This window comes from Shewanella waksmanii ATCC BAA-643 (assembly GCF_000518805.1).
GTDB classification, from domain to species: Bacteria; Pseudomonadota; Gammaproteobacteria; order Enterobacterales; family Shewanellaceae; genus Shewanella; species Shewanella waksmanii.
The window spans coordinates 1-57,671 of the sequence record NZ_JAEH01000024.1 but is presented as its reverse complement, the minus strand read 5'-3'; the positions used below and the strand labels follow the sequence as shown (position 1 = coordinate 57,671).

At 45.1% G+C, this 57,671-nt stretch carries 48 protein-coding genes (1 of these 48 running past the window's edge); 20 read left to right on the top strand and 28 right to left on the bottom strand.

Annotation, left to right across the window (positions count from 1 at the left end; genetic code table 11):
* Both L865_RS0111715 and L865_RS0111710 read right to left on the bottom strand, forming a co-directional pair.
* Positions 1 to 8,144 carry the 5' portion of a tandem-95 repeat protein gene (locus L865_RS0111715; protein ID WP_028773412.1) on the bottom strand. It extends 892 nt beyond the left edge of the window, so the window shows 8,144 of its 9,036 coding nt (coding positions 1–8,144); its start codon is at positions 8,142 to 8,144; the stop codon falls past the left edge of the window.
* A 70-nt stretch (positions 8,145 to 8,214) separates the two neighbouring features.
* A complete protein-coding gene (locus L865_RS0111710; protein ID WP_028773411.1) occupies positions 8,215 to 8,754 on the bottom strand; it encodes a phage tail protein in 540 nt (179 codons plus the stop codon).
* Between the two features lie 81 nt (positions 8,755 to 8,835).
* Here L865_RS0111710 and L865_RS0111705 point away from each other — a divergent pair, with 81 nt between their 5' ends.
* On the top strand, positions 8,836 to 9,327 hold the full coding sequence (locus L865_RS0111705; protein WP_028773410.1) for a GNAT family N-acetyltransferase: 492 nt from the start codon (positions 8,836 to 8,838) through the stop codon (positions 9,325 to 9,327).
* A 17-nt stretch (positions 9,328 to 9,344) separates the two neighbouring features.
* Here the strand turns inward: L865_RS0111705 and L865_RS0111700 are convergent, their stop codons facing one another.
* From L865_RS0111700 to rpmH, 6 genes are all read right to left on the bottom strand, one after another.
* Positions 9,345 to 9,641, bottom strand: a complete 297-nt coding sequence (locus L865_RS0111700; protein WP_028773409.1) for a DUF6916 family protein — start codon at positions 9,639 to 9,641, stop codon at positions 9,345 to 9,347.
* Positions 9,642 to 9,888: 247 nt separating this feature from the next.
* The gene (mnmE, locus tag L865_RS0111695) at positions 9,889 to 11,250 is read right to left on the bottom strand and encodes a tRNA uridine-5-carboxymethylaminomethyl(34) synthesis GTPase MnmE (protein WP_028773408.1); all 1,362 of its coding nucleotides are present in this window, start codon (positions 11,248 to 11,250) and stop codon (positions 9,889 to 9,891) included.
* A gap of 97 nt (positions 11,251 to 11,347) precedes the next feature.
* Positions 11,348 to 12,976 carry a membrane protein insertase YidC gene (gene yidC / locus L865_RS0111690; protein ID WP_028773407.1) on the bottom strand — a complete coding sequence of 543 codons (1,629 nt, stop codon included), beginning with the start codon at positions 12,974 to 12,976 and terminating at the stop codon, positions 11,348 to 11,350.
* A gap of 3 nt (positions 12,977 to 12,979) precedes the next feature.
* Positions 12,980 to 13,234 carry a membrane protein insertion efficiency factor YidD gene (gene yidD / locus L865_RS25065; RefSeq protein ID WP_084632524.1) on the bottom strand — a complete coding sequence of 85 codons (255 nt, stop codon included), beginning with the start codon at positions 13,232 to 13,234 and terminating at the stop codon, positions 12,980 to 12,982.
* Positions 13,201 to 13,557 carry a ribonuclease P protein component gene (gene rnpA / locus L865_RS25060; RefSeq protein WP_084632523.1) on the bottom strand — a complete coding sequence of 119 codons (357 nt, stop codon included), beginning with the start codon at positions 13,555 to 13,557 and terminating at the stop codon, positions 13,201 to 13,203. The genes yidD and rnpA overlap by 34 nt, the downstream gene beginning before the upstream one ends.
* 18 nt (positions 13,558 to 13,575) lie before the next feature.
* On the bottom strand, positions 13,576 to 13,713 hold the full coding sequence (gene rpmH, locus L865_RS25055; protein ID WP_037469963.1) for a 50S ribosomal protein L34: 138 nt from the start codon (positions 13,711 to 13,713) through the stop codon (positions 13,576 to 13,578).
* A gap of 444 nt (positions 13,714 to 14,157) precedes the next feature.
* Here rpmH and dnaA point away from each other — a divergent pair, with 444 nt between their 5' ends.
* The 4 genes from dnaA to gyrB all read left to right on the top strand — a co-directional run bounded on the left by dnaA (position 14,158) and on the right by gyrB (position 20,247).
* On the top strand, positions 14,158 to 15,540 hold the full coding sequence (dnaA, locus tag L865_RS0111685; protein ID WP_028773406.1) for a chromosomal replication initiator protein DnaA: 1,383 nt from the start codon (positions 14,158 to 14,160) through the stop codon (positions 15,538 to 15,540).
* Positions 15,541 to 15,559: 19 nt separating this feature from the next.
* Entirely contained in the window at positions 15,560 to 16,660 is a 1,101-nt protein-coding gene (gene dnaN / locus L865_RS0111680; RefSeq protein ID WP_028773405.1) for a DNA polymerase III subunit beta, read from the top strand.
* A gap of 70 nt (positions 16,661 to 16,730) precedes the next feature.
* Entirely contained in the window at positions 16,731 to 17,813 is a 1,083-nt protein-coding gene (gene recF / locus L865_RS0111675) for a DNA replication/repair protein RecF (protein WP_028773404.1), read from the top strand.
* A gap of 16 nt (positions 17,814 to 17,829) precedes the next feature.
* The gene (gyrB, locus tag L865_RS0111670) at positions 17,830 to 20,247 is read left to right on the top strand and encodes a DNA topoisomerase (ATP-hydrolyzing) subunit B (RefSeq protein ID WP_028773403.1); all 2,418 of its coding nucleotides are present in this window, start codon (positions 17,830 to 17,832) and stop codon (positions 20,245 to 20,247) included.
* A gap of 117 nt (positions 20,248 to 20,364) precedes the next feature.
* Here the strand turns inward: gyrB and pxpA are convergent, their stop codons facing one another.
* The 5 genes from pxpA to glyQ all read right to left on the bottom strand — a co-directional run bounded on the left by pxpA (position 20,365) and on the right by glyQ (position 25,789).
* Positions 20,365 to 21,096, bottom strand: a complete 732-nt coding sequence (gene pxpA / locus L865_RS0111665) for a 5-oxoprolinase subunit PxpA (protein ID WP_028773402.1) — start codon at positions 21,094 to 21,096, stop codon at positions 20,365 to 20,367.
* Positions 21,089 to 22,018, bottom strand: a complete 930-nt coding sequence (locus L865_RS0111660) for a 5-oxoprolinase subunit C family protein (RefSeq protein ID WP_028773401.1) — start codon at positions 22,016 to 22,018, stop codon at positions 21,089 to 21,091. Before L865_RS0111660 ends, pxpA begins: the two co-directional genes overlap by 8 nt.
* Positions 22,005 to 22,682 (bottom strand): 5-oxoprolinase subunit PxpB, encoded by a 678-nt coding sequence (gene pxpB / locus L865_RS0111655; protein ID WP_037471043.1) that lies wholly within the window; start codon positions 22,680 to 22,682, stop codon positions 22,005 to 22,007. Before pxpB ends, L865_RS0111660 begins: the two co-directional genes overlap by 14 nt.
* A 119-nt stretch (positions 22,683 to 22,801) precedes the next feature.
* Positions 22,802 to 24,871, bottom strand: coding sequence for a glycine--tRNA ligase subunit beta (glyS, locus tag L865_RS0111650; RefSeq protein ID WP_028773399.1), 2,070 nt, complete (start codon positions 24,869 to 24,871; stop codon positions 22,802 to 22,804).
* A 12-nt stretch (positions 24,872 to 24,883) separates the two neighbouring features.
* Positions 24,884 to 25,789, bottom strand: coding sequence for a glycine--tRNA ligase subunit alpha (gene glyQ / locus L865_RS0111645; RefSeq protein ID WP_028773398.1), 906 nt, complete (start codon positions 25,787 to 25,789; stop codon positions 24,884 to 24,886).
* Between the two features lie 107 nt (positions 25,790 to 25,896).
* Between glyQ and L865_RS0111640 the strand changes: the two genes are divergently transcribed.
* Positions 25,897 to 26,460, top strand: coding sequence for a DNA-3-methyladenine glycosylase I (locus tag L865_RS0111640; RefSeq protein WP_028773397.1), 564 nt, complete (start codon positions 25,897 to 25,899; stop codon positions 26,458 to 26,460).
* A gap of 147 nt (positions 26,461 to 26,607) precedes the next feature.
* Here the strand turns inward: L865_RS0111640 and L865_RS0111635 are convergent, their stop codons facing one another.
* The 6 genes from L865_RS0111635 to fadB form a co-directional block, all read right to left on the bottom strand.
* A complete protein-coding gene (locus tag L865_RS0111635; RefSeq protein ID WP_028773396.1) occupies positions 26,608 to 29,796 on the bottom strand; it encodes an amidohydrolase family protein in 3,189 nt (1,062 codons plus the stop codon).
* 231 nt (positions 29,797 to 30,027) lie between these two features.
* Positions 30,028 to 30,465 (bottom strand): MOSC domain-containing protein, encoded by a 438-nt coding sequence (locus L865_RS0111630; protein WP_028773395.1) that lies wholly within the window; start codon positions 30,463 to 30,465, stop codon positions 30,028 to 30,030.
* Between the two features lie 152 nt (positions 30,466 to 30,617).
* Positions 30,618 to 30,863: a sulfurtransferase TusA gene (gene tusA / locus L865_RS0111625; RefSeq protein ID WP_028773394.1), complete on the bottom strand. Its 246-nt coding sequence runs from the start codon at positions 30,861 to 30,863 to the stop codon at positions 30,618 to 30,620.
* 126 nt (positions 30,864 to 30,989) lie between these two features.
* Entirely contained in the window at positions 30,990 to 31,457 is a 468-nt protein-coding gene (ybaK, locus tag L865_RS0111620) for a Cys-tRNA(Pro) deacylase (RefSeq protein ID WP_028773393.1), read from the bottom strand.
* Positions 31,458 to 31,584: 127 nt separating this feature from the next.
* Positions 31,585 to 32,748, bottom strand: coding sequence for an acetyl-CoA C-acyltransferase FadA (gene fadA / locus L865_RS0111615; RefSeq protein WP_028773392.1), 1,164 nt, complete (start codon positions 32,746 to 32,748; stop codon positions 31,585 to 31,587).
* Positions 32,749 to 32,769: 21 nt separating this feature from the next.
* Positions 32,770 to 34,923, bottom strand: coding sequence for a fatty acid oxidation complex subunit alpha FadB (gene fadB / locus L865_RS0111610; protein WP_028773391.1), 2,154 nt, complete (start codon positions 34,921 to 34,923; stop codon positions 32,770 to 32,772).
* Positions 34,924 to 35,190: 267 nt separating this feature from the next.
* Here fadB and pepQ point away from each other — a divergent pair, with 267 nt between their 5' ends.
* The 4 genes from pepQ to hemG (L865_RS0111590) all read left to right on the top strand — a co-directional run bounded on the left by pepQ (position 35,191) and on the right by hemG (L865_RS0111590) (position 39,344).
* A complete protein-coding gene (gene pepQ / locus L865_RS0111605; protein WP_028773390.1) occupies positions 35,191 to 36,513 on the top strand; it encodes a Xaa-Pro dipeptidase in 1,323 nt (440 codons plus the stop codon).
* A gap of 43 nt (positions 36,514 to 36,556) precedes the next feature.
* Positions 36,557 to 37,168 carry a YigZ family protein gene (locus L865_RS0111600; protein WP_028773389.1) on the top strand — a complete coding sequence of 204 codons (612 nt, stop codon included), beginning with the start codon at positions 36,557 to 36,559 and terminating at the stop codon, positions 37,166 to 37,168.
* Positions 37,169 to 37,359: 191 nt separating this feature from the next.
* The gene (locus L865_RS0111595) at positions 37,360 to 38,817 is read left to right on the top strand and encodes a TrkH family potassium uptake protein (protein ID WP_028773388.1); all 1,458 of its coding nucleotides are present in this window, start codon (positions 37,360 to 37,362) and stop codon (positions 38,815 to 38,817) included.
* Entirely contained in the window at positions 38,817 to 39,344 is a 528-nt protein-coding gene (hemG, locus tag L865_RS0111590; RefSeq protein ID WP_028773387.1) for a menaquinone-dependent protoporphyrinogen IX dehydrogenase, read from the top strand. Before L865_RS0111595 ends, hemG (L865_RS0111590) begins: the two co-directional genes overlap by 1 nt.
* A gap of 42 nt (positions 39,345 to 39,386) precedes the next feature.
* Here the strand turns inward: hemG (L865_RS0111590) and L865_RS0111585 are convergent, their stop codons facing one another.
* The gene (locus L865_RS0111585) at positions 39,387 to 39,695 is read right to left on the bottom strand and encodes an ArsR/SmtB family transcription factor (RefSeq protein WP_028773386.1); all 309 of its coding nucleotides are present in this window, start codon (positions 39,693 to 39,695) and stop codon (positions 39,387 to 39,389) included.
* 243 nt (positions 39,696 to 39,938) lie between these two features.
* Between L865_RS0111585 and hemG (L865_RS0111580) the strand changes: the two genes are divergently transcribed.
* A complete protein-coding gene (gene hemG, locus L865_RS0111580) occupies positions 39,939 to 40,475 on the top strand; it encodes a menaquinone-dependent protoporphyrinogen IX dehydrogenase (protein WP_028773385.1) in 537 nt (178 codons plus the stop codon).
* Between the two features lie 322 nt (positions 40,476 to 40,797).
* A complete protein-coding gene (locus L865_RS23630; RefSeq protein ID WP_157577549.1) occupies positions 40,798 to 42,240 on the top strand; it encodes an alpha/beta fold hydrolase in 1,443 nt (480 codons plus the stop codon).
* A 48-nt stretch (positions 42,241 to 42,288) separates the two neighbouring features.
* Here L865_RS23630 and L865_RS0111570 read toward each other — a convergent pair whose 3' ends face one another.
* The 5 genes from L865_RS0111570 to def are packed head-to-tail and all read right to left on the bottom strand — an operon-like array spanning position 42,289 to position 47,949.
* On the bottom strand, positions 42,289 to 43,731 hold the full coding sequence (locus L865_RS0111570) for a TrkH family potassium uptake protein (protein ID WP_028773384.1): 1,443 nt from the start codon (positions 43,729 to 43,731) through the stop codon (positions 42,289 to 42,291).
* A 41-nt stretch (positions 43,732 to 43,772) separates the two neighbouring features.
* Positions 43,773 to 45,182: a Trk system potassium transporter TrkA gene (gene trkA / locus L865_RS0111565; protein ID WP_028773383.1), complete on the bottom strand. Its 1,410-nt coding sequence runs from the start codon at positions 45,180 to 45,182 to the stop codon at positions 43,773 to 43,775.
* Between the two features lie 9 nt (positions 45,183 to 45,191).
* A complete protein-coding gene (rsmB, locus tag L865_RS0111560; protein ID WP_028773382.1) occupies positions 45,192 to 46,472 on the bottom strand; it encodes a 16S rRNA (cytosine(967)-C(5))-methyltransferase RsmB in 1,281 nt (426 codons plus the stop codon).
* A complete protein-coding gene (fmt, locus tag L865_RS0111555) occupies positions 46,472 to 47,431 on the bottom strand; it encodes a methionyl-tRNA formyltransferase (protein ID WP_028773381.1) in 960 nt (319 codons plus the stop codon). Before fmt ends, rsmB begins: the two co-directional genes overlap by 1 nt.
* A gap of 5 nt (positions 47,432 to 47,436) precedes the next feature.
* Positions 47,437 to 47,949 carry a peptide deformylase gene (gene def, locus L865_RS0111550; protein WP_028773380.1) on the bottom strand — a complete coding sequence of 171 codons (513 nt, stop codon included), beginning with the start codon at positions 47,947 to 47,949 and terminating at the stop codon, positions 47,437 to 47,439.
* Between the two features lie 182 nt (positions 47,950 to 48,131).
* Between def and L865_RS0111545 the strand changes: the two genes are divergently transcribed.
* From L865_RS0111545 to L865_RS0111535, 3 genes are all read left to right on the top strand, one after another.
* Positions 48,132 to 49,232 carry a LysM peptidoglycan-binding domain-containing protein gene (locus tag L865_RS0111545; protein ID WP_028773379.1) on the top strand — a complete coding sequence of 367 codons (1,101 nt, stop codon included), beginning with the start codon at positions 48,132 to 48,134 and terminating at the stop codon, positions 49,230 to 49,232.
* A gap of 84 nt (positions 49,233 to 49,316) precedes the next feature.
* Positions 49,317 to 50,336 (top strand): DNA-processing protein DprA, encoded by a 1,020-nt coding sequence (gene dprA, locus L865_RS0111540; protein WP_028773378.1) that lies wholly within the window; start codon positions 49,317 to 49,319, stop codon positions 50,334 to 50,336.
* A gap of 2 nt (positions 50,337 to 50,338) precedes the next feature.
* Positions 50,339 to 50,812: a DUF494 family protein gene (locus L865_RS0111535; RefSeq protein WP_028773377.1), complete on the top strand. Its 474-nt coding sequence runs from the start codon at positions 50,339 to 50,341 to the stop codon at positions 50,810 to 50,812.
* Between the two features lie 52 nt (positions 50,813 to 50,864).
* Here L865_RS0111535 and L865_RS0111530 read toward each other — a convergent pair whose 3' ends face one another.
* Positions 50,865 to 52,646, bottom strand: coding sequence for a collagenase (locus tag L865_RS0111530; RefSeq protein ID WP_028773376.1), 1,782 nt, complete (start codon positions 52,644 to 52,646; stop codon positions 50,865 to 50,867).
* 141 nt (positions 52,647 to 52,787) lie between these two features.
* Between L865_RS0111530 and L865_RS0111525 the strand changes: the two genes are divergently transcribed.
* The 3 genes from L865_RS0111525 (at position 52,788) to hemF (ending at position 54,980) form a co-directional block, all read left to right on the top strand.
* Positions 52,788 to 53,348, top strand: coding sequence for a DNA topoisomerase family protein (locus L865_RS0111525; protein ID WP_028773375.1), 561 nt, complete (start codon positions 52,788 to 52,790; stop codon positions 53,346 to 53,348).
* Positions 53,349 to 53,480: 132 nt separating this feature from the next.
* A complete protein-coding gene (tsaC, locus tag L865_RS0111520; RefSeq protein WP_028773374.1) occupies positions 53,481 to 54,038 on the top strand; it encodes an L-threonylcarbamoyladenylate synthase type 1 TsaC in 558 nt (185 codons plus the stop codon).
* Between the two features lie 24 nt (positions 54,039 to 54,062).
* Positions 54,063 to 54,980 carry an oxygen-dependent coproporphyrinogen oxidase gene (gene hemF / locus L865_RS0111515; RefSeq protein WP_028773373.1) on the top strand — a complete coding sequence of 306 codons (918 nt, stop codon included), beginning with the start codon at positions 54,063 to 54,065 and terminating at the stop codon, positions 54,978 to 54,980.
* A gap of 38 nt (positions 54,981 to 55,018) precedes the next feature.
* Here hemF and L865_RS0111510 read toward each other — a convergent pair whose 3' ends face one another.
* Positions 55,019 to 55,456 carry a group II truncated hemoglobin gene (locus L865_RS0111510; protein ID WP_037471049.1) on the bottom strand — a complete coding sequence of 146 codons (438 nt, stop codon included), beginning with the start codon at positions 55,454 to 55,456 and terminating at the stop codon, positions 55,019 to 55,021.
* 213 nt (positions 55,457 to 55,669) lie between these two features.
* Here L865_RS0111510 and aroE point away from each other — a divergent pair, with 213 nt between their 5' ends.
* Both aroE and L865_RS0111500 read left to right on the top strand, forming a co-directional pair.
* Positions 55,670 to 56,488, top strand: a complete 819-nt coding sequence (gene aroE, locus L865_RS0111505) for a shikimate dehydrogenase (RefSeq protein ID WP_028773371.1) — start codon at positions 55,670 to 55,672, stop codon at positions 56,486 to 56,488.
* Between the two features lie 12 nt (positions 56,489 to 56,500).
* Positions 56,501 to 56,764 (top strand): DUF1488 family protein, encoded by a 264-nt coding sequence (locus L865_RS0111500; protein ID WP_028773370.1) that lies wholly within the window; start codon positions 56,501 to 56,503, stop codon positions 56,762 to 56,764.
* Between the two features lie 29 nt (positions 56,765 to 56,793).
* Here the strand turns inward: L865_RS0111500 and L865_RS0111495 are convergent, their stop codons facing one another.
* Entirely contained in the window at positions 56,794 to 57,348 is a 555-nt protein-coding gene (locus L865_RS0111495; protein ID WP_028773369.1) for a gamma carbonic anhydrase family protein, read from the bottom strand.
* Between the last annotated feature and the right edge of the window lie 323 nt (positions 57,349 to 57,671).

Genomic DNA, 57,671 nt, shown 5'->3' with positions numbered 1-57,671 from the left:
ACATCAATATGAATATTGGTGCGGTCATCAGTTTGTGCTTCATCATCATTTGCAGTGGGTGGAGTATTTGAGCTTATTGTGACGGTAACCGTCGCGTAAGCTGAACCGCCATTATTATCATCAATACTGTAGTTAATCAGTGCTTGGCCGAGATAATCATCCGCTGCAGTATAAATCAGCTGATCGTTTTCAATGACTACCAAACCTATGTCGACAGAGGCATTGACTATGCTTAATTGGTCATTGTCTGCATCAGTGTCATTGGCCAATACGTCAATATTAATGGTTTCGTTCGCAAGTAGGGCTACTGTATCTTCAACGGCTATAGGCGCTGAGTTATTGAGATTAGATACCGCGACTCCACTTGGGTCGACAATAGTACCGTTTGCGATGCCATCGTCATCATTTGGACCACCATCTTCTATAGTAAGCTGCACGCACCAATGACCACGTGTTAGACCTTCTGTCCAGCTTTCATGTTGCGGAGGAGGGCAGTAACCAGGCTCACCCGCGGCTGAGTGAACAAGGTTGTTGCTGTCAGTGATAAAGTCACCCCAACCTGCGTTAGTAAAGTACTTACGGTATACCGCTGTACTAGGCAATGGTTGTTGTTGCGGTATCACTACATGGGCACTTTGGCCGGCAATAGGTAGTCCATAAATGATGAAGTCAAATATGCCACCAACATTTTGTGCTTGTTCATCTTGATCAATACGGTTACTCACTTCTGCTTGGTTGAGCAACGAACCACCTGATTGGTTACTTGCAGTGTATTGTCCTTTACGGATACATAAACCAGGGTCAGTTTCTTTTAAGAAGTAATTCCCTAAGCTGAGATCTTGTTGCAGAACATTGCAATCAGCGATGTGGTCAAGGTAATCCGCGATTCCATCTGCATCACTGTCTTGATAGCCTTCAAGTTGATCTGGAACCAGGTCATTATCACTGTCAGCCATGCCCAACGGTGGTAACTCGGCAACAAGCTCAAGATATACACTCGCCGTTGTCGATAGACTGTCATCGGCATCATCAGTTACGGTAACGCTAATTTTGTAGACACCTTCTGCTAAGTCAGCACTGCTGAAAACAAATTGGTTTGCTTCGGTAGCTTGATTCAATAGTGCATCAGCGTCACTTTGCCAAGCCAAATGATGGCTGTCTTCGGTATTACTATCGAAAACAGTGGCATCAATAGTCACGAGCTCATCTGATGCAACAATCTTATGTCGCTGTTGACCATTTTGGCTCACTAATAGCTGTACATCTGGCGCTATATTGTTCTCTGTTATAGTCAAAGTGAAGCTTGATTGACCACCAAGGTTAAGTGATTCGTCTAGTGTTATAACTAAGGTTTCGTCAATCTCTTGTTCGCCATCAGCAAATACATCGACCATTATTTCCCCTGTCTGGCCACTACTTATCACTAACTCGCCGTGCACGAGGTTGTGGTCTCCAGCGTCCGATGAGCCTGATACTGTATAGGGGATAGTTAACGGATACTGTGGTGCTAAGCCATTGAGGAATACCCGTGCGGTATATCGCGTATTTTCAGCGCTAAAGGCGTTCTTGCCCAATGAAATTATTGGATTGACCTTTACACTTTGTGCTGCGGTGACCACATTACCCTGGCTATCTTCAGCTTGCCAATATACCTGGTGATGACCTGGTGGAAAATATAAGCGTTTATTGAGTTGTTTGACCGCAATAGGGTTGCCATTACTGTCTACAGCCGTGGCAAAGCCAACATCTATACGGGTAAACAAGCGTTGTGAATCAACTTCAATATCATCGGGTAAAGTTAACGTCGGCAGGTTGCTATTATCCGCATCACCTAGACTGAATGTGGCGATTGTTTGTGCGGTTTGTTTGCTGCCATCACTGATCATATATTGGATATTAATGCTACCTTGAATACCGGCTATGGCTTGATAAACCAGCTGGTTATCTTCAATCGTCACTGTACCCACATCCACCGATGCGTTAACTATCGATAACTCATCACCATCTACATCATAATCATTGCTTAATACATTTAAGCTGTATTGGTTAGCCTCATTTTGTGAGAACGATAGGTTATCGACAATTGCTACCGGTGCATCGTTAACCGCTGAGATAGTTAAAGTCACTGTGGCAACTTGAGATTCAAACTCACCATCACTGGCTGTAAATTCAAAGCTATCTTGGCCGTTGTAGTCTGCTTCTGGTTGATAGAGCCAAACTTGGCCATTACTTTGTAATTCACCGTGCTGCGGTGGGGTCACTAAGCGATAGCTTAATGGATCGCCATCTTCATCTGTAGCCCGAGGGGTTATTGCTAAGCTACTATCTTCCGCTAGTGTTAGGCCATAATTGTTAGTGGTTGGCGCACGGTTTACTGCAATAACCTCAATGTTAAAGCTCGCTAATGTTGCACTTAATTCGCCATCACTGACGGTTAGGGTTATCGGTAAACTAGTACCCACATTTTCAGCTGTAGGAACCCCAGTTAGTGCACCTGTTGTAGTATTGAAATTTAACCATGACGGCTTATTAGCGATGCTAAAGCTTAATGTGTCGTCGGTATCGCTATCAGCCGCATGTGGTGTAAAGCTATAAGCTTCACCTACTAATACTGATAAATTTGGCGAACCAGAAATGACTGGGGCTTCATTAACATTGACTACGGTGATAGTGAAAGGAGGCAATGAGGCACTAGCACCGTCATTGTCAGTGACTGAAATGATAAGGTTTGCGTAACTGCCCACATCTTCATTATCTGGTGTGCCGCTGAGTTGCCCTGTAGCTGTGTTAAAACTTAGCCAGCTTGGTAGATTACTCATCGCAAACAGATGGGTATCTCCTTGATCAACATCATTTAACACCGGTGTAAAGCTATAAATACTACCTTCGTTGATACTGGTGACAGGGTTACCAGAAAGAACAGGAGCATTGTTGACGTTTATAACTGTGATACTAAATGGTGATAACGTGGCACTAGCACCGTCATTGTCAGTGACTGAAATGATAAGGTTTGCGTAACTGCCCACATCGGAGTTATTCGGTGTACCGCTTAGCTGACCAGTGGTTGGGTTAAAACTAAGCCAGCTTGGTAGACTATTAATACTTAACGTAAAGCTATTGCTATCGATATCCTCTATCGTTGGAATAAACAGGTAATTACTGCCTTCACTAATAGTGTTATTTGGGGTACCACTGATTGTTGGTGAATCATTAACTGAGTTGATGGTGACATTAACCGTTATTACATCGGTGAGTGCTCCATCACTCACTTGAACATTAAAGCTGTCGGTACCAAAGTAGTTTGTATTTGGCGTGTAATTAACCGTAGCTTGGCTATTGCTACCGTTAACTGTGGCATTGCCATTATTTGCATTGGTAACAATAGACCAAGAAAGTGGGTTGTTATCAATATCGCTAGCATCGAGAGTCAGGTTAAAGCTAGTAGGGCTATTATCTTCGCTTATAGTGACCGATACACTATTACCTTGATTTATCGTTGGTGCGATATTGTAAATTTTATCAACACTAGCGGTTGTTGGTTCGCCGGTATTGTTGGCCGTATCCGTCAAGCTCAAGCTTAATGTGAGTGTGCCTTCAGCCAGGGTACTGACATCAACATTGGTCACAGTTTCACTCGTAGAGCTAATAGTGCCGCTACCAGATACCGAGATACTGCCATCAGAAATCGAATAGTCATACTGATTTCCCAGCTCACCATCACTGATAATGAAGCTGAGTGCAGTTTCATTGTTCGCATCGATACGAGACTGTTCGATTGCAACGCTGTAGCCTTGTGGTGATGTAGAGTCAATGTTGAGTACATCGGTTTCATTTACCGTCGCTGTATTGCCAGCTAAGTCGGTTAAGGATATTTCTATATCATAGCTGCCATCGGCTAATGAGTCGTCGGTGGCGTTATCTTTCCAGTTACCAGAATTGATATCATTTATTGTATCTGGTGTGTAGGGACCAAAATTATTGCTACCATCACTGAGGGTGTAAGTTAAGCTTGCTAAGCCGCCCGTGTCAGTTAAGGTACCCGCTATAGGCGGATTGTTGAGACTCGTTGTTAATATATCAACAGTTGCTGTAGGGGCTGTGTTGTCATGCACTATTGTAACTAGGGCGACAGCGGTACTGTTATTGCCGGCACTGTCATTGGCTAGAATAACGAAATCATTGTTACTGTTGTCAGTTAAGTTAGTCGTAATAGTAAAACTATTGCCACTGACAATATCACTGGCTATCACGCTACTATTATCTGCAATACCGTTATTATCGCTATCAGCATATAACCCGACGGTTATACCATTTTCGCTATGGGTGCCGGTGATATCGAGCACTATATTTTGCGTATAGGTCGTCGTAATTGGAGAGCTAACCACTGGCACCGCAGGCGCTGTTGAATCTTCAAGATAATCACCTACTGCGATATCACTGCTATTGCCAGCGTTATCTTGAGCGCGTAACACGAAGTAATTACTAGCATCTTGGGTTAGCGGCAATGTCAGCGACCAATTACCAGTAGATACGACATCAGTGGCTAAAGCGGTGCTGTTATCAGCATTACCATCTTGGTTTGCATCTGCTAGGGCGACAATTGTTATGCCGTTTTCGGCATAATTCGACTGAGATAGGGTAATGGTATCGGCATTGAGTGTCTGCGCTGTTGAAGTCGGCGCGGCAGCATTTGGCGCTGTGGTATCAACAATCAAGTTCGGTTCCATAAAGGCAGTAAAGCTCAATATTGCGGCGTTACCATTAGCATCTGTCATTGTTGCGGTATTAGTGGTGATTGATTGTGCTGTCACTCCATCACTGTCATTGTCGCCGGCAACGACATCGTAATGAAATACTAGTTGAGTGGAGTTGTTTCCACTTGCGTAGCTTGCTGTGCGAGAAGCACCACCTATATCCAATGCGACAGTCGGGGTGAGATCTGATAACTGCACTATGTCGTCAAAGGTGATAGTTGCAATGACAGTATCACTCACGCTTAATGCACCGGTATTGAGGCTGACATCTGTGACAACCGGCCCTAATGCATCTTTGCTTACTGTATCAGTCACTGCTAGCGCCTGATTTCCTGCTGCATCAGTTAAAGTGGCGCTTAAACTGATTTGACCATCGGCAAGTGCGGATAAATCAATGGCGCTAATTTGTTGATTAGTTTGGCTAATACTGCCTGTACCAGTAACGGGAGTGCCCCCATTACTGCTAGAAAAGCTATACAGATAGGTTGCGGTTATTTCAGCTGCGTTAAACGTAAAACTCACCGCATTGGCATTGGCGGCAACAATGGGGGATTGGTCTATGGTGACACTATGCCCTGACGGTAGCTGGGTATCCTTCTCAACCGTATCGGTAACCGCACTGGCTATATTACCGGCCATATCGGTTAGTAAAACGCTCACAGTTAATGTGCCGTCAGCTAAACCTGCAACATCAAGGTTGTTAAATGATTCTGTTGTACTGGAAATTGTACCTAGATTGGTTACAGCCGTACCGCCACCACTGCTGCTAATGGTGTAACTATATGCGGCGCCCACTTCAGCACTATTGAGTGTAAAAGCTAAGGCATTTTCATTGCTGCTGTTAATCGGTGTGGTCGATATCGCTGCGGTATGCCCAGTCGGTAATGTATTGTCTAAAGTCATCGCTAAAGCAGAGCTCACAGCAGATATATTCCCTGCGGGATCCGTTTGAAATGCTTTGAGGTTATGTAGAGTATTTGGATCGCTACTGCTTAGCCCTGCTAATGTTGCTGACCAACTATTAGCGGTAACATTAGCGGTGATTGATGGCTCTACACCATTAAGACTATTGTTACCGTCTAAATCACTAAACAATGTTATTGTGGCATCGCTCTCACCGCTGCCACTCACAGTCGGTGATGTATCATTGGTAATATTGTCACTGTCACTCGTGCCTGTATCTGAACTTGCGAGTAAATCAAGCGCAGTTGGTGCACTAGGAGCGACATTATCAAACTCAACTGTGTTATCGGTGCTAGTGCTGGCTTTATTTAATGCGCCAGAGCTTGCGGTTGCAACATCACTAGCTACAGTGGCTACGATATCACCTTGTCCCGCGCTGATAGTGGCAGTAGCAATATAGGTTGTCCCCGATCCTGCTAGGTTGGTAACGGTTGCTGTTACATCGCCACTTAAAGATATATCGCTGCTAACAAATCCAGTGACCGATTCACTGAATACCACATCAAATAACACTGAGGCGGAATTTGTTGGATCAGCTTGGCCGCTTGCTTGGTTAATGGTGACTGTCGGCTGTGGGTTAACCGAAAGGGTAATGGTGTTATTGCCGGCTGCGTCATTAGTACCATCGTTGACATTAAAACTGAAACTCGAACTGGCGCTTCCATTGGCAAAGTATTTTAATTGTCCAGCATCGAGGTTAGCTTTACTTATGGTGGCATTGTTCATCAGCGCTGATTCTGCGCCATTAATACTTCCGTTACCGTCGGTATCAAGCCATAAATCACCACTGGCAGGTGCGGCCACAATGGTGACTAAGTTGAGTGTATCGCCTTCAGGATCGCTGTAGCCAAAATTTGCTGTAGTGATAGATAGCGCTTGGCCCTCATTAGGGGTTAATACCTGACTTGTTCCCACTGGCAAATCGTTGATGGCGCTGACTGTTACGCTGGTGTCAATATTACCACTGCTGCCACCATCACCATCAAGTAATAGTAAGCGGATAGTTCTGGTTGACTCGGTTGGTGCTAAATTATCACTGTTTTCATAAGTGATAGCCCGCACTAGCGCTTGAATTAACGCGGGTGTAGAAGCACTGTTAAAGGAGACAACTAAGTCATTGCCTTCGGCAATATTGTTACTTAATGTACCTATGTTGGTCCCACCGACACTGACCGTCGCTCCTGCTGTACCTGCAGTGGTTACACTGTTATCAAATCCTAGAATGTCTTCGCTGGCGTCTTTATTGGTAGGGATTGTGACGGTTAAGCTACCGGTATTAAAATTAGTAGAGTCAACATCAGTGACGCTAGCATTGGCACTGATATCGATATTTTGTTTGCCATCATCTTCGTCATAGTTAAGTGTGTCGCCAGCTAAATTATTGATTACGGGGTTATCATTAACACGCACTACGGTTGCGGTGATATCGGAATTGATTGACACTCCTCCGTCGCCATCATCAACAGTCATTCGCAGATTTCTTGCGCCTGTGGTTGGGTTGTCATTGTCGGAGTTAAAATAGGTAAGCGCCCGCGATAAACCCATTACTCTAGCCGCTGTGGCAGCTGAATTTAAATTAATAACAAAATCATTGCCCGCTGCTATGTTATTGGCCAAGGTGCCAACTACTGTTCCGCTAATAGATACATTGCTACCGGCAGTACTGCCTTGTAAGGAGACTACTCCACTAGTATCGATAGATAGGATATCTTCAGCTGCATCTTCGCCGGAGGTGATAGTCACTGTGATATTACCGGTATCAAAATCGGAACTATCGCTATCAGCGATGGTTAATGCAGTCCCTTGATCGATAACTTCTGCACTATCCCCTTCACTATAGGTAAAACTATCACCATTAAAGTTAGCAATGGTTGGCGGGGTATTGGTCGGTGCTTCGACAAAAACAATGGTATCTAAGACCAATGCCATGATATTGCTGGCTTGCGATGTGTCAGCGGTTATATTGAAGGAGGTTGTTGGTAAGCTCCAGCTGGCAAAAGAGATATTGTGACCGTTGACATTATTACCCCATGAAGAGCCGCCATTGTTATCGGTAAAAATGTTATTGCCACTCCCATCTGTGGGGGTAAACGTTAGCGAGTTTATCGTCCAAAATAGGTCGGTTGTCTGCATACCTGAAAGAGTAACAGGGGAACTGAAACTCACAGAAACTTGAGTCGCGCCGGCGCTTTGGTCAATCGCGACAACATTGACAGAGGTTCCTGCTTGATTTCCGTTATCGCCTGTCAGCCATGTGTCATTGTTGCTCTTTAGGGTAATGGTGACGCCGTCTACGGTACTGGTAATAGTTGTAGTGCCGATACCTGTCACACCGGCTTCAAAGTCATAAACGCTGGCATAGATAGGAAATTGAATAGCAAAAAACATTAAGCTACTTATGGTGAATTTTGTTATATTTTTTAGCATCTTCAAGTCCTTTCTATACTAAAGTGGCCAGATATTACTCTGGCCATGTTGCAGCAATGTTAACACATTTTTAGTTACGCGATGGATAGAGTCCTTGCATTGCAATAACAAAGTTAACCGTAGTGACAGGTTGCATGTTGTTAACCGCATCGCCGCGTCCAGCATTGAGAGTCGCCTTAGAATTTAAGGCTACTGTTGGTGTGGCATTGCTATAACTGTTTACTCCGGTTAAGCCGCTGCTGGTTTTTGCAAGGTTATAACCAGCAACAGGAACTTGGCTCGTTCCTTCAGCTTCTACCGCTTCAAACTTAGTCTCATGGTTATGGCTAGGCATTTGATTGGCATTGAGCTGATTGGTTTCTGTACCCGTATTGAGACCAATTTGGCGACTACTTAAACCAGGGCCATGACCCTGATGGATGGGAGCTCTACCACGTAAATCGGGTAAAGCAAATGTTGTGCGTCCGTCTCCACCATAGATGGTACCTATGAGAGAAAAGAGTGAGGTATTTTGTGAAATGGCAAGTAGTTGTCCATCACAAAGTGAATATGAACGTGGGGCAAAATTAAATCCGACCATTTTAATTTCACCAATGAATGGTTCTGACATTGTTAACTCCTAAACTTGAACTTTTTTAATTAGCTGAATATGTTAGGAACTATCATTATCTGACAGGACGTCTTCCATAACATGAGTCATTTACAGTTAGCAGCACTAAAACTCAAACAACATAGCGATGCCGATCTGTCTTTTTTAACTCGCCTTTACATCACTGTTAGGCGTGATGAGTTTCAAGCCGCCAATTGGCCAGAAACTCAGTTAACTCAGTTTTTAACTCAGCAGTTTTCTGCTCAGTATGATTATTATTGTCAGCATTACTGTGCTGATTCTTTTAATATTATTTTTTATCAATCTCAACCAATTGGTCGTTTGTTTGTCGAATATCGGCATGATGATATTCGAGTTGTCGATATTTCCTTATTACCTGAATATAGAAATAAGGGCATTGCTAGTTATTATTTTCAGCAACTATTTGATCAAGCAAAATCCTCTCAGCGCTGTGTAACCATTCATGTTGAACGAAATAATCCGGCTAGACATCTTTATGAGCGTTTGGGGTTTAAGTTTAAATCGCAAACCGATGATGTTTATTTGCTCATGCAGTGGCAGCCAGATAATTAACTGTTTGTAAATAAACATTATAATTGTCGCCTGTTGATGATTATTTCATAGTCATGGGCTGAGGTTGCACTACAGAATAGTTGTTGTTGACCAAAATCAGGATGGAAAAAGGTATAGGTGCCTTGGGGGATTTGATTCGCTTTATCATCCTTGAGGCGCAGATTAAAGCATTCGCCCTCTGCCGAGTGGCCTATAGCGGTATCAATGCTAGCTATTTTTACCGTGATTTGATTATTGTGTTCATCACTGACTTGAATTGATTCGCCAATTAAGTTTGATAAAACACCATAATTAAATAGCTCTATATTATCCATTTTGTTGTCCGTAACCTGAAGTGTCCTTATGAGTCAGTGAAAAGATTTAATCTAATCACCTAATAACTAGCCTTTAGTCTAGTTCATTTTTTGAACTTTGCTTAACATAGGTGGGGAAGGAATTTATTGCAATATAGCGAAGGGTTTTTCCATCTTTAGTTCTATATTCAGGAGAGGAATATAAAGAGATATAAATCTTATATATAGGATTAAAAGGGGCATTACTAAATTAATGACCCTAGAGTAATTATTTACCGATACAGAAAGAGCTAAATATTTTTCCTAATAGGTCATCTGAAGTAAATTTACCTGTTATTTCAGACAATGCTAACTGGGTCATTCGTAACTCTTCAGCCAGTAATTCCCCCGCTTGATAGACTTCTAACTGCTCTTTGCCTAGTAGTAAATGGCTGGTGGCAAGATCTAAGGCTTCTAAATGGCGGCGACGCGCAATAAACCCACCTTCGAGGTTACTTTGATAACCCATTAGCGACTTTAAATGGTTTTTCAGCTCATCGACACCCAGTCCCGTTTTGGCTGATAACCTAAATACATGTTGGCCATCTTCTTGACTGGCTGCCATAGGTTCACCGGTTAAATCTGCTTTGTTGCGCACTACGGTGACGCCTAGGTTGGCTGGTAAACGGTCAATAAAATCTGGCCAAATTTCATGGGGATTCACAGCATTTGTCGTTGTGCCATCAACCATGAACAACACCTGATCTGCAGTTTCAATTTCGCTCCAAGCTCGTTCAATGCCGATTTGTTCAACGGTGTCTGTCGTATCACGCAAACCGGCGGTATCGATAATATGCAGTGGCATACCGTCGAGGTGAATATGCTCTCTGAGTACATCGCGTGTGGTGCCGGCAATTTCAGTGACAATGGCTGACTCTTTACCTGCAAGGGCATTGAGCAAGCTAGATTTACCGGCATTAGGGCGACCGGCAATAACCACTTTCATGCCTTCTCGAATGATGGCACCTTGTTTAGCACTGCGCTGAACATCATCAAGTTGGCCGATGATGCCATTGAGCGAACCTGCAATTTTACCATCTGATAAAAAATCGACTTCTTCATCGGGGAAATCTATTGCGGCCTCTACGTATAAGCGTAAGTTGGTCACTTTTTCTACTAGATCATGAACTTGAGTAGAAAACTCACCTTGCATTGAATGCAAGGCACTTTTCGCAGCTTGTTCGCTGGTCGCATCAATTAAATCTGCTATGGCTTCTGCTTGGGTAAGGTCGAGCTTGTCGTTCATAAAAGCTTGTTCACTAAACTCACCAGGTTTAGCAATACGAAGGCCGTCAACCTCCATGACACGCTTTATCAGCATATCAAGTACTATCTGCCCACCATGGCCCTGAAGTTCTAATACATCTTCACCAGTGAATGAATTGGGCCCTTTAAAGAACAAGGCAATACCTTGATCGATCACATCGCCATTTTGATGGTTGAAATCACAATAATCGGCATACCGAGGTTTAGGTAAGTGGCCAAGGACGGCCATAGCAACATCACTGGCTTTGTCACCAGAGATACGAATAATGCCTACACCGCCACGACCAGGTGCTGTCGCTTGTGCCACTATGGTATCTGTTGTCATTAATGTGTTTCCTAAATAAAAAGCTAATGCGGGTTACTAAAACAGAAAAGCGGCTAATACCAAGGTATCTAGCCGCTTTCATATTAGAGTTTAAAGCTTATTTTAAGCCTTTTTTCTCCAGCGCAGCATAAATGATCTTTTGCTGAGCAATCGCAACTAAGTTACCGACTAACCAGTATAGAACTAGACCGGCAGGGAACCACAGGAAGAATACCGTAAATACCACTGGCATCCACTGCATCATCTTCACCTGCATTGGATCCATAGTCGGTGCCATTGGTTGCATCTTTTGCATAATAAACATAGATACACCCATTAAAATAGGCATGACATAGTAAGGATCTTGTACTGATAAATCGTCAATCCATAACATGAATGGAGCGTGACGTAATTCAACACTTTCTAGTAGTACCCAGTATAGCGCGATGAAAATAGGCATCTGTAGCAAGATTGGAAGACAGCCACCCATCGGGTTCACTTTCTCTTTCTTGTACAGTTCCATCATTGCCTGACCCATCTTTTGACGGTCATCACCAAAGCGTTCTTTTAAGTCTTGAAGCTTAGGCTGCAGGTTGCGCATTTTGGCCATTGAGGTGTATTGCGCTTTGGTTAGCGGATATAAAATACCACGAACGGTTAGCGTAATAAGGATAATAGCAATACCCCAGTTAGTAACTAATGACTGGAAGAACATCAATAGTTTGTAAATTGGTACGGCTAACCACCAAAGGAATCCATAATCCACTACTAGGTTGAGTGAATCAGACAACGCTGATAGGGCTGCTTGATCTTTTGGTCCTACGTAGAACTGTGCACCAATTTCACGGCTTTCACCTGGTGCAATATCATACACTGCACCACGGAAACCAATATTGGCTAGGCCGCCGGCACTGATGCTAGAGAAGATAATGTTCTGATCATTTGCTGGTGGTACCCAGGCTGATACAAAGTAGTGTTGCAACATTGCTGCCCAGCCGCCTAGTGTACGTTTATCTAGGTTGCGGTCAGCCATATCTTCAAAGCTGTACTTTTCGTAGCGAGTATCTTGGGTTGAGAAAGCTGCGCCACGATAAGTTGGCATCATCATGCTGCTTTCGCTTTTCTTGATACTGTGCTTGATTTGACCATACATTTGCACCTGTAGCGGTTCAGCTGAGGTGTTATTGATACGGTAATCAACATCAATGTTAAATTGGCCGCGATGTAAGATAAACACCTTAGTATAGGTGACACCATTATCGGCAACATAGGTCAGTGGTACTTCTAAAGTCTCTTGACCTTCAGCCATCGTGTAATCGCGTGATGCACTGTCAAAGTGAGCACGGCCACGAGCACTACTATCAATGCCGTTACGACCAATCAGACCACTTTGGGCGATATATTCAATGTCTTTGCTCTGCTCAAGCAAAACAAATGATTCATCACTATCTAGCTCTTTCTTATGCTCGACAAGTGCAGAGTAAACAATGTCACCACCCATAGGGTTGATCTTAATTTGTAATTGATCAGTGGTAACGGTAATTAACTCTTTAGAGGCTGCAACCGCAGCAGGAAGGCCTGCATCGGCGTCTGGTACATCAGCGCTGTAAGAATCTGTAGGGGTTGAAGCTGCGACTGAGCTTTCAGTTGCAACGGGTTGTGGAGCTTTATCTGCTTGCCATTGTTGCCACAGCAAAAAGCTGACAAATAGCAAACCAATAAGCAATATATTGCGTTGAGATTCCATAGCCTATTTATTACACCTGTTGTTTTTTTGGGGGACGGGATCTTCTCCGCCCGGATGCAAAGGGTGACATTTTAATACGCGTTTCACTGCAAACCAACTCCCTTTCACAAATCCGTGCACTTGAATTGCTTCAATTGCATAATGCGAACATGTAGGGTGAAAGCGACACTTCGGTCCCATCATAGGACTGATAAAGGTTTGATAGCCACGAATTAACGTGGTTGCTAGCCATTGTAACGGCGAGAAATTTTTCGCCATAGCTTTTCTACCAGTTTGTGTAATTCTGCGTTTTCCATATCAACTACGCCATTTCTGACCAGAACAACTATATCTATCGGCGGCAATTCATGCTGATGTCGACGAAAGTTATCACGAATTATACGCTTTATTCTGTTTCGCTGAGGGGCTTTCTTTACAAAACGTTTTGCAACGGTTAATCCAATGCGTGGATGTTGCTCTGAGTTAGGTATAGCAAGTAAGGTTATTTCAGCTGAAGAAGCTTTGATGGGATTGGAGAATACAGATTTAAATTGCGCGGGAGTTAACAGACGTAACTCCCGCGTAAAGGTGTAGCTAGTCACCTGATCTTCTACTTAAAATTAAGCAGAAAGGCGAGCACGACCCTTGGCACGGCGGCGAGCCAATACCTTACGGCCATTTACTGTCGCCATGCGAGCGCGGAAGCCGTGAGAACGCTTGCGCTTCAGGTTGCTTGGTTGAAAAGTACGTTTACTCATTGTGGCAATCCGTCTTTGTAGTAGTTAACAATCCTTATCTCTAAAAATTAGAGGTAAGGGCAAAAAAGAGGCCGAATTGTAATCACTTTAATTATGCTCGTCAATAAGCAAAACCAACAAGTGGACAAAATCTGCCGATAAATTTTTCTCTCAGTTTCAGTAAAGCTACCACAAAATGTGGATAACTCTGTGAATGGACACTACATCTTGTGGATCTAGTCGACTTTTAGCTGATCGAAAGGCGCTAATTATAGATCGATCTGGATCGCTTTATAAAGCGCTGTTTGCAGGTTTTGGTAAAATAATTGATCGGTAATGATCCTTTTCGATCTTGGTGATGAAATAAAGATGATCTAACTGGGGATAAATCTATTTTAAGGATAGCGATCATTGCTTTCTCACTATAGAATAGCTCTCTTTGTATGATCTTTTGGGGATAAGTACGTGGCGGTTTCACTTTGGCAGCAATGTATTGGGCGACTACAAGATGAGCTTTCTGCTCAGCAATTTAGTATGTGGATCAGACCATTACAAGCCGAAATGGATGGAGATACTCTTATCCTTTACGCTCCTAATCGGTTTGTATTAGATTGGGTTCGAGATAAATACATTAATATTATCAATCAGTTCTTTACTGAGCAGATGGGCAGTGATGCGCCAAAGCTACGTTTTGATATTGGTAGCCGTCCCACTGCAAGCACCGTTGCACCTGCTGCTGCGAACAAACCTGCTGCGCCAGCTTCTGCTAAGTCGATGAAAAAGCCTAGCTTTAATAGTGGCAGCGAAGCGCCTGTGAGCACCAATCATCGAAGTAACATCAACCCGACCTATCAGTTTGATAACTTCGTTGAGGGTAAATCGAACCAACTGGGTAAAGCGGCGGCATTGCAAGTGTCGGAAAATCCTGGTGGTGCTTACAACCCGTTGTTCCTTTATGGTGGTACCGGTTTAGGTAAGACCCACTTATTACATGCGGTCGGTAATGGCATTATTAAGAACAACCCCAATGCCAAAGTCGTGTACATGCACTCAGAGCGTTTTGTGCAAGACATGGTTAAGGCACTGCAAAACAACGCTATCGAAGAGTTTAAGCGCTACTATCGCAGTGTCGATGCACTGTTTATTGATGATATTCAATTTTTCGCCAACAAAGACCGATCTCAAGAAGAGTTTTTTCATACGTTTAATGCATTGCTAGAAGGAAACCATCAGATCGTTTTGACCTCTGATCGGTACCCGAAAGAGATTGATGGTGTTGAAGATCGTCTGAAATCTCGTTTTGGTTGGGGGCTTACAGTGGCGATTGAACCACCGGAGCTAGAAACCCGAGTGGCGATTTTGATGCGTAAGGCGCAAGAGAGTGGCATCAACTTACCCGATGAAGTGGCATTCTTCATTGCTAAACGTTTGCGTTCTAACGTCCGTGAGCTTGAAGGGGCATTGAACCGCGTGATTGCTAATGCTAACTTCACAGGTAGACCCATTACCATTGATTTTGTACGAGAAGCATTGCGTGATTTGCTGGCATTGCAAGAAAAGTTAGTCACCATAGATAATATTCAAAAAACGGTGGCTGAATACTATAAAATTAAAATGGCAGATATGTTGTCTAAGCGTCGTTCTCGTAGTGTTGCGAGACCAAGACAGATGGCCATGGCATTATCAAAAGAACTCACAAACCAAAGCTTGCCTGAAATTGGCGATGCATTTGGGGGTCGTGACCACACAACGGTATTACACGCTTGTCGTAAAATTGCCCAGTTGCGTGAAGAAAGTCATGACATTAAAGAAGATTATGCTAACTTGATACGAACGTTATCTTCATAAATCTGGGAAATTGAAACTGATGAAATTTTCAATTGATAGGGATGCCCTATTAAAGCCGCTTCAACTTGTTAGTGGAGCGGTGGAGAGAAGACATAACTTGCCTATTCTGGCAAACCTTTTAGTTGAAGTAAGTGGTCACTCACTAAAATTAACTGGCACCGATTTGGAAGTCGAACTTGTAGGGCAAGCACCTCTTGAGGGCGAAGTCGTAGAAGGCAAGACCACGGTGCCGGCAAAAAAATTCCTCGATATTGTCAAGTCGTTGCCCGATCAAGTTGAATTAAAAATTGAGCAGCAAGAAAATCGCTTGTTGCTGCGCTCTGGTCGTAGTCGGTTTACGTTAGCGACCTTGCCGGCAGAAGAGTATCCCAATGTTGAAGCGTTTCAGGCTGAAATCGAATTTACGATTAAGCAAGGCACGCTAAAATCACTCATCGACGCGACACAGTTTTCGATGGCTAACCAAGATGTGCGCTATTACCTTAACGGCTTATTATTTGAGACAGAGAATAATATTTTGCGTGCGATTGCCACTGATGGACATCGATTAGCTCTTAGTCATCGCACTATTGAAGAAGCACTGCCAGAAAAGCAGGTTATTGTGCCACGAAAAGGCGTGATTGAACTGCAACGTTTATTCGAAGGTGAAGAGTTTGATGTCACGATTGCCATTGGTGACAGCGCCATTCGTGCGACGACACAAAATGCGGTATTTACCAGTAAGTTGGTCGATGGCCGTTTTCCTGATTATCGCCGGGTACTGCCAAAAGGTGGCGACAAGATCGTTATTGCCAGTCGCAATCATCTTAAGCAGGCATTATTAAGAGCATCAATCCTGTCTAACGAGAAGTTTCGCGGTGTGCGGGTACAGTTGGAAAACAACTTAATTAAAATTACCGCCAATAACCCTGAGCAGGAAGAAGCGGAAGAAATTTTAGATGTTGAGTATGAAAACACACCGTTAGAGATCGGCTTCAACGTGAGCTACTTACTCGATGTGCTGAATAATTTACCATCAGATGATGTGCGTATTACCTTGATTGACGGTAATTCCAGTGCATTAATTGAAAATCACGTCGAAGAAGATTCAATGTACGTGGTAATGCCAATGCGTCTCTAAATTGATGAGTAGATACGGTAGCTGGTTACTGCATCTACTCTGTTAGTTTAGTGAACAATATCGAGCAGTAATGAGTCTAACTCGTCTTCATATAGAAACCTTTCGCAATATCGACACTGCCAGCTTACAGTTGGGCAGTGGTATCAATTTGATATATGGCCACAACGGTAGCGGCAAGACCAGTATCTTAGAAGCAGTCTATTTCTTGGGAATGGGGCGTTCTTTTCGTAGTCACTTATCGCAACGAGTGATTCAAAACAATCAGCAAAAGCTGACGTTATTTGCCAATCTCATCAATGATAGTCGCGATTACAAAATAGGTTTTAGGCGATTGCGTTCAGGCGAGTCAGAAGTAAAAATTAATGGTGACCGGGTCAAAAGATTAGCCACTTTAGCGGAAACTTTGCCTATTCAAGTCATCACGCCCGAGAGTTTTTCACTACTTTTTGAAGGGCCTAAATCTAGGCGACAGTTTATCGACTGGGGTGCATTTCATTCAGACCCTAGCTTTCATCATGCATGGGCCAATGCCAAGAGAATTTTAAAGCAAAGAAATCAGTTGCTTAAGAACCAAGCTAGCTATGAACAAATTCAATTTTGGGATAAAGAGTTAGTACGATATGCGCAAACGGTCACCGACATTCGTAAGCAATATGTAGACTCGTTAAATGAACGACTTAAGGGTATAATCGAAGAGTTTTTACCTCAAATAAATGTTACAGTTTCCTTTACGCGAGGATGGGATAGCAAAACTGATTATCAGCAGTTATTGCAGACACAATATTCCCGAGATTTAGCAGCGGGACATACCAGTAGCGGGCCGCACAAAGCCGATTTACGGTTGCGAGTTGGCACACTACCCGTGCAGGATGCCTTGTCCCGAGGGCAGTTAAAACTATTAGTGTGTGCACTGCGCATCGCACAGGGAAAGTTGCTAAAACAACAAATAGATAAAAATAGTATTTATCTGGTGGATGATTTGCCATCGGAATTGGATGCAAAGCACAGGCAGTTGCTGCTACAACAGTTAACAGATACTGGCGCACAGATCTTGGTAACGGCCATTGAGCCAGCAGCAATAGTAGATTCGTTGAATACGCCGCCAACAAAAGTGTTTCATGTGGAACACGGGCGTGTCACGGTAATTGAATAACCGACGAGAGAATAATATGTCAGAGAATAGTTACGATTCTTCGAGCATTAAGGTTTTAAAAGGCCTTGATGCGGTAAGAAAGAGACCGGGGATGTATATTGGTGACACCGACGATGGTACGGGTCTGCATCACATGGTATTCGAAGTGGTCGATAACTCTATCGATGAAGCATTAGCTGGTCATTGTAGTGATATCACCATTACCATTCATGCCGATAATTCGGTATCAGTATCCGATGATGGTCGTGGTATTCCGGTTGCTATTCACCCTGAAGAAGGGGTATCAGCGGCAGAGGTCATTATGACGGTACTGCACGCCGGTGGTAAGTTTGATGATAACTCTTATAAAGTATCAGGCGGCTTGCACGGCGTGGGTGTGTCGGTTGTAAACGCATTATCAGAAAAGCTGCAATTAACTATTCGTCGTGACGGCAAGGTTTATGAGCAGTTTTACACTATGGGTGAGCCAAATGAGCCAATTAAGCCTGTGGGTGACTCAACCACAACGGGTACGGTTATTCGTTTTTGGCCAAGCCATGAAACTTTCACTGACACGTTATTTCATTTTGATATTCTTGCTAAGCGTGTTCGTGAATTATCGTTCCTTAACTCAGGTGTTGGTATTCGCTTGGTTGATGAGCGAGATAACAAAGACGAGTTCTTTAAATATGAAGGTGGTATCAGCGCGTTCGTTGACTATCTGAATGTGAATAAAACTTTGGTGAATAAAGAAGTTTTTCACTTTAATCAAGAGCGCGAAGATGGCATTACCGTTGAAGTCGCAATGCAGTGGAATGATGGCTTCCAGGAAAACATTTTTTGTTTTACTAACAATATTCCTCAGCGTGATGGTGGTACTCACTTAGCGGGTTTCCGTAGTGCCCTTACCCGTAACCTTAATGCTTATATGGAGCGTGAAGGCTTCAATAAGAAAGGTAAGACTAGTGCCACAGGTGATGATGCTCGTGAAGGCTTAACAGCGGTTATTTCAGTTAAAGTGCCGGATCCTAAGTTCAGCTCGCAAACCAAAGATAAGCTGGTATCTAGTGAGGTAAAATCTGCGGTCGAACAGACCATGGGTGAAAAACTGGGTGACTATTTATTAGAAAATCCAGCTGAGGCTAAGTTGATTGTTGGTAAGATTATCGACGCCGCTCGTGCCCGTGAAGCGGCGCGCAAAGCCCGTGAAATGACACGCCGTAAAGGTGCGTTAGATTTAGGTGGCCTGCCCGGTAAACTGGCTGATTGCCAAGAAAAAGACCCCGCGCTGTCTGAAATATACATAGTGGAGGGTGACTCTGCGGGCGGTAGTGCTAAGCAGGGTCGTAATCGTAAGAATCAAGCTATTTTGCCATTGAAAGGTAAAATTCTTAACGTAGAAAAAGCCCGTTTCGACAAGATGCTGTCGTCACAAGAAGTGGCAACGCTGATTACTGCACTGGGCTGTGGTATTGGTCGTGACGAATATGATCCAGATAAAACACGTTACCATAACATCGTCATCATGACCGATGCTGACGTCGATGGCTCGCACATTCGTACCTTGCTATTGACCTTCTTCTTCCGTCAAATGCCTGAGTTGATTGAGCGTGGTTTTGTCTACATTGCTCAGCCACCACTTTATAAAGTGAAGAAAGGTAAGCAGGAGCAGTACTTGAAAGATGATCCTGCGTTAACCGAATACCTGACTAACCTTGCGTTAGACGGTGGTGAAATCCATGCATCTCAAGATGCACCGGCAATGTCAGGTGCGCCACTAGAGAAGTTGGTTTACCAGTACCGTGAAGTGGAAGCTATTTTTGATCGTTTAGAGCAGCGCTTCCCGCTGATGCTAACTGAGCGTATGCTTTATCAGCCAGCATTGACTAACGAGCTGATGACTGACGAAGCTAAGGTTAAGCAGTGGTGTGATCATTACGTTGCGGCATTAACAGAAGCTGAGTCTGGTGGCTTTATCTTTAGCGCAGAAGCTTTCCTAGATGCAGAGCGTCAAGTCTATGTACCTAAAATTACCATTCGTAAACACGGTATCGACACGCACTACTTGTTCTCGTACGACTTCTTAAACTCAAGCGATTACGAGCGCATGACTAAGCTTGCTGAAGCGCTAGACGGCCTGATTGAAGAGGGCGGTTATGTTAAACGTGGTGAGCGCGTTAAAGAAGTGACATCGTTTGTTGAAGCCCTAAACTGGTTAATGAGCGATTCTAAGCGCGGTTTGTATATTCAACGTTATAAAGGATTGGGTGAGATGAACCCAGAGCAGCTTTGGGAGACGACCATGGATCCTGAGTCGCGCCGCATGTTGAAAGTAACCATTGAAGATGCCATTGGTGCTGATCAGCTATTTACCTGCTTAATGGGTGATCAAGTTGAACCTCGCCGCGACTTTATCGAGTCAAATGCACTTAATGTGGCGAACTTAGACGTATAGTCTCGTTCGATAGCAATCTAAAAGCCTCAGCATTGTCTGGGGCTTTTTTGTCTCTATCGCTAAGGTCATTGCGCTTTGCGATATCAGCTCGAACCATTCGTGCTTAAGCCAAAAAGATTATTGCGATATTAGTGCCTGACAAATCCGCTCAGCAGATTGCAGCGCATGGGCGTTATCGCCATGTAGACATAATGACTGTGCGGCAATTGTCAGGGGTTGGCTGTCGATGGTGGTAATAGCTTGGCCACTGGCTATCGCTTTGGCTTGCTGTACCACGTCGCTGACTTTGTCGATTGTTGATCCAGCTTGGCTACGCGGGCTTAGTTGACCATCGTTAAGGTATCGTCTGTCGGCAAAAGCTTCAGCAATCACCGGTATGCCTTGCTGTTGTGCCAGCGTGACTATCGGACTATTGGCAAGTGCCATCAATGCCAAATTAGGGTTAACAGCCTGCATGGCATCAAACAAAACATGTGCTTCTCGGCTGCTGTGGGCCACCTGGTTATATAAAGCACCGTGGGGCTTTACATAGTGAATTTTGCACTCAAAAGCGTCACATATGGCATCTAGGGCGCTTATTTGCTTAATTAGACTAGCGGTTAGCTCATTGGCTGCTAAGTGCATTGGCCGACGACCAAAATTATCAGGATCAGGGTAGCTGGGGTGAGCACCAATGCGCACATCGTGGTGTTTTGCCAGCAGCACACTTTGCTGCATTGACTTGGTATCACCGGTATGGCCACCGCAGGCAATACTCGCTGAAGTCACCAACGCCATTAAAGGGCTGTCAAATTGATAGCCTTCGCCCAGATCGGCATTGATATCGATAATATATTTTGACTTAGCCATGGTGATTCATCGCTCGCTGCAGTCGGTAGAAGTAGCGTTGCCACTCTTGGTTGGCTTCATCGGCTTGTGCTGGGCTGACATGCTCAAACTGAACGTGGTCACTCGGTTGGCATTGGGCCAGTTTCCATAGATCAGCTTCTATTACCGTTGCTATGCGGGGGTAACCGCCAGTGGCCTGAGCATCTGCCATTAATACAATAGGCTCACCGGTTGGCGGTATTTGTACTACGCCAGGCATGACACCGTGTGAGCGCATTTCAATTAAGTTGTGCGTCTGTAGTGTCTCGCCGCTTAATCGATAACCCATGCGGTTACTTTGGTCACTGACTTGCCAGTGTTGCTGCCAAAATGCTTGGCGACTTTGGGGAGTAAAATGCTGTAACTCTGGGCCGGGCAGCGCCCGTAACTTACGATTGTTTTGTCTAATCACCGCGCCAACAGGCTTACTTATATTGGTGTTGCTGGGATTGATGCCGATTTGGTCTCCTGCTTGTAATAGTCGTCCATTTAAGCCACCAAAACCGCTGTTTATATCTGTACTGGCGCTAGCCATAACAGAGTCGACCCTAAACCCAGCTTCTACTGCAAGGTAGCCAAAGCGGCCTTGTTTCGGTCCCATGATGGTCAGTGTCTCACCTTTACGGGCACGATTGCGCCACCCGTGCCATATATTTCGCTGAGCAATATTGGCGATAAACGGGGCGCCGGTGATGGTGAACCAACAATCTTGATTAAAAGTGACAGTGAGGCTGGCGGTAAACTCGATAGCGGCACAATCATCTAAGTTGTTAAGTAGCTTATTTGCCAGTAGCAGTGCTTGGCGGTCTATAGCACCACACTGGGCTACGCCCAAATGGCCATAGCCGTACCGACCTAAATCTTGAATGGTTGCCATGCCGACAAGTTGATTAATTAGCAGCATGTGTTCCTCGCGAAACGGGCTTTAACGCAGTAAAGCTTAGGCTGTCACCGGGCTGAAGTAAGCTAGGCGGGTTGTGATTTGGGCTAAATAATTCAATATCGCAATGACCGATTAGCTGCCAACCTCCAGGGCTCATTGCCGGATAGATCCCGGTTTGTTCACCGCCAATACCGACACTACCAGCGGGCACGTTTTGGCGTGGGCTTGCTAATCTTGGTGTTGCGATACGGCTATCTAGGCCAGTTAGATAGGCAAAGCCAGGCATAAAGCCGATAAAACATACTTGATAGCTGGGGGCGGTGTGGTACGCGATGACTTCATCGGTGGTTATTTGATGATGACGTGCGACCGCATCAAGGTCACCACCATAACGGCCACCATATTTGACTTCGATAACATGGTGCCGGCTTGATAATTGTGCACTTTCGGCTTCATCCCATAGCTGTTGAAGTTGCTGTTGCCATGATGGAATATGACTCATAGCGCTAAGGGTGAGGGTGAGATTATTCATTCCCGGTACTGCACTGATGATCTCTTGTCTGTCGCGGCATAAGTCAGCTATCCAACATAGTTTGCGTTGCAGTGCCATGCTGATAGGTGTCGAAGGTGTGGGATCGAGTACCAATGCTCTTTCGCCCAGTCGGTAGATTATCGGGTTGCCCAAAAGTCGTTCTCTTATTGTGCGTTGTGGTGATTAGTGTGGAGTGATTATTGCGGAAAAACAACCTAAGCCAGATACAAAAAATGCACCCGAAGGTGCATTTTGTATTTTGCTAGTCTTTGCTATTGCAGCAAGGAGATATCCGCGGCATGCAAAAATTGCGCTCGTAGACTTGCAAGCAAAGCTAGGCGGTTTTGCTTAAGGGCTTCATCGTCTGCCATTACCATCACATCTTCGAAGAAGGTATCCACAGTGTCGCGCAGTTCAGCAAGTAATTGAAGCGCTTGTTGGTAGTTCGCCGCAGCAAAAAGCGGTGCCAGTTGCGGGGCTAACTTATCAAGTTGTGCTGCGAGCGCTTGCTCTGCATTTTCTTGTAATAGCTCAGGTTTAATAGTTGAAGGTAATTCACCTTCTACTTTCGCTAAGATATTTGATACACGCTTATTCGCTGCTGCTAGTGCTGTGGCTTGCTCCAGTGTTCTAAAATGTGCAACGGCTTTGATGCGACTTTCAAAGTCAGCGGGTGCCGTAGGGCGACGAGCAAGTACAGCCAGAATCACATCAACACTAACGCCTTGGTCTTGATACCAAGCTCTGAAGCGGCCCATAAAAAACTCAAGTACTTGCTCTGCAACATTCTCATTAGTGAGGTTGTCACCGTGCAGTGCTTGTGCTTCGGCGATAAGGTCGACGAGATCGAGCGGCAAGTTGTTCTCTAAACAGATGCGTAAAACACCAATGGCGGCACGGCGCAGTGCAAATGGATCCGCAGCGCCTTTGGGGGCTTGGCCAATACCAAAAATACCCACTAACGTATCGAGTTTTTCCGCTAAAGCAACACACACAGAAATAGGTGCTGTTGGTACTGTGTCACCAGAGAATTTTGGCTTGTATTGCTGTGCAAGTGCAACCGCTACAGACTCTGCTTCACCATTTAGGCGTGCATAGTGCATCCCCATGGTACCTTGCAGATCGGTAAATTCCATCACCATATTGGTCATCAAATCTGACTTAGACAGCAGGCCTGCACGAGCCGCTTCTTCTTGATTGGCTCCTATGCTATTTGCGATAAAGCTTGCCAGTGCAGAGATACGCTCGACGCGTTGTTTGATGGTACCCAGTTGTTTTTGGAATACCACGGTTTCTAAGCTAGATAGACGTGACTCTAGGCTTTGTTTTTTATCAGTTTCGAAGAAGAATTCGGCATCGGCAAGGCGAGGGCGAACGACTTTCTCGTTACCAGAAATGATTTGCTGTGGATCTTTAGATTCGATGTTGGTCACGAAGATAAAGTGCGGCAGTAGCGCGCCATTTCTATCAAATACCGGGAAGTACTTTTGATCGCCCTTCATGGTATAAACCAAAGCTTCAGCTGGCACATCGAGGAACTTTTCTTCAAAGCTGGCTGATAGCACAACCGGCCATTCAACTAATGATGCAACTTCTTCTAGCAGGTCATCTTCTAGTTCAGCAACGCCACCAATTTTCTCGGCTGCCGCTTGAGCATCTGCTTTAATCAGGCTCTTACGTGCTTCGTAATCGGCGACCACTTTACCTTGTTCTTTCAAGCTGCTGAGGTAGTTATCAGCATGGTCTAATTCAAATGTATCAACACCCATGAACCGGTGGCCACGAATAGTCCTTGCTGATTTAATACCTAGCAACTCGCCAGCGATAAGCTCGCTGCCAAATAACATGGTGACCGTGTGCACAGGACGAATAAATTGAGTTTTACTGCTACCCCAACGCATAGGCTTAGGGATAGGTAGTTTATCTAAAGCGCGCTGGGCCATGTCAGCAACGAGGCTTTGGGTTTCAACGCCGACAACTTTTGCTTTGTGCAGTAGCCGTTCACCTTTGTCGGTGACTAGGCGTTCGGCTTGATCAACTGAGATGCCATTACCGCGTGCCCAACCCATGGCTGCTTTGGTTGGATTTCCGTCAGCATCGAACGCTTGAGCGATAGCTGGGCCGCGCTTTTCAACGACTTTGTCCGCTTGGGCAACCACCAGTTGGTTTACTGCTATTGCTAAACGGCGTGGCGCCGCATACCAAGTTGCTGATTCAAAGCTCAATTCAGCTTTGTTTAGTTCGTCAGTGAAGTTACTAACAAACGACTCAGCAAGTGTTCTTAATGCCTTTGGTGGCAGTTCTTCTGTGCCTACTTCAATGAGTAAGTTTTCAAATTTCATTATAAGGTACCTCTACTTACACATTGGGAAGCCAAGAGCTTCACGCGCTTGATAATAAGATTCTGCAACGGCTTTAGCCATAGTTCTAACGCGGAGAATGTAACGTTGACGTTCTGTCACCGAGATAGCATGGCGTGCATCAAGTAGGTTAAAGGCATGTGAGGCCTTCATTACTTGCTCGTAGGCAGGTAATGGCAAGGGCGTTTCCAGCGCTAACAGTTCATTGCAGGCTTGTTCGCAATCTTCAAACTGCTTAAATAGGACATCAACATTAGCGTGTTCAAAGTTGTAAGTAGACTGTTCAACTTCATTTTGATGGAAGATATCGCCATACATGATCTTGCCCATAGGACCATCTGTCCAAACCAGGTCGTAAACACTATCAACTTCTTGAATATACATCGCCAAGCGTTCTAGGCCATAGGTGATCTCACCTGTTACTGGGCTACATTCTAGACCGCCCACTTGCTGGAAGTAGGTAAACTGTGAAACTTCCATACCATTGAGCCACACTTCCCAGCCGAGTCCCCATGCGCCGAGTGTTGGCGATTCCCAGTTGTCTTCAACAAAGCGAACATCATGTACGCCCATATCGACACCCAATGCTTCAAGCGAGCCAAGGTACAACTCTTGGATGTTTGATGGAGAAGGCTTCAAGATCACCTGAAATTGATAGTAGTGTTGTAGACGGTTTGGGTTGTCGCCATAACGACCATCGGTCGGGCGGCGACATGGCTGGACGTAAGCACTGCTCATTGGCTCAGGGCCTAGAGAGCGTAAAAAAGTCATCGGGTGGAATGTACCCGCGCCGACTTCCATATCCAATGGTTGAACAATTGCGCAACCTTGCTGCGCCCAATATTCCTGCAGGGTTAAGATAAATCCCTGGAATGTTTTGATGTCGTGTTTCGTCGTCATGTCTACTACTGTCGGCTGGTGATAGAAAATGGTTTCGATTATACCTTGTAGAATTACGCTTATGTAGGTTATTTTCTAACTCAATAGCGAAAAAATGGGATTTTCTGATGGATACGACACGCTGTAGTTGGGTTGGTAATGACCCGATATATCAGGCATATCATGATAATGTTTGGGGAAGGCCGGTTTATGATAAGCAGGAGTTGTTTGCCAAGTTATGTTTAGATGGTCAACAAGCAGGTTTGTCTTGGATAACCATTCTTAAGAAACAACAAAATTACGAAGCGGCTTTTGCTAATTTTGATCCTTATATTGTCTCGAAATATGATGAGCAAAATGTCGAGACCTTAATGCAGGATTCTGGCATTGTCCGGAACCGATTGAAGATTAATTCCATTATTCGCAATGCGCGCGCTTTTGTCGCTATGGAACAGCAGGGAATCGATTTTAGCCAATTTTTGTGGGATTTTGTTGGTGGTAAACCGATTAATAATCAGTTTAAGTCTATGGCTGAGGTGCCAGCGCAAACGACGGAGTCAGAAGCAATGTCTAAAGCGCTTAAAAAAGCCGGATTTAACTTTGTCGGACCGACTATTTGTTATGCGTTTATGCAAGCGGTAGGCATGGTTAACGATCATACAACAGATTGTTTTTGTTATAGTAAAAGTTAAATCAGCTCTTCCTATAAATTTTAGGTTGGGGCGTTTAATAATTGACAACTCGTAATGAATAAAAAGGCATGTTCCACGTGGAACATGCCTTTTTTGCTAATCAATTTTGACAAAAAAATTAATTTTCCTGAAACCTAAGTTTGACGACTACTTATCGGTTTCAAAGAAAAACTTTTTACGTTGTTTTTTGTCACCATTTAGCTCATTCATGGTTTCGGCGTCAAACAGCTTACCGTTAACCATGGTATAGCTCACTCGATCAGTTTGGCGGATGTCAGTTAGTGGGTCACCATCAATAACAATCAGGTCAGCTAACTTACCCGCTTTAACCGAACCAATCTGATGATCCATTCCAAATGTTTTTGCTGGGTTTATGGTGGCAGTTTTTAGTACTTCAAGGTTACTCATACCACCTTGAGCAAACATCCACATTTCCCAATGAGCTGCTAAACCTTCACGCTGACCATGGGCACCAATGTTAGGTTTAATTCCCAGCTCATTCATTTCGTTTGCGACTCTTGCCACGTTGAAGTGATTGTAGTGAGCATCGGGCGCTTTGGGTCTACGCATTGAACGGGCTTCTAATCTATCACTGGGAACATACATAGATAGACGCGGGTGAGCCCAAACATCGGTCTTATCATACCAATAGTTTTCTCCTGAAATCCCCCCGTATGCCACGACTAATGTCGGTGTATAGGCAACTTCTGTCTGGCTCCAGAACTGCTTAACATCATCGTAGATTGCACCAGCAGGTAATGAGTGCTCGATGGTTGTATGACCATCTGCAATCATAGTGAGGTTATGTTGCAGCAAACTTCCGCCTTCCGGTACTACCATCATTTCAAGTTCACGTGCTGCGGTGATCACTTGTTGTCGCTGGTTCCGGCGCGGTTGGTTATAACTCTTGACGCTGAATGCACCCACTTTCTTCAGTCGTTCTAAATGGAACTTGGCATCATCCAGTGAATCGATGTGGGAAGTATATCCTGGCGCATTTGCGCCATACAAAATGGTACCGGTTGAGAAGATTCTCGGGCCGACAATGTTACCGGCTTTTTGCTGTTCTGCTGCGGCAAAAATTTCGGTGGTGTCATTAGAAGGGTCGTGGATAGCCGTTACACCTAGTGAAAGGTTGGAGTATAACTCCCAGTTTTGCTGAGGAATAATCTCATTGTCTGCTTGAGCACCATGGGCGTGAGCATCGAACAAACCGGGCATTAAAGTCTTGCCCTTAATATCAATGACTTTAGCGCCACTTGGAATGTCAGTATTGGCTTCACCAACTGTAATGATCTTATTGTCTTTGACTATCACTACGCCATTTTCAATGACTTGGTCTTGCTCCATAGTGATAATTTGTCCGCCAACAAATGCTACTGTTCCACGTGGAACATCAGCTTCTTGGCTAAAGCCGATCTCTGTAATTGTTGGCTCAGCTTTGTCTGCATCTGCTTGATAATTAGTGTCGACACCTACCTGATATAACTCAGGACCTAAGGTCCAGTACAGCTGGTTGCTACGGTTGTTCCAACTGATACTTTCACCCGCTCTTACACTAAGCTGGCTAACCGGTAAACTACTGGCTTTAGGGCCAATTTGGATAGTTTCACCATGTTTAGCAAACGGGGTAACATAAACTCTAAAGCGCTCTGCAAATGCTAACTGTTTACCATCAGGCGACACCCTAAATTCTGTAGCATGCTTACTGGTATAGTGCACTTGAGGTTGGAAGCCGTGCATGTTGATGGATGACAGTTGTGGTGTGTCACCGTAGTCCATGAAGTAAACACGTTCGTTGTCAGCGCCAAATTGTGGTTGATACCCTTTGGCTGACAATTTGAATGTGTCGGTACCTTTTGTTGTGACTCGATATAAGCCCGGCTCTTGTGACCACGTTGTTGGCGTCACATTACCGCCTTTCGCTTTGCGGTAAACCACCATATCACCGTCGGGAGAGAAGGTAGGTTCTACATATTTGCCAGGTTCTTGGGTGAGTGTTTTTACGCGTTTGTTGCGTAAGGTCATTACGCGGACGCTGCCTTGGTCGTCATCATCCCAAGTAGTGAAAACTAATTGCTTACCATCTCTAGACCATTGTGGGTATAGTTCGCGTAGATCGCTATCTAAGCGGGTTAAACGTTTAACTGAACCATCGGGTAGGCTTTTTATCCATAGCTTACCTAGGGCCTCGTAAACCACTTTTTTACCATCTGGTGATACTTGCGCCATGCGCAGCATTTTTACATCAAACTGGTCTTGGTCTAGGTTTTGGGTAAAACGCACTGACGGCTGAACTGCACGCTCAGTTTTAACGGCAAATGGAATGTTGTCTACTTGCTTAGATGCAACATCAAGTTTGTTGATCTTACCGCCTGCCCAGAATACGATCTGCTCGTTATCTGCAGTCCAGCTCATGGTGGGGTAAACACCATGGATCGCCCATGTTTCTTGCATATCACGATCAAGCTTATCGTATAGCTTTTCAGTTGCACCTGATTTTAGATCGAGTAAATATAGGGTAGACTGAAAACCATCACGCTTAATATACGCGAGTTTTTTACCATCAGGACTCGGGGTTGGACGTATCGCACCACCCGTGCCTTCAATTAGCACCTCAATGTCGCCAGTCTGAGTATCGTAGCGCTTGATCTTGTAGATGCCTTTTACAGAATCTTTTGAGTAGTGGAAGGTCTTGCCGGGGGTGGCGTCCTGGCTAAAATAGATATAACGTCCATCAGGTGAATAGGCGGGTTCGCCAAGATCTTTTTGCTCATTGGGACGTTCTGTGAGTTTAACACCATCACCACCTGCGACATGGTACAGCCACACTTCACCGGCTCCTAGACTACGACTACCAGTAAAGTGTTTACGGGCCACCAAGTATTGCGAGTCTGGGCTCCATGCAGGGCTGTTCAATAAGCGAAATGTCTCTTTGGTCACAGGGCGTGGGTTGCTACCATCAGCGTTCATTATCCAAATGTTATCGCCGCCATCTTCATCAGACGTAAACGCGATATATTTGCCATCGGGGCTATAAACAGGCTGCATTTGCCAAGCAATGCCTGAAGCTAGAGGTTTAGCTTCGCCGCCAGAAATCGGCATTTGATAAATATCACCAAGTAAATCGAACACGATGTGCTTACCATCAGGGCTGACACTCACGTTCATCCATGTGCCTTCGGTGACATCAACAGCAACTTGCTGCAAAGGGGCATCTTGTGGTGCATTGACTTGCCACTTTTTGGCTTCTTCGGTGTTGGTTTCTGCAAATGCCGCGCTGCTTAAGCTTAATGCGATAGCAGTGCATAGCGGTGTAAGTTTTAGTTTTAGCATGTTATTCCCTGCTAGTTGTTTTTATAGTTGTGTAGGTACCAGTAGCGGGTACGCAGGCTCCCTAGTATCGCTTTGTTGCAGTTAGCATCAATCTAGGGATGAGGCTGACTGGTATTTATCGCACATATTTAGCAGCAGTAAAACAACTTTTCTGTGACATAATTTTAATGGCAAAAAAAAGCAGCCTAACGGCTGCTGGTGTGTGGGGTATTCGAGCGAATATTCTCTGGACTAACTTAGGATAACCGTATCACCAATGGCGATGGTCGCATCATTAACTACACGACAAGTCACGCCGCCGCGCCAGTCTGGAAGTAGGGCATTTTCAAGGCCTGGTTGCGCTATCTCCATTTTCTTACAGGGATCCGTTTCGCCAGTGATCAGCAGCTTGAGTGCTCCAATTTCCAGGGTCTTGCCTAAGTCTTGCTGACTAAAGCAAAGCCCTTCTACGAGCAAATTAGCTCGGCGAGTAGTCCACGGCAGGTCAACATTAATGCTGTCGCACGCAACTCGCCACTGCTCTGCTGACATGACGGTAACTTGTCTCTTACCTGGGCGACCAAACACATCCTGTGCTACGCCAGATGTTGTGGTGACCAGTGCACTCCCAGTTTCTATCATTGGGCCTTTTTTTACGGTCTTATAGCTAATGCCAAGCAGACTTGCCATGGTGATTCTCCCTTTTGCCGAATGCAATCAGTGTAAACATCACTACTGAAGGTGGCAATAGTCTTCATGACTATAACAAGTCAGGAAGCGGAGCTGCTGTATACGGCGGGCCTAGGTAGGAAAAATTGGGTCGAGGATGGGGACCGCTTGGGTTATAAACCTTTCTTTATCAGGTATTGGTAGGGTGTTGATTCTGTTTGGCTTGCGATAAGGGTGTGATCCATAAATTCACAAAAGCTTGGAATATCGCGAGTTGTCGCTGGGTCATCGGCAACAATAAGTAAAGTTTCGCCATCAGCCATTTTTCTCACAGATTTACGGACCATCATAACGGGCTCAGGGCATCGAAGTCCTAATGCGTTAAGTTGATGCTGAGCTTGAGAGAATTGATCGGTCATACTTACAAACCTTATGGGTGTAACAGAAGAGGCTAATATTACGCGAGAGCAGGGGCTAATCCAAGCCTATCGATCACTTTTGTGAGATGAGTCGATAAACATGTTTCACGTGAAACATTAGGGTGTCTAGTTCGCTATGTCAGCCGTTTTTGCCCTAGTTAACTCGATCAAGTCCTTAACAGACAAGCTAATGTCTAAGCCACGCTTGCCGCCACTAACATAAATCTCAGGTTGATTAACTGCACGGGTATCTAACACAGTAGGGGGTTTCTTTTTCTGTCCTAACGGACTAACCCCACCAAGCACATAACCTGTAGAACGTAATACATCCTGCGCCTGTGCCATAGCAACTTTTTTGGCTGCAAAAACTTTTGCCAACGCTTTTAGGTTTAGCTTAAGGTGAACAGGAATAATTGCTACCGCCAAACCTTGGTTATCTACTTGCACAACTAAGGTTTTAAAAACACTGTTTACATCAAGATTAAGCTTCTCCGCGGCTTCCAGTCCGTAGGATTTAACCGCTTCATCATGCTGATTAGTATGAATGTCGAACTTTATTTTGGCTCGTGTTAGGCAGTTTATCGCTGGTGTCATTGGTTGAAACCTTAGTGAAAGCAGGTGTAGGCTGATCATATCACTGCCGATGTTTCACGTGAAACATTAACTTAAGGCAATAAAAAAGGGTGCCGCTAAGGCACCCTTTTGCAAAATTTATGAGTCTTTAGGTTCTTTCAAATACCGTTGCGATACCTTGACCTAGACCGATACACATTGTGGCAAGACCTAAGGTCGCATCTTTACTTTCCATAAGATTAATCAGCGTGGTAGAGATGCGTGAACCTGAACAACCAAGTGGATGGCCGAGGGCGATAGCGCCACCGTTGAGGTTAATCTTTTCGTCGACAACGTCCATTAACCCAAGGTCTTTCACACAAGGAAGTGATTGTGCAGCAAAAGCTTCGTTAAGCTCAATCACATCAAGATCTGCAACAGTTAAGCCAGCACGTTGCAAGGCCTTTTGCGTAGCTGGTACTGGGCCGTAACCCATAATAGCTGCATCACAACCGGCAACGGCCATTGAGCGGATACGTGCACGAATAGGTAAACCTAAAGCTTTGGCCTTTTCTTCTTCCATGACTAACATGGCTGATGCACCATCAGACAGTGCCGATGAGGTGCCTGCGGTAACCGTACCATTGGCGGGGTCAAACACCGGACGTAAGCCTGCAAGTGATTCCATGGTTGTTTCTGGGCGAATGACTTCATCGTGTGCTACTTTAATCAGTGCACCGCTGGCATCATGGCCTTCAATGGCATGAATCTCATTGGCAAAACGGCCTTCAATGGTGGCTGCGTGGGCGCGTTGATGTGAACGAACTGCAAACTCATCTTGTTGCTGGCGGCTAATACCGTGCATTTTGCCCAGCATTTCCGCGGTTAAGCCCATCATACCAGAGGCTTTTGCGACATTGTTGGCAAGCCCTGGGTGAAAGTCGACACCGTGGTTCATCGGCACGTGACCCATATGTTCAACACCACCAACAATAAAGGTATCACCCATGCCGGTCATGATTGCGCGAGCAGCTTGGTGAATGGCTTCCATTGAGGAACCACATAAACGGTTAACCGTCACCGCGCCAGCTTGTTTAGGTAGCCCAGCTAATAGTGCTGCGTTTCGAGCAATGTTAAAACCTTGCTCAAGTGTTTGTTGAACACAGCCCCAAATCACATCTTCAATCGTGTTTGGATCCAGTTGAGGGTTTCTAACCAACAAGGCTTTCATTAGCTCAGCTGATAGTGTTTCGGCACGTACATTTCTAAATACTCCGGCCTTAGAGCGGCCCATTGGAGTACGGATGCAATCTACAATTACTGCTTGTTTCATTTTCTTGATCCTTCTGGGCTGTTAGGCTGGGTAGTAGCTACCGTTGTTTTTAGCAAGTTCACGCATATTATCAGTAACTTGATATAAGCCACCTAAATGTGCGTATTGGTCAGCTAGAGCAACAAAGTTGGCCACGCCCATGGTGTCAATATAACGGAATACGCCGCCTCTAAATGGTGGGAAACCTAAGCCGTAAACCAGCCCCATATCAGCCTCAGCCGGCGAAGCGATAATACCTTCTTCTAGACAACGTACGGTTTCAATAACCATCGGTATCATAGTGCGGGCAATAATCTCGTCGCTACTAAACTCTTTTAACTCACCAAAGGCATTACCTAATAACTCGTATGCGACTGGGTCAAGGTCTTTCTTTGGCTTGCCGCGACGGTCGATTGAGTATTGGTAAAAACCTTTGTCATTTTTCTGGCCAAAGCGTTCAGCTTCAAACATCACATCAATAGCGTCTTTACCGGTTTTACCCATACGGTCTGGGAAGCCTTCGGCCATTACCGCTTGCGCATGATGACCTGTATCTAGGCCTACAACATCTAACAGATAAGCAGGCCCCATTGGCCAGCCAAACTGCTTTTCCATCACTTTATCAATGGCTTTGAAATCAGCACCATCGGCAAGTAGGCCGCTGAAGCCCGCAAAGTAAGGGAACAAAACACGGTTGACGAAGAAGCCTGGGCAATCATTCACTACGATAGGGGTTTTGCCCATCTTACTTGCATAAGCGACGACTGAAGCGATGGTTTCTTCACTGCTGTTTTCACCACGAATAACTTCAACTAGCGGCATTTTGTGCACAGGATTAAAGAAGTGCATACCACAGAAACGTTCAGGCTTTTTCAGGCTTTTAGCCAGCAAGTTGATTGAGATGGTAGATGTGTTAGAGGTAATAATGGCATCGTCACTCACATGCTGTTCAACCTCTGCCAATACCGTTGCCTTAACTTTTGGATGTTCAACAACCGCTTCAACCACCACATCGGCTTGCTTAACTGCGCTGTAATCCAGAGTCGCGGTTATGTTATTTAGCACCTTCGCCATTTTGGCTGGGGTAGAGCGGCCGCGTTTAATCTGCGCCGCAAGTAGCTTCGATGCTTCACCTAAACCAAGATCCAATGCTGGCTGAGCAATGTCTTTCATGACAATCGGTGTGCCTTTACTGGCACTTTGATATGCAATGCCACCACCCATAATACCTGCACCAAGCACTGCCGCACTGTTAACTGCTTGCGCTTGTTTACTTGCTTTCTTAGCTTTGCCTTTAACCAATTGGTCATTAAGGAAAATACCAATTAATGCCTGTGCGACCTCTGTTTTAGCTAGTTTAATAAAGGCTTGATGTTCAACTGCTAGTGCTGCACTTCGGTCACCTTGTGATGCATTTTCAATCACGTCAACCGCAGCCATAGGCGCTGGGTAATGTTTACCAGCCACTTTGAATACCATGCCTTTGGCGGTGGCAAATGACATCATGGCTTCCAACTTAGGCAGTGTTAGCGGCGCTTGCTTTTGAGCGCGGCGAGCTTGCCAATCTAAGTCACCAGATAGGGCATCTTTGAGCATTTGAATCGCAGCTTGTTCAAGTACGTCAGCTTCAACAACTGCATCAATGGCGCCGACTTGTAGGGCTTTGTCTGGACGTTGCTCTTTACCTGATGTAATCCACTCTAGTGCATTATCAGCGCCAATTACCCGAGGTAGTCTTACTGTGCCACCAAAGCCTGGAATAAGGCCCAATTTAGTTTCTGGGAGGCCAATACGGGCACTGCTGTCAGCGATACGGAAGTCGGTTGCTAAAATTGCTTCGCAGCCGCCACCAAGTGCAAAACCTTTCACCGCTGAGATAGTTGGGAAGGGCAGATCTTCAAGCTTATTGAATACGTCGTTGGCTTGCACAATCCACTCATGTAACACAGATTCTGGTTGAGCAAATAGACCTAAGAATTCGGTAATGTCAGCGCCTACAATAAAGGTGTCTTTTGCAGAAGTGACCAAGACAGCATTGATATCTGCTTGTTGCTGCATAATGCTATCGAGTGCAGCGTTGAGGGAATCCAGTGTCTCTTTATCAAACTTGTTCACCGAGCCTGGCGAATTAAAACATAATTTGGCTATATTATTTTCAAGCATCTCAACTTGAATCGTAGGGCTTTGGTAGATCATTGCTTGCTTCCTTTTTGCGTGATACCCAGTCAACTTATCATTATTCGAGGGTAAGGCTTTCTCACAGCAGGCCATCATTTGACCAGTTGCCAGACAGTGTGCGTTGTATTTGAAAAAATTTCAACACCCAATTTAAACGGTTGTTTAATTTTCTTCAGTTAGCCGATAAATTCGCCTTTATGATAGACTTTAGCAAACAGAGTCATGCACCGATATGACAGCAAACAATTGGTGCAAATGTCCTAAAAATACAAAAGGGAACTAGCCATGGAAAAATTAGCCGCACTGTATCCGGCACATATCACCGAGCTCAATCGTCGTGTTGCTGAAATTTGTGCTCGAGAGAATCTTGCTGGACTGGTTATTCACTCAGGGCAGCCACACCGCCAATTTCTCGATGACATGGACTATCCCTTTAAGGTTAACCCGCATTTTAAAGCTTGGCTGCCTGTGGTTGATAACCCCCATTGCTGGTTGTTGGTTAACGGTAAAGACAAACCACAGTTAATTTTTTATCGCCCTGAAGATTTTTGGCACAAAGTTGCCGATGTACCTACTGCGTTTTGGACTCAAGAATTAGATATCAAGTTACTCACTAAAGCCGACAAAGTGGCTGAGCTATTACCCAACCAAGTTGGCCAATGGGCCTATATTGGTGAACATATTGATGTGGCCGAAGTGCTAGGGTTTACGGCTCGCAACCCTGAAGCTGTGATTAGCTACTTGCACTATCACCGTGCCACAAAAACCGACTATGAACTTGTGTGTCTGCGTCAGGCCAACCACATCACGGTAAAAGGGCACTTAGCCGCAAAAAGTGCGTTTTATGGCGGAGCAAGTGAGTTTGAAATTCAGCAAAGCTATTTAGCGGCAACCGATCAAGGTGAAAACCAGATGCCCTATGGCAATATTGTGGCATTAAATGAAAACGCGGCGATATTGCATTACACAGCACTTGAACATCATGCGCCGGCAGAGCGTCACTCTTTCTTAATTGATGCCGGTGCAAGCTTCTCTGGTTATGCGGCTGACATTACTCGCACTTACGCGTTTGAAAAGAATCTATTTGGCGAGCTAATTACAGCCGTTGATGTGCTGCAGCGTCAAATTATCGATATGATGCGCCCTGGGGTCAAATATGTTGATCTGCATGTCGCTACCCATCAAAAGCTAGCGCAAATCCTGATTGATTTTAACTTGGCTAATGGAGAGGTTGCGGATTTAATTGAATCTGGCGTAACGGCGGCATTTTTCCCCCATGGTTTAGGGCATATGTTGGGTCTGCAGGTGCATGATATGGGTGGGTTTTTACATGACGAGCGCGGTACCCATATCGCTCCGCCACAAGCGCACCCATTTTTACGTTGTACTCGCACGTTAGATGTAAACCAAGTGCTCACCATTGAGCCAGGCTTATACATTATTGATTCATTGCTGGCGCCGCTTAAAGCTGACAAACGTAGCCAAATGGTACAGTGGAATACGGTTGAGCAATTGCGCCCATTCGGCGGCATTCGTATTGAAGATAACGTTATCGTGCATAATGATCGCGTAGAAAACATGACCCGAGACTTAGGCTTGAATGATTAGCTGGCTTGGCATCGTTGTTCACTCACAATAAAAGGGTCGTCAATTGAGCGAAAGTTATTTAATCCCGGCACAAACCTATACGTTTGAAGAGGAGATTAAACATAGCAGGTTTATCACGGTACTGTTTCATTGTGATAGTGAAGAGGTGTTTAAGTGTGTACTTACTAACCTTAAGGTTGAGTATCCTGGGGCTAATCACTATTGTTATGCGTTTGTCAGTGCTGCCCCCGACAATCAGGTCGCGATTGGCTCCAGTGATGATGGTGAACCTGCGGGCAGTGCCGGCCGGCCAATGTTGGCATCACTACAGGGAGCGAATATCGGTGAGATTGGCGCGGTTGTTATCCGTTATTTTGGCGGCACTAAGTTAGGCGTGGGTGGCTTGGTTCGGGCGTATAGCTCTGGTATCAAGCAAGCAGTTAAGCTGTTACCGACTAGCTTAAAGCAGATACGTTATCGTGTTAGCTTAGCGTGTGATTATGCACAGCTTAAAGATATAGAGCATTTTGTTAGTAAGGCTAATGCGTTAATCGAAGACAGAGTCTTTGCCGATCAAGTCACATTAATTATTGCCATACCTAAAGCAAGTTTAACTGAACTCAATGCAGATTTGGCCACGATTAGTCAGGGGCAGTTACAGCTACGTTTGGACTAATGAATTATGTGCCGCAGCCGCTAATATATTTAATTGCTACAACGAATTAAGCTGCGCTCCTGTTATCGGGTTGGTTTGGCATGACTAATCGCTGTGCTGACCCAATGATTTGTGCGAAAATAGCCGCAAATGCCGCCAGTAGATGCTGGCCTGCACACCTTTGCTTAAATGGATGAGTAGAATAAGCCCTAATGCAATATAGAACGATAATAAGAATAACCGGTCTACTGATGGGCTTGTTTTCTATCTCGCTGCTTCCCTCTGCGTTAGTGGCGGTGATCTATAAAGATGGCGGTGGCACGGCATTTATCCAAGCCTTTTTCTTGAGCCTGCTACTTGGCTTCATGCTGTGGTACCCCAACCGTCACTCTAAAGAAGACTTACGTACCAGAGAGGGCTTCTTGTTAGTGGTGTTGTTTTGGTGCGTACTGGGCTCTATTGGTGCGGTGCCGTTTATTTTCTCCAGTCAGCCAAATCTTAGTTTCACCGACAGCTTTTTTGAGTCTTTTTCTGCGCTAACAACCACAGGGGCTACCGTATTAGTCGGTCTCGATACGCTGCCGAAAGCCATTTTATTCTATCGTCATCTATTGCAGTGGCTTGGTGGTATGGGAATCATTGTATTAGCGGTGGCGATATTGCCTGTTTTAGGTATTGGGGGGATGCAGTTATATCGAGCAGAAATGCCTGGGCCGGTAAAAGACAGTAAGATGACCCCCCGAATAGCGGAAACAGCCAAAGCGCTGTGGTATATCTATTTTGCGTTAACTGTCGCTTGCGCGTTTGCTTATTGGGTGGCGGGTATGGATGTGTTTGACGCCATTTGTCACTCTTTTTCTACTATCGCTATTGGCGGCTTTTCAACCCATGATGCCAGTATGGGCTACTTTGATAGCACAGCTATCAACATGGTGTGTGTGGTATTTTTGTTGATTGCGGCGCTTAACTTTAGCTTACACTTCGCGGCATTTACACGACGTGGACTTAACCTAAAAGTCTATTTTAGGGATGCTGAGTTTAAAGTGTTAATCGCAATTCAGTTAATTTTAACCGCCATCTGTTTTATCACGCTGTACCACTCAGGGATATACGACAGCCCTGAAGAAACCCTAGATTTTGCCCTGTTTCAAGCCGTCTCTATTTCAACAACCGCAGGCTTTGGTACCGAAAGCTTCCATATGTGGCCTCTGTTTTTACCTATGCTATTGATCTTTTCTAGCTTTATTGGTGGTTGCGGTGGTTCAACGGCTGGCGGCATTAAAGTGATGCGAATGATCTTGCTGCTGTTGCAGGGCTCTCGTGAGTTAAAACGCTTAGTGCATCCGCGGGGTATGTTCTCCATCCGTATTGGTGGTAAAGCTTTGCCTGATCGTGTGATTGATGCGGTTTGGGGCTTCTTTTCTGCTTATGCGTTAGTGTTTGTGATTTGCATGCTGATTTTAATGGCAATGGGATTAGACAATATTACCGCTTTTAGTGCGACTGCGGCTTGCTTGAATAACTTGGGCCCCGGATTGGGAGAAGTGGCGAGTAACTACGCAAGTATTGGCGATGGCGCCAAGTGGGTGTTAGTTGTCGCGATGATTTTTGGCCGCCTTGAAGTCTTTACGCTTCTGGTGCTATTTACGCCAACTTTTTGGAAGAATTGATGAGCAATACGTTAATTATATACTCTAGTGTTGATGGGCAAACTAAGGTGATTTGTGACCGTCTTCAAGCCATTTGTACGGCTAAGGGTGACAAAGTCACTGTCGTCGCCCTAGACGATGCCCATAGCATCAACTTGTCTTATTATGACAAAGTATTGATTGGGGCGAGTATTCGTTATGGTAAGCATCGCCCTGCGTTATATCAGTATGTTAATCGTCATCGTGCGGTATTAAACAGCAAGAAAAATGGTTTTTTCACTGTCAATGTAGTGGCTCGAAAACCAGAAAAAAATACGCCTGAAACCAATCCTTATATGAAGAAGTTCCTGCAACTGTCTCTGTGGGAACCGCAGCAATTAGCCGTGTTCGCTGGCAAGATTGATTACCCTAAATATCGCTTATTTGATCGCAGTATGATTCGATTAATTATGTGGATCACTAAAGGGCCCACAGACACCAGCGGGACCTATGAGTTTACTGATTGGGAAGGGGTTGAGCATTTTGGAAATGCGTTTAGCGAACGCTAGGTAAATCTGGCTCACCAAGCGCGAGCTTGGTGAGTATTGCGACTACTTGGCGCAATATTTCTCATACAAAATTGAAATCACCTCAGTGACTTGCTCATTTTTCAGCGTATAAAACACCACTTGTGAGCTTTTACGGGTCGACACCAAATCTTCGGCACGCAATACCGCCAAATGCTGCGATAAAGCAGATTGGCTAAGCGGGATTGATGCATTCAACTCTGTCACGCTCAATTCATTATCCAGCAGCTGGCACAAGATCATTAACCGATACGGGTTCGCAATAGCTTTAAGCCATTTCGCCGCGCTTTGGGCATTGGTCACCATTTCGTTGACATCGATCTCTTTTTGCATCGGACAGACTCACTTGTATATTTGATTAGATAATTCTAATTGAGTGGTGTGGTTTAATCAATCATACTGCTGGTGCAAACTGAACTCAATTTCAGTTACCAATAGTATGATCGAGTCCGCTTTTATTTAGCATTTGCTTTTATATCCCACGAGTGGATTAGCAATTTGTGATCCATTCAGCGTTTTATTTTCGTCGCAACTGCAACAATGGTGATTGGTCAACTCTATTTAAATGGGCTTTCAATGAAATCAGTGCTAGTACTTTATTATTCGCGTGGTGGGCATACCGCTAAAATTGCACGCGCTATGGCAGAGCATCTGCAATCACAAAGTATAGCCTGTGACATTATTCATATAGAGCAAGCGGCCGATATTGATTGGCAAAAATATGATGTAATAGCCTTAGGGGCTTGTGTGCTCTATGGCAGTTACCACAAGTCAGTATTTGAGTTTGTTAAGCAATATCAGCAACAAATCAAGGCTAAGCCGAACAGCTTTTTCAGCGTTAACGTGGTGGCGCGTAATCCTGAAAAGCGCGTACCCGAAAACAATAAATACCTGCAAAAATTTATCGAGTTGTCAGCTTGGACACCACAAGATGTCAAAGTGATTGCCGGTAAGGTCGATTACCCATCATGGCGTTGGTATGACCGCATGATGATTCAGTTAATCATGAAAATCACAGATGGCCCAACCGATCCTAAAGCGATTATTGACTACACTGACTGGGATGATGTCAACGTGTATGCCGACCACTTGGTGAGCTTGGCGGCTAAATAAGCTTATCTTTCGCTAATTCATAGCTCGTCTAGCGTGTCGAGCTATACCGATATATTCACTGTTTATCTTTAAAGTTGTGATTATCCGTGAATTGTTGTTTTATTAGCCTAATCCAAAGTTGCTCGATAGCATCAACCTAGCATGGCCAGTTTGTTGGACTACTAGAGTGATGATTAGTCGACTTTTTGAACTGCGTATCTCTGCTTTCCTAATAGTAAACTCTCTTTTAACTTTCAAATCAGCCCTTATTGAAAAATAGTGCTATGTTACTAGTTTTTAACATTAAACTTGCCGGCAGCGACTAGGGCTAGTTGGATGCTATTTGGAGAGCAAAGGGATGGCTATAAGAAAAATCATATTTTTAGTGTGTGTTCTTTTAACGCAGGGAAGTTGGGCTAATGAGTTTAGTCAGTGTGAAGATGCCGACCAGTTTCCTGAACTCAACGACTCTTTGTGCGGATCCGTAAGTGTGCCTTTGTTGCATGAGGCAAAGAACGACAGGACAATAGAGTTATTTGTTAGAAAATTTCCAGCGCTTCAACAAAGTCAAGGGCAATTATGGTTGGTAGCAGGAGGACCTGGTGAATCAGGCGCTAGCTTTTATTCAACTATAAACACCTTTAGGGAATCGTTTGCTAGCTTGGACATTTTTGTGGCTGATCATCGGGGGGCGGGGTTTTCTAGTTCAATCTGTCGTGGTGAGAACGTCGATTCTATTGCAGGCAAAGTGCTTGTTGGTGAAGAGTGGGGCCAGTGTTTTTTACAAATGTACTCAGATCTTGAATATGTGAGCGCATTTAGCATTACTAATGCAGCTAAGGACTTACAGTTGCTAATGAAGTCTCTAGGAGGGTCTGGGCAAAACTTCATTTATGCGGTTTCCTATGGAACTCAATTGGTACTAAGGGCCAGTCAGTTAAAGGGATTTGAGGTTGACGGTTTGATTTTAGACTCCCTTGTCCCTATGCAAGATGACCAAGCATTTGATTTAAGCCAACGCTCAAAGGTGGTGGACATAGTTGGCAAAGATTTGCTGAGTAAGTGTGACCATTTAAAAGCGTGTGGTGTTGATGGAGAGCAAATGAAAGCGAGCCTTTCTAAACTCTTAGCCAAATCTAATAATCTACAAGACTTTTCTGCAAGCTTACCAAATGGAAGTCTTACCAATACCTTGGGAATGATGCTCGATATTCCCCATATCAGAAATCAGCTGCCAGCTATCATTCAAAGCTTAGCCAATAATGATGCTTCACAATTGGTTAGCGCAGTGGCTGAGATAGAATCCTATTACGCTCAATTTAACCCTGGGTACAACAACTTCGGCTCCTCAATCCCTCTGGTTCAAATCATAACGGCTTCTGAAAATAACCTAAGACCACAACTAACTAAGGCTGAGGTTAATCAAGAGCAAACTGACCTTTTATTCACTAGCCCTTTACCTAGCTTGATGGCCGAAAACAGTATGCCGACTTATGATAAAGATGCTTTTTATGCAGCGTTACCAAAGACACTGCCAAGAACGATGGTTATTCATGGCAGTTTAGATCCCAAGACTCATTTTAAAGGCGCGGTAGCCCATAGTGACGAACTTGCAAAACGAGGAAAATTGGCATTGATTACCATTGTTGATGGCGTGCATTTTTCTGCGTTGAATGCTCCAAAGTGCTTTAAGCAACATGCTCAACTGTTTGTGAGCAATGAAGCAAAGAGTGTGACTTGCCACGATCCAAGTTCTTTGGTTAGGTTTAATACCAAGTCATTTTGATTGCCATGGGGTTGCTCTATTCGACAATGGTTCACACCTTATTGGTGGCTAATACTTCCAAAAACTGGGGTGAAACAGCACTGCGACGGTGAGGATTTCTAACCGGCCTAATAACATACCGATGGCCAGTGCCCATTTTGCGATATCGGGTAGCGATGAAAAATTACCGGCCGGGCCAATAATATGCCCTAAACCTGGTCCAACATTGGTCACAGCGGTAATAGCACCTGAAAAGCTGGTGGTTGGGTCGAGGCCGGTGAGCACTAAAATGATGGATAGCAGCACAATCACTAATAAAAATAATAGAATAAAAGTGACTAATGAGCGCACGATATCTTCATTGATCACTCTACCGTTGTAGCGTTCGCGAAAAACGCCATTGGGATGAAATTGTTGTTTAAGCTGCTCTTTCATTATCGACAAGGCGATTTGGAAACGGAATATCTTGATGCCGCCAGAGGTTGAGCCTGAACAACTGCCGACAAACATAAGAAACAAAAACGCGACATTGGCGAGTGCTCCCCAGGCCGTGTAATCAGTCAAGCCATAGCCAGTGGTGGTGACCACTGAAACCACATTAAAGCTAGCTAGACGTAAGGCATCGAGTAGCGTCATTTGATGACCTTGCCATAGCCATAAGGCTAAGCCGCATGAAACTAAGCTAATAAACAGCACAAAACCTTTCACTTGTTGGTCTTGCCACACTCGCATTGAACGTTGGCTTATGCTCTGTACAAAGAGCAATAAAGGTAGGCCGCCAGCCGCCATAAAAAATACGCCTACCCAATGGGCTTGTGGAGTAAAAGCCGCCATGGAGCTATCTGAGGTTGAATAGCCGCCGGTCGATAAGGTTGTCATGGCATGGTTAATGGCTTGAAACCAGTTCATGCCGGCTAAATGGTAAGCGACACCGCATAAAACGGTCAGCAAAATGTAAATATAGAATAACTGTTTAGCTAAATTTTGGGTGCGAGGAATGGCCTTGTCACCCCATTCTGACGATTCGGTTCTAAATAGGCGCATGCCACCCACATTTAAAAATGGTAGCACCGCAACCGCCATCACAATAAAGCCAATGCCGCCCATCCACTGTAATAGTGAGCGCCAGACCAAAATGCTGTGATCCATGGTATCTAGCCCTGACAGCACAGTAGACCCTGTCGTAGTGATACCGGACATGGTTTCAAAAAACGCATCGGTGTAGTTAATGCCGTGATAGAGGGTAAACGGCATGGCGGCAAATAAACTGACAATAAACCAGGTGAGGCTGGTCAACAAAAACATGTCACGAATATTGAGTTTGAGGTTTCGGTTGTGGCCCTGATGCATACAGGCACTGGCACAGGTGCCGCAGACTAGTGATGAAATCATGAATGCGCCAGCGGTTTCTTCGTTGTAAAACAACGCGAATGCCAGTGGCACAAACATAAATATGGTCAGGGTTGAGAGGAACGCCCCTAAGATAAACAGCAGTGGCCGTATATTTAGCATCAACTCTCAATCCCTTGTTGCGGTCACTGACCGCATCGCTACTAAAAGAAGAAGGCGCTGGGTTGGAACAGTTTCTCTACTTCGCCAACAAACTTCTTGTTCACCAAAAATAGCACCACGTGGTCACCTTGTTCGATGACCGTTTTATCGTGGGCCATCAGCACTTCTTCATCGCGTACAATTGCCCCAATGGTCGTACCCGGTGGTAACTTGATTTCGCTAATTTGTTTGCCAACCACTTTTGATGTGCCAGCATCGCCGTGTGCAATTGCCTCAATGGCTTCAGCTGCGCCACGTCTTAATGAATATACGTTACAAATATCGCCTTGGCGAATATGGGTCAATAACGCTGAAATGGTGGCTTGTTGCGGAGAGATAGCAATATCAATATTGGCCTCTTGGACAATATCAACATAGGCTTCACGCTGAATAAGCACCATAACTTTTTTGGCGCCCATACGTTTAGCCAGCAGTGCCGCCATAATGTTGGCTTCGTCGTCATTGGTGACAGCGATAAACACATCGGTTTGATCTATGTGTTCTTCGAGCAATAATTCTTGGTCTGAGGCATCGCCACAAAACACTGTGGTATTTTCCAGCTTTTCACTCAGCGCTTCGGCGCGTTCTTGTCTATGTTCAATCAGTTTTACAGAGTGATTACGCTGTAACTGTTTGGCTAGGCCTAAACCGATATTACCACCGCCGGCAATCATAATATTGCGGTAGGAGTTATCAAGCTTTTGCATTTCACTCATGACAGCACGAACGTGGCGACTGTCGGCGACGAAGAACACTTCATCATCGGCTTCAATGATCGTGGTGCCACGCGGCATGATCGGACGACCTTGACGGAAAATTGCGGCTACCCGGGTATCAATATTGGGCATATGTTCACGCAGTGCTGCCAAAGCATTACCGACTAGTGGTCCACCATAATAAGCGCGCACAGCCACTAAACTGAGGCGACCCTCGGCAAACTCGAGTACTTGCAGTGCACCGGGATACTCAACTAAGCGGCGAATATAAGAGGTGACAAGTTGCTCTGGGGCGATCAGTTCATCAATGATAAAGCCGCCGCGGGGGCGACTTTCACTGTGTTTAATTTCACTGTTGATGAATAGCTTATCTTTAAGGGCAAGGTATTGCTCTGAACGAATTCGGGCAATTTTGGTGGGTGTACCAAATAACGAATAGGCAATTTGGCACGATGCCATATTACATTCATCGCTATTGGTGACCGCAATTAACATGTCGGCATCTTCGGCCCCAGCATCTTTTAGTACGCTAGGGTGGGCACCATGGCCACAAATAACCCGCAAGTCATACTTATCTTGCAGTGACCGCAGGCGGTCGCGATCATTATCGACGATGGTGATGTCGTTGTTTTCACCGACCAAGTTTTCAGCTAATGTGCCGCCAACTTGGCCTGCCCCCAAAATGATAATTTTCATGCTTGCGCGTTATCCTTTTTTTAGGCGTGCGTAATAGAATCCATCCATATTGTCCTGCCCAGGGACAATTTGCCAGCCAATGGCGTCGCTATCGGACTGTTGTTCAATCGCGATAAGCTCTGCGTCGGCGGTTCTAGCTAAAAAGGCGCTCACTTGCTCGGCATTCTCTTGCGGTAAAATAGAGCAAGTTGCATAAAGCAGTGTGCCACCTGGCTTAAGCCACTGCCAGCAATGATTAAGAATTTGTGATTGCAATTGTGCCAACGCATCAATGTCATTTTGCTTTCTTAACCATTTGATATCTGGGTGGCGTCTGATCACGCCCGTAGCAGAGCAGGGAGCATCGAGCAAAATGCGGTCAAATTTTTCACCTTGCCACCAAGTGTCAATCGCTGCGGCATCGCCATGGATAACCTGAGCTTGTAAAGATAAGCGCTGCAGGTTCTGTTCGACCCGTTGTAAACGTTTGGCATCAAAATCAACCGCAACTAAATTAATGTCATTGGCAGACTCTAAAATATGACAACTTTTGCCGCCCGGAGCCGCACAAGCATCTAAAATTAGTTCATTATCTTGCGGTGCAAGTAATTCAGCAGCCCATTGCGCAGCGCCATCTTGTACTGATACCGCGCCTTGTTCAAAATCGGGTAACAAGGCCACATCTTTAGCTTGTTCAAGTAAAATCGCGTTGTGACTTGCGCCAGCAGTTGCTGCAATGTCAGCATCTGTTAAACGGGCTAAATAGTTTTCACGGCTCTGCGAGCGCGCATTATTACGTAACCACATTGGTGGACGCTGATGGCTTTGTTCTATCACTTGTTGCCAGTTATCTGGATAAGCGGATTTAAGCTTCTTAATAATCCAGGCTGGTGTGTTGTAGGCTAGTGTGTCGTTATCTGTTGGCAGTGGTTTCTCTTGGCGTTGAATGTTACGCAAGACGCCATTAACGACTTTAACTAGCCCTTCAAACTTAAGCTTGCGGCAGGCTTCCGCAGTTTCTGAAATAGCCGCGTGGCTAGGAATACGAGTGAAGTAAAGCTGATAACAACCCACAAGTAATAGCTGATGAATGATACGCTGCTTGCCTTTTAGTGGTTTGCTCATGCAGTCACTAACAAGTTTGTCCAGCTGCGGTAATTGACGCATCACGCCGTAACAAAGCTCAGCTAATAGGGCTTTATCTTTGCCACTATCGAGTTTTTGTTGCTGCTCAGGCAGGGCGACTGAAAGTGAACTGCCTTTTTCTAATACTTGAAAAACGACTCGGGCCGCCAGTGCGCGAATGTTCATCATGCATTTTCCTCAACATCAAAACGAGTGCCGGGGATAAACCAATCGGCACGTGAGTTAAGGATATCCGCCACCGGCATGGCTTTTTTGCCTGGAAGCTGCATGATCTCAATACACAAGGTACCTTCTGTGGTTGCGACACAAAGACCGTGCTTATCTGCGCTAAGAATGGTGCCTGGGCTTGCGTCGCTAACGGTATTGCTCACGCTTGCTTGCCACACTTTTATAGTGGCACCTTGATGACTGAAGTGGCTCGCCGGCCAAGGGTTAAATGCGCGGATTTCTCTCCACAAGTTAACCGCGGGTTTGTGCCAATCAATCAAGGCTTCTTCTTTGCTGAGTTTCTCTGCATAGTTAGCTTGCGCTTCATCTTGAGCTTCAGCGGTTAAGGTTCCTGCGGCTAAACAAGTTAGGGCTTCAATGAGTGCGTCAGGGCCTTGCGCTGCCAGTTTTTCATATAAGGATGCTGAGGTATCTGTATCTTCTATAGGGAGTGAAGTTTTCAGCAGCATGGCGCCGGTATCGAGTCCAATATCCATTTGCATAATGGTTACGCCAGTATGTGTATCGCCTGCCCATAACGCTCTTTGAATCGGTGCTGCACCGCGCCAGCGAGGCAGTATTGAGCCATGGACATTGATGCACCCAAGTTTCGGCGTGTCTAACACCACTTGTGGCAATATTAAACCATAAGCAACCACCACCATAATGTCGGCATTTAACCCAGCAAGCTCGGCCTGCGCATCAGCATCACGCAGGCTTTTAGGTTGATACACTGCAATGTCGTGTTGTAGTGCTAACTGTTTTACCGGACTTGCTTGCAGCTTCTTACCGCGCCCAGCAGGGCGGTCCGGTTGAGAGTAGACGCCAATGACATTGTGTTCGGAATTGATCAGTGCCTGTAAATGACGCGCAGCAAAATCCGGTGTGCCAGCAAAAATGATATTTAGTGGTTTCAAATCGATTACCCTTGTTTAGCTTCCAATCGTGCGGCTTTTTCTAGCTTTTGCTTAATGCGTTGGCGCTTAAGTGGCGATAAGTAATCGACAAATAACTTACCATTAAGGTGGTCGAGCTCGTGTTGTAGGCAAATTGCAAATAGGCCATCGGCTTCTAACGTAAATTCATTACCGTCACGATCAAGTGCTTTAATGGTAACGAACTCGGCGCGATCGACCTTAGCATAGATGCCAGGTACCGATAAGCAGCCTTCTTCATTAGTAAACTCACCACTTTTTTCGGTGATCTCTAAATTGATGAATACTTTAGGACGTTCAACCTCATCTTGCAGATCCATAACAATCAGCTGATGGTGGTAATCGACTTGCGAAGCTGCTAGCCCAATACCCTTTTCTTCATACATAGTTTCGAGCATATCGTCGATTTGAGTCTGTAATGCAGCGTTAAACTCGGTGATCGGCGCAGCGACTGTTCGTAATCGCTCATCTGGAAATCTTAGTACTTTTAGTAAACTCATATATAAACTCTTAACAAGTCTGTCAAATCTGTGCCAGTTGGTTATACTGACTTAAGCTATAAGGTTAATTTTAATCCTTCATGGCTATCAATAACAGCAAAAGCTCCATATAAGCCTAAACTAGTTATATCAACAAGGTACTTTCTGTTAGGAAAGTGGTTTAGGAAGAAGCAAAAAACAGCATGGATACCCCGATGAAACGACTACTTTTACTCGGTTTACTGATACTTAATAGTACTTTATTGTTCGCTGACACTCTTACCCTCAAATCTGGCCACCCCGATCACTACGTTGTGAAAAAAGGCGATACATTGTGGGATATTTCTGGGCATTTTCTTAATGACCCATGGCGTTGGCCAAGTTTGTGGGGCGTAAACCCTCAAATCGCTAACCCCCATCTCATTTATCCAGGCGATGTACTCACTTTAGTGTTTATCGATGGTGAACCTCGGCTGGTGGTAAAACCGCATATTCGCAAAAGCCCGCAAGGCCGAGTGATGCCAAAAGATGGCGCCATTCCTGCGGTCGATTTATCACTCATTAGTCCTTACTTAGTACAAAACCGTGTTGTAGATGGCCAATGGTTAGCCGAGCAACCTATGGTGTTGGGTGGTGAGAGTCCATCTAAACATCATGTAGTGGGTGATATCGTTTATGTTCAAAGTGAAATGTTGCTTGGACAAAAGGTGGGTATTTATCATGCTGGGCGTGAGTTTAGTCGTGAGTCAGATGGCATAGTTTTAGGGCAAGAGGCCATTTTAACCGCCAGTGGCCGCGTGATTGAGTCTGGTCCAGTTTCGAAAGTGAAGCTTTTAAGTAATCTCAGAGAAACCAAGGCGGGTTATCGGGTATTGCCCATTGAGGATGAAGCCTTGATGTCGGCTTACTTTATGCCCACACCGGCGCAGTTAGCCGAGCCCGCTACCGTACTGGCATCTGAGAAAGATGTTCGTGAAATGGGTAAGCTTGATGTGGTGTATGTAGATCGTGGCACCCAAGATGGTGTCGAGCCTGGGCATGTGTTTTCCATTTACCGTGATGGTGTTGGTGTTGTGATTGATGGTGATGGACAGCCAGTGCAACCGCACGATCGCAGCACCTACGAAGATATGTTGTCATACGTCTCTTCGGATAACGCAATCAAAATGCCAGATATTTATCGTGGTGAGCTGATGGTATTTAAGGTATTCGATAATGTCAGTTTAGGCTTGATTGTGGTTAATGAAAAACCTGTGAGAGTGCAAGATAAGCTAATTCAGCCAACACATTTACAAGGAGAGTAAATAACAGACCCACTGGTCGATTGGCTAGTTGTTTCATCAGTTTCTGGGCTAGGACCTGCTCGGATTAAACAGCTGTTACATAACATGGACGTTGAAGAGCTAAGGCATCGACTACTGCATGAACACCATGCCTTACCGGTGCCAGAATCTCTGTTAAAGCGTGGCTTACGCTTGGATGAAAAACGTCAGCGATTGGCATTAGCTTGGCAAGAAAGCCATCCTCAACACCATATCCTCTACCCAACTCACCCCTGTTATCCACCGCTACTTGATCAAATTAGCGACCCACCAACAGTGTTGTTTGTTATTGGCGAACCTAGTCGTCTTTTGCAGCCTTCAATCGCCATTGTAGGCAGTCGTGCTGTGAGTCGTAGTGGCTGTGAAACGAGCTATCAATTGTCGAAGGCTTTGGCTACTGAGGGGTATCTGGTCACCAGTGGTATGGCGGCTGGGATTGATGGCGCTGCACATCAGGCTGCATTGGATATTGAGGGCGCTACAGCTGCAATATTGGGAACCGGCGTCGATATTGTCTACCCTAAACGTCACAACAGTTTGTATAACAGCTTACTCGCGAGTGGGTGTGTGGTGAGCGAGTTTTGGCCCGGTACTAAGCCTTATGCGGGGAACTTTCCTAAACGAAACCGTATTATTAGTGGCATGAGCTTAGGGACTGTTGTTATTGAAGCTAATCGTAAAAGCGGTTCGCTGATCACGGCGAGGTTAGCGATGGAACAAGGCCGAGAGGTATTTGCTGTTCCGGGCAATATTCTTGATGGTTATCACCAAGGTTGCCACGACTTAATCAAGCAGGGCGCTAAATTAGTCGATGGTGTTGCCGATATAATTGAAGAGATCACTACTTTATCGCAATCTCACCTTGAAGAGTTGCATCGGCGTCACCATATAGGGGAGGAAATAGCTTGTGATTTGCCATTTGCCCCGCTGTTAGCTAGTGTAGGATATGAGACTACACCATTAGATGTTGTAGTTGAGCATAGTGGAAAAACGATAGAGCTAGTACTAGAGCAAATGCTTGAACTTGAACTACAAGGTTGGGTTTCAGCGGTACCCGGTGGTTATATAAGACTTAAGAGGAGCTAGCCATGTTTGATATCCTCATGTATCTATTTGAAAACTATGTTCATAGTGAGGTTGAACTTCTGGTTGATGAAGATGAGCTAACCCAAGAGTTAACGCGGGCGGGGTTCCATCAATCTGAAATAATTAAAGCTTTAGCGTGGTTGGAGCATCTAGCTTCGCCGCAAGAGGGCGATCAACCTTATCTATGCAATCATGATCAACATTCATTTCGTATCTACACTCAAGCGGAAATGGATAAACTCGATGTCGAGTCACGCGGTTTTTTGCTGTTTTTAGAGCAAATCAAAGTACTGAGTGTCGAAACCCGTGAAATGGTGATTGATAGAGTGATGGAGCTCGATGAGCCGGCTTTAGTGTTAGAAGATCTAAAGTGGGTGATACTTATGGTGCTGTTTAATGCACCGGGCAACGAGTCTGCCTACGAGCAAATGGAAGACCTTATTTTTGAGCAACCAGACGGTCGATTACATTCATAAGCAATGCTAAAAAAAGGAGACTAAGCCTCCTTTTTAGATCTTAAGTGGCTGCTTAATAGTGCTGATGTTGCGAGTTGATGCTTAGGTGAGCCGGCATCAAGTAATCCCGATAAGCGTAGCGATTAATCTTATTGATCTTGGGTCTATCTTGTTCAGCGTCTTCGAAATTATCCACCTGTACCTGTAACCAGGCGGCAAATTGTGCTTGGTGCGCTGATAAGTCTTCAAGTAACAATTCATAGCCCTCAAAATAGTCCGTTTTTAAATATTTGCTTAGCTGGACTAGATCGTTTCTATGGTGTTCTGCTAAGAAGCGAATCGCCATGTAGCTCCACCTATAAGTGCGATCGACTCCATCTTTATATTCGGTTGCAAAAATAGTGGCAAGATCAGGCGCCTCAGCAAGTTTCTTTTTTATCACCCTTAAAGCTGATGGGTTGTCATTGCCGTTAGCTATGTACTCTGCTAGACCTTCTGCCCACCAGACTAATTTAGATGGGAAGTGGCCAAAACCACCATATTTAACAAAGTGGCCATCAAGATAGTGCACGTACTCATGGTTTAAGTTCCAGATAGCAAACTCCGGCTCAATCCAAAATTGACGGAAAGCAAAGAAGGTGGCTTGATTGCCTGGCTTAGATGGGGTGCCTTCAATGTACATGCCGCCATTATCGGTCCGGATATCAAACAATAGCTGACCGTAGGCGTTGTACTGACTCCAATTTTTAAAAGCCACCACGCGCAACGCTTCGTTGTAATCATTCGCGGTGGGCTGCATATTGGTTTCTAGTAGTTCGTGGAAGTCTGATTCTTGTGACGTGAGTTTTTCGCAGCTAATGGCCAGTTCTTGCTCATTAAGATCTTGAGCTAAGATGAACAAGCTGTCTGAGCAATGATGCTCAATAGGAAGAACGGTTTCTAGCTCAGGTATGGCACAGACATCAGTTTGTTGCTCGCATGCTTCTTGACCTGCAAAAGCGTTAACATGATAACCCAAGGTGTAGGTAGTTTTGGCCTGCTCTCCGCGAATAGCTATGTCGGCCAAGGCTATCTCTTTGGTTGCATCGTCAATTGCTTGTTCGGCTGCTGTTGGTTGGTCGGTGTCGCTAGCGGGCAGGGCTAAGCGGTATAAACCGAGTGCCCAATAACTGTTGGCCTTAGCCCAGTCATCTTGCTGTCTAATACTGGAATCGTTACGTGTATAACTCAGAAGCGGTTGTATCACTTCATCTTGGGTGACTAAGGCATTTAAACTACCGTCGGTATCTTTGCGGGCCTTATTGAATAGCAAACCATAGGCACGAATTGTTTCCCACAAGGCGTAATCGTTGGCTGTTGTGCTGCTACTGTTACCCAGTGTTTGTAGCTGTTGTCCTAGTTGAGGCAATAGTGGCGCTAATTGCTCACTCCAATCATTATTGTCGTAATAACGATAAATTGTAACCGCAAAGTGTTCCTGTAATCGTGCGTTTAGGGTTTTGTTTTCACTTAATGCAAGAAGTGCGGCAGTGAGTTGTTGCGCCTCTTTGGTCGTCAATGCTTTGGTGTCGCCAAAGTAGCTATAAGCACGCAGATAATATAGCGCGGTATCTAAGGTTTCGTTGCTGCTGTCTGGATCGGCTATAGCTAATAGCATTTGGTCGAAAGTAGCGCGGTTAATCAGTGCCTGTTCGCTGCTAAACAGCGCCTGTGGTGTCAGCTGAGCAACAGCGCTTATCGTGCTGTTATCTGCTTTTACTGCGGGGTGAGTAACTGGTGTGGTTGAACTGCACCCAGATGTAGACATAATCAATGGGCTACAGATAGCTAATGCAATGAGTGAGCGACGAAACATAGGGACTCCTTTTTATTTTTGCATACAATATATCTTCATCTAAAGGAGAAACCTAGTGCTATTTAATTCCCACACTGGGCTTTGCTTGATAAAATATCCACCAATGTCGCTATACTAGTGGCTTAGCCGTCAGGATACTCCATGTCTAAAATTGATCATGAATTGTTTAGCTCACATGAACATGCGCTCGAAAAAGAGTACGAGCTGTGTCCTAAGTGCGGTTGCGAACTGTCGGTAAAAAACAGCAAGCATGGGGGGTTTATTGGCTGCAACAATTACCCTACCTGTGATTACACTCGCCCCTTAGTGCAACATGAGTCGATTGAAACTCAAGTGATTGAAGGTTCACAATGTCCTGATTGTGGTAACGAACTCGCAGTTAAGTCGGGGCGATTTGGCATCTTTATTGGTTGCACCAATTATCCTCAATGTAAGCATATCGAGAAACATGACAATAATGATGCTGATGAAATCAGCTGTCCGGTATGTCAAAAAGGTCATATTGAGCATAGAACCAATCGATATGGTAAAGGCTTTTACGCGTGCAGCGGTTACCCTAAATGTAAGTTTTTAATTAATTATCCGCCTGTTGCAGAAACTTGCCCAGAATGTGGTTTTGGCTTGCTCGTGGAGCGTAAAGGCGCAGCCGGCAGCCGTGTTGAATGCCCTAAGAAGCAGTGCAAATATAAGCGCGCTCTATAGCATAGCCAATATCAGAAGGTTATTGACGATATCGACTGTTAGCGTTGTGAGTATTAGCTATGTCTGTATAATTTCCCCCAAAAGCGAGACTACGCGGTTACCGCGTTATTGGTAATTTAAGGGTTCCTATCAATGCTATTGCAACAACCTAGTGAAGTCGTCGACACACTCAATCTTGGCGGCGTCATTGCTTATCCCACAGAAGCGGTATACGGATTAGGGTGCGATCCTGATAACCAAGCTGCGCTACAAAAGTTACTCGAGATCAAGCAGCGACCCTGGCAAAAAGGTTTAATACTCGTTGCCAGTGAGTTTGAGCAGTTACACCCCTATATCGATTTAGACAAGGTGCCTGCGGCTGGCTTAGCCATGGCTCAACAACGTTGGCCGGGACCATTCACTTTTATTATGCCAGTGACGCAACAAGTGCCTTCGCTGTTATGCGGAGAGTTTAATTCGATTGCCGTGAGAGTCTCTGCCCATGATGGTGTTGCTCAGCTGTGTCGTGCTTTTGGGAAGCCGCTGGTTTCTACTAGTGCCAATTTAACTGGCCAGCCACCGGCAATGTCACAGCAGCAAGTGATCGAACAATTAGGCAAGCACATTGATGCCGTTGTGGTAGGCGAGCTGGGTCAAGAAATCAAGCCATCAACCATAATTGATGTGTTAACAGGTAAGGTATTACGTTAAGTAAACTAGTCACAAGGAAAAACTATGAGCGTGCCGGATATTCAACAGGTAAAGGCTTTTTTATTGCAACTGCAGCAAGATATTTGTGCAGGTCTCGAGCAGCTTGATGGTGAAGCAACGTTCATTGCTGACTCGTGGCAGCGAGAAGAGGGCGGCGGTGGCACCAGTCGTGTACTGACTCAAGGTAAAGTGTTTGAACAAGCAGGGGTCAATTTCTCCCATGTTCAAGGTGCGGCGATGCCAGCCTCAGCTACGGCGCATCGGCCAGAACTTGCTGGACGCAGCTTTGAAGCAATGGGGGTGTCACTTGTCATTCATCCTAACAACCCATATATCCCGACAACTCATGCGAATGTGCGATTCTTTATCGCCCAAAAAGAGGGGGCCGACCCGGTATGGTGGTTTGGTGGCGGTTTTGACTTAACCCCTTATTACCCTTTCAAAGAAGATGTTGTTGAATGGCATCAGCAAGCGCGGGCTATCTGTGAGCCATTTGGTGCAGAGGTTTATCCTAAATACAAAAAGTGGTGTGACGACTATTTTTATTTGCCTCACCGTAAAGAAACTCGTGGTGTCGGTGGCCTGTTCTTTGATGATTTAAATGAAAAAGGTTTCGATGACAGCTTTGCTTTCATGCAGGCCGTAGGGCGCGGTTTTCTGCCTAGTTATCGTGGCATTGTCGAACGTCGTAAAGATACGCCTTTTGGTGACAGAGAACGGGATTTTCAGCTTTATCGTCGTGGTCGCTACGTTGAATTTAACTTGGTTTATGACCGCGGCACGCTATTTGGCTTACAAACGGGTGGGCGCACAGAATCTATTTTGATGTCTATGCCACCATTAGTACGCTGGCAATATGCCTATACGCCGGAGCCTGATAGTCCAGAAGCGCTACTATATCGAGACTACCTTAAGCCTCAAGATTGGTTGGCCAACCCATAGTTGTTTGTAGATGCTAACCAATAAGCTTAGATATTGGCTTATTGGTTACGCATATGGTCGGCTAGTTGGGCGATGGCTTGATATATAGCTTGCTGGTGCTGGGCATCACTAATCTCTATATCGATTGCCGCTTTCATGCAAAGCAGCCATTGGTCACGCATTTGCTCATCAATGGCAAAAGGCATGTGCCGAGCTTTAAGGGCTGGGTGGCCATGTTTACGCTCAAATAAGGGCGGCCCACCAAGCCATCCGCTAAGAAACTCAAATAGCTTTTGTTCTGATTGCGCTATGGGACTACGGTGCATTGCCAGTAACTCTTGTGTATCTGGCCGTGTTTGCATTTGAATGTAAAACTGCTTGGCAAGCGCGGCGATGACTTGCTCGCCGCCAATACGATCATAGGCATTAGATTGTTGCGGATCTCTTTGTGTTGCCTGAGCCGCTTTGGCCGTTGGTGCGGCTTTGGTTAACCCCATGGCGTTAAGAAATTTGGTAAACATGTTCATTTGTAGTGACTGGCGTTAGAAACGTATTGGATAGTCGGCACACTATAAGAACTGCCAAAGTTAGGCAAATCTACAAACAGCATGATGAGCAGTTTTCCTGTGTTTTATTTGGTTGAGTGGCTTTGTTTCTGCAACAAAGCGCAGTAGACTCGCTGTCACACCTAAGCGAATCTTGTATCGATAATGACAGATAAATATGCCGTATTTGGCAATCCCATTTCCCATAGTAAATCACCGCATATCCATCACAGCTTTGCCGAGCAAACTCAGCAAGCGATTAGTTATACTACGATAGCGGCACCGACTGATGATTTTGCAGATTCATTATCGCAATTCTGGCAATCTGGTGGGTGTGGTGCCAATGTCACTATGCCATTTAAAGAGCAAGCCTTTGCGCTGTGCGACCAGCTAACCGAAGAGGCGCAATTAGCCGGTGCCGTTAACACCTTAACTAAACTACCCAATGGCGAAATCCATGGTGACACAACAGATGGTTTTGGTTTAGTGACAGACCTACAACGTCAATTTGGTCACTTAAAAGGTAAGCGGGTGCTATTACTCGGCGCTGGTGGTGCTGCAAGGGGATCTATTTTGGCGTTACTTAACTCTGGTATCGCTTCACTGTGTATTCATAACCGTACTATGAGTAAAGCAGAAGATTTGGCGCAGATATTTACGCGCTATGGTGAGGTATCAGCAAATAGCTTAATAGAGCCGCAAACCGCTTTTGATATCATCATTAATTCAACTTCAGCCAGTTTGAATGGTCAGGCCTTAACATTACCGCCATGGATTATTGCGCAGCATACTGTTTGTTATGACATGGCATATGCTAAAGAAACCACGGCCTTTAATTTGTGGGCACAGCAGCATAATGCTGCCCAGACGAGCGATGGCCTGGGTATGCTCGTAGGGCAGGCTGCTAAAAGTTTCCAACATTGGCGTAAAGTTATGCCGCAAGTCGAGCCTGTTTTAGCATCCTTACGCCAACAGTTAAGTTGAACAGGAGCTGTAATGAATCAGAGTATCTTGTTTAATGATGATGCCCAGTGGCTTGAAGCAGAACAAACCATCATGTTTACGGCGCAGCAGATGGGAATGGCTATAGAGTGTCAAGTTAGCCTGAATAAAATTGCCGCTTGGCTAAATTTACCTATCACAGATATCGGCGATAAACTTGCTGCATTTGAACAATGCCGATTTGATATTGAAGATATTGCTGAACGCCTCATTACTCAGGAGGCGTTCAACCCACAGGGGCAGATCATCATTAGGTAAGCAAAGCATACCTAAGCCTTATAAGGGCCTTAGGTTGGCAGCTCAGCGAGCTCTTCTATATACTCATTTTTCAAGCGTACATAGTTATCAGCAGAGGCGGGCAAAAAGGCCAGTTCTGCCGCCGTTAAAGGGCGCGCCTTTTTTGCCGGGCTACCGACATAAAGAAAACCCTTCTCAAGGGTTTTTCCTGGTGGAACTAAAGAGCCTGCACCTAAAATCACATCATCTTCAATAATGGCGCCATCTAAGATAATGGCGCCCATGCCGATAAGAATACGATTACCTACTTGGCAGCCATGCAACATGGCTTTGTGGCCAATAGTGACATCGTCACCAACTATCAGAGGGTGACCACAGGGGTTACTTGCTGACGTACGCGTAACGTGCAACACAGTGCCATCTTGGATATTGGTGCGTTGGCCAATGCTAATATGATTAACATCACCGCGAGCCGCGACTAACGGCCAAACACTTGAATCATCACCTAGAGTGATGTCGCCAACAAGTACACAAGCTGGGTCTATATAGACATTGTTGTGTAAGGTTGGGCTGATTCCTTTATACGTTCTTAATGATTGCAACATGAAAAAGTCCTATAAATGGCGATATTTTGCATTATAAAGCCTAAAAAATAGCAAGTCAGGGTGATTTCTAGCCAAACAGCGAGAAATTACCACTTTTCTTTCAAAAAGCGCTTGCGTAAAAAGTTCAGCTCCCTATAATGCGCTCCCACTGACACGGCAAACAGCGCTGCATAGCGATGTACAGACGAGTCAGGGCAGCAAGTGAGATGAGGTTTTTAGCTGTGACTTAACGCACTGATGTGCAGTAAGTAACCACTTAAAAAACTTTTTAAAAAATCACTTGACGCCAACCAAGGAAAGCGTAGAATACGCAGCCCTAGCCC

Excerpts from the sequence above, each read along its gene's own strand:
- L865_RS0111585 (WP_028773386.1), bottom strand. The coding sequence starts at position 39,695 with ATGCAAAAAGAGATCGATGTCAACGAAATGGTGACCAATGCCCAAAGC.
- rpmH (WP_037469963.1), bottom strand. The coding sequence starts at position 13,713 with ATGAGTAAACGTACTTTTCAACCAAGCAACCTGAAGCGCAAGCGTTCT.
- recF (WP_028773404.1), top strand. The coding sequence starts at position 16,731 with ATGAGTCTAACTCGTCTTCATATAGAAACCTTTCGCAATATCGACACT.
- hemG (WP_028773385.1), top strand. The coding sequence starts at position 39,939 with ATGAAATCAGTGCTAGTACTTTATTATTCGCGTGGTGGGCATACCGCT.
- glyQ (WP_028773398.1), bottom strand. The coding sequence starts at position 25,789 with ATGACGACGAAACACGACATCAAAACATTCCAGGGATTTATCTTAACC.
- L865_RS0111545 (WP_028773379.1), top strand. The coding sequence starts at position 48,132 with ATGGATACCCCGATGAAACGACTACTTTTACTCGGTTTACTGATACTT.
- dprA (WP_028773378.1), top strand. The coding sequence starts at position 49,317 with ATGGACGTTGAAGAGCTAAGGCATCGACTACTGCATGAACACCATGCC.
- L865_RS0111660 (WP_028773401.1), bottom strand. The coding sequence starts at position 22,018 with ATGCTGCTAATTAATCAACTTGTCGGCATGGCAACCATTCAAGATTTA.
- L865_RS0111530 (WP_028773376.1), bottom strand. The coding sequence starts at position 52,646 with ATGTTTCGTCGCTCACTCATTGCATTAGCTATCTGTAGCCCATTGATT.
- L865_RS0111525 (WP_028773375.1), top strand. The coding sequence starts at position 52,788 with ATGTCTAAAATTGATCATGAATTGTTTAGCTCACATGAACATGCGCTC.
- L865_RS0111710 (WP_028773411.1), bottom strand. The coding sequence starts at position 8,754 with ATGTCAGAACCATTCATTGGTGAAATTAAAATGGTCGGATTTAATTTT.
- pepQ (WP_028773390.1), top strand. The coding sequence starts at position 35,191 with ATGGAAAAATTAGCCGCACTGTATCCGGCACATATCACCGAGCTCAAT.
- fadB (WP_028773391.1), bottom strand. The coding sequence starts at position 34,923 with ATGATCTACCAAAGCCCTACGATTCAAGTTGAGATGCTTGAAAATAAT.
- tsaC (WP_028773374.1), top strand. The coding sequence starts at position 53,481 with ATGCTATTGCAACAACCTAGTGAAGTCGTCGACACACTCAATCTTGGC.
- L865_RS0111500 (WP_028773370.1), top strand. The coding sequence starts at position 56,501 with ATGAATCAGAGTATCTTGTTTAATGATGATGCCCAGTGGCTTGAAGCA.
- L865_RS0111630 (WP_028773395.1), bottom strand. The coding sequence starts at position 30,465 with ATGGCAAGTCTGCTTGGCATTAGCTATAAGACCGTAAAAAAAGGCCCA.
- yidD (WP_084632524.1), bottom strand. The coding sequence starts at position 13,234 with ATGGCGAAAAATTTCTCGCCGTTACAATGGCTAGCAACCACGTTAATT.
- ybaK (WP_028773393.1), bottom strand. The coding sequence starts at position 31,457 with ATGACACCAGCGATAAACTGCCTAACACGAGCCAAAATAAAGTTCGAC.
- aroE (WP_028773371.1), top strand. The coding sequence starts at position 55,670 with ATGACAGATAAATATGCCGTATTTGGCAATCCCATTTCCCATAGTAAA.
- pxpA (WP_028773402.1), bottom strand. The coding sequence starts at position 21,096 with ATGGCTAAGTCAAAATATATTATCGATATCAATGCCGATCTGGGCGAA.
- glyS (WP_028773399.1), bottom strand. The coding sequence starts at position 24,871 with ATGAAATTTGAAAACTTACTCATTGAAGTAGGCACAGAAGAACTGCCA.
- yidC (WP_028773407.1), bottom strand. The coding sequence starts at position 12,976 with ATGGAATCTCAACGCAATATATTGCTTATTGGTTTGCTATTTGTCAGC.
- L865_RS0111495 (WP_028773369.1), bottom strand. The coding sequence starts at position 57,348 with ATGTTGCAATCATTAAGAACGTATAAAGGAATCAGCCCAACCTTACAC.
- mnmE (WP_028773408.1), bottom strand. The coding sequence starts at position 11,250 with ATGACAACAGATACCATAGTGGCACAAGCGACAGCACCTGGTCGTGGC.
- L865_RS0111640 (WP_028773397.1), top strand. The coding sequence starts at position 25,897 with ATGGATACGACACGCTGTAGTTGGGTTGGTAATGACCCGATATATCAG.
- tusA (WP_028773394.1), bottom strand. The coding sequence starts at position 30,863 with ATGACCGATCAATTCTCTCAAGCTCAGCATCAACTTAACGCATTAGGA.
- L865_RS0111510 (WP_037471049.1), bottom strand. The coding sequence starts at position 55,456 with ATGGGGTTAACCAAAGCCGCACCAACGGCCAAAGCGGCTCAGGCAACA.
- L865_RS0111705 (WP_028773410.1), top strand. The coding sequence starts at position 8,836 with ATGAGTCATTTACAGTTAGCAGCACTAAAACTCAAACAACATAGCGAT.
- def (WP_028773380.1), bottom strand. The coding sequence starts at position 47,949 with ATGAGTTTACTAAAAGTACTAAGATTTCCAGATGAGCGATTACGAACA.
- L865_RS0111535 (WP_028773377.1), top strand. The coding sequence starts at position 50,339 with ATGTTTGATATCCTCATGTATCTATTTGAAAACTATGTTCATAGTGAG.
- dnaN (WP_028773405.1), top strand. The coding sequence starts at position 15,560 with ATGAAATTTTCAATTGATAGGGATGCCCTATTAAAGCCGCTTCAACTT.
- rsmB (WP_028773382.1), bottom strand. The coding sequence starts at position 46,472 with ATGAACATTCGCGCACTGGCGGCCCGAGTCGTTTTTCAAGTATTAGAA.
- trkA (WP_028773383.1), bottom strand. The coding sequence starts at position 45,182 with ATGAAAATTATCATTTTGGGGGCAGGCCAAGTTGGCGGCACATTAGCT.
- L865_RS0111700 (WP_028773409.1), bottom strand. The coding sequence starts at position 9,641 with ATGGATAATATAGAGCTATTTAATTATGGTGTTTTATCAAACTTAATT.
- L865_RS0111570 (WP_028773384.1), bottom strand. The coding sequence starts at position 43,731 with ATGCTAAATATACGGCCACTGCTGTTTATCTTAGGGGCGTTCCTCTCA.
- L865_RS0111595 (WP_028773388.1), top strand. The coding sequence starts at position 37,360 with ATGCAATATAGAACGATAATAAGAATAACCGGTCTACTGATGGGCTTG.
- L865_RS0111635 (WP_028773396.1), bottom strand. The coding sequence starts at position 29,796 with ATGCTAAAACTAAAACTTACACCGCTATGCACTGCTATCGCATTAAGC.
- hemG (WP_028773387.1), top strand. The coding sequence starts at position 38,817 with ATGAGCAATACGTTAATTATATACTCTAGTGTTGATGGGCAAACTAAG.
- hemF (WP_028773373.1), top strand. The coding sequence starts at position 54,063 with ATGAGCGTGCCGGATATTCAACAGGTAAAGGCTTTTTTATTGCAACTG.
- gyrB (WP_028773403.1), top strand. The coding sequence starts at position 17,830 with ATGTCAGAGAATAGTTACGATTCTTCGAGCATTAAGGTTTTAAAAGGC.
- fadA (WP_028773392.1), bottom strand. The coding sequence starts at position 32,748 with ATGAAACAAGCAGTAATTGTAGATTGCATCCGTACTCCAATGGGCCGC.